Raw genomic sequence first — 57,671 nt, forward strand, 5'->3', positions numbered from 1 at the left:
GAATTACCGCATGAGGGTCTTGGCTCAATGCGGTTGGAACGGTGTGATCAACCGTGTCTGATGAATGACCCATCCCCCGTTAATGGGAAAGAGCCTCCCCCGTTAATGGGAAAGAGCCGACTGCTTTAGTTTGGTGGGTGGCGGAGAGAGAGGGATTCGAACCCTCGATAAGCTTTTTGAGCCTATACTCCCTTAGCAGGGGAGCGCCTTCGACCACTCGGCCATCTCTCCAACAAAGCCGCATTAGGATAGCGGTTTAGAACTCGCGGGTCAAACAAAGGTTATGAAAGGAACGCGATAAGTGGAATATCATGATATCTGGTCGAGTTCGAATATCTTGTGCAACACCCGCACGGCCAATTCCATGTATTTTTCATCCACGACCACTGAAATCTTTATTTCCGAAGTAGAGATCATCTGGATGTTGATGCCTTCTTCCGCCAGCGTACGAAACATTCTGCTGGCAATGCCCACGTGCGAACGCATGCCGACGCCCACCACCGAGACCTTGGCTATTCTGTCACCGCCCATGACACCGCGTGCACCGATGTGAGGCTGCACCTGGTTTTCCAGGATATCCATGGTTCTCGCAAATTCATTGCGATTCACGGTAAATGAAAAATCTGTCATGCCATCGTGGCCGACATTCTGGATGATCATGTCCACATCGATATTCGCATCCGCCACGGGGCCGAGAATCTGATAGGCGATACCGGGACGGTCCGGCACACCCAGCACCGTAATCTTGGCTTCGTCACGATTGAATGCGATGCCTGAAATAATCGCCCGCTCCATGTTTTTTTCTTCCTCGAAAGTGATGAGGGTACCCTCTCCTTCCTCCTCGAAACTGGAGAGCACCCGCAATTTAACCTTGTATTTGCCCGCGAACTCCACTGCGCGGATTTGCAGCACCTTGGAACCGAGGCTTGCCATTTCAAGCATTTCTTCAAAGGTGACAGTCTTTAGCCTGCGCGCTTCGGGCACGATTCGGGGATCGGTCGTGTAAACCCCGTCTACATCCGTATAGATCTGGCATTCATCCGCCTTGAGCGCTGCCGCGAGAGCAACAGCCGTGGTGTCGGAACCGCCTCGGCCCAATGTGGTGATACTGCCCGTCTCGTCCACTCCCTGAAAGCCCGCTACTGCCACTACATATCCCGCATTGAGGTCGGCGCGTATTTTGTCCTCATCGATTTTGAGTATGCGCGCCTTGGTATAAGCGCTATCAGTGTGAATGCGCACCTGGAGGCCGGTATAGCTCTTCGCCTTGATGCCCAGATCCATCAGCGCCATTGATAGCAGAGCGACAGAAACCTGCTCGCCGGTGGAAACCATGACATCCAGTTCCCGGGGATCCGGATGAGCCTGAAATTCCCGGGCCAGCGCAATAAGACGATTTGTCTCTCCGCTCATGGCGGACACCACGACCACTACCTGATCGCCCCGAGCTTGAAATCTCGCCACCCGGCGCGCGACATTCTTGATGCGCTCCGTGCTGCCCACCGATGTGCCACCGTATTTTTGAACAATAAATGTCACGATAACCTGCTTAACTGAGAATGGCAAAGCCGCGGGCAAAATGCCATATGTCGGATCAATTCAGGGGCTTAAAGTCCCGGCATGGATATTGTGTTGGAATTTTACCTTATTACCGGAAAGAAAACCCGAGAACCTTTGCAGAAGCTTTTTCCAGGTTCCGTGATATGCAAAATGATAAACGAGAAAACCTCCAGAATATTGATACAGGTCAAATTCAGGGCTTGAAACCGCTCCATTCAGGGAAAACCTGATTGATTCAGGGGTTTCTTAATACTTGCATAGAATAAAAAAACAAATTAAATTTATGTATGTGCAATACTCCTATAACATAAAAGCGCGCCTATTCTAACTACATAACCTGTCGGGATGCCCAATGAAACTCTTCGAAGAAATATCCAATCCTCGTGAAATTCGACGCAAGCTGGGTCTCAATCAGCATGATTTCTGGAGCAAGGTCGGTGTCACCCAAAGCGGTGGTTCCCGTTATGAGAGTGGACGAAATATGCCCAGACCGGTAAGGGAACTGGTACGACTGGTGCATATCGAGCACATCGATCTTTCCAAGATCAAGAAAGATGATCTGGCTGTTGCGGCCTTACTGAAAAGCAAGGATCCTGAACTGTACAAGAGCCTGAAGAAAGCCTCCAAGGCCAAGCAGTAGGACAATACCGGAAACCTGTCCGGATCACTTCTCAAGCTTTCATCGGAGAATCAGGAAGGAGAAAAATTCAAGCTATGGATTCAGCTTTACAGCGAGTCCCCGGCGTCTTATTTGTTCCGAAAATGCCTCCATCCACTCCTGCCTGATCTTCGTGAGCCGCGGTCCCTCTGGCTGCAAGGATGGACGTGCAAGACCATACAGAAGCACCCCTTCGAGTACCCCCCCCTCGCTCACGAATTCCTCGATAAATCTCAAATACGCTTCAGATTCATTTCTGGAAGGTGGCATCCCGTCGATCTGAAATACGCAGGTCTGCAACCATGTAGGGCACAGGGATGCAGACAGTTGCAGATTGCTGCGCATCTTTTTCAAGCCCATGCGCGTGTTATTGATCAGCTGCCTCCCCTCGCGGGTGACACTGTCCAGCTTGAACCATACTTCGCCATTGAATATTGCCATCCGGCTCAACCCGCGCTGGACACTGTCGCGATCTATCAGGCTGCCATTTGTGATCAATACCAGCTTAAGCGCTTCGGGCAGATCGTAATCAGCTTTTACCCGTCCGAGCAGTTCGATGACCTGCTCGAATTCCTTTGCACTGGTCGATTCGCCATTGCCGGATAAAGCGATATCATGGAGACGCCTTGCCCCGGCAGGCACCTGCCTTTGCATGAAATCGCCATATACGATTTCGTGCAGCAAAGCCCGCAACTCGGCTTCAAGTTTTGCCAGGTCAATCGCGGGAGCAGTACCTCGCGAGAGATTCGGCACCTGGCAGTAGATGCAACGCCAGTTACATGCATTGTTCGGATTAAGATTGATTCCGATCGACACACCGCCGGCACGGCGCGAAATAACGGGGTAAACATAGGTCATCCCGGTTATATCGCGGCTATGATCTGCCACATCCAATCGTTTGGAAATTTGCTGCAATGTTACAATCCCGATAATGTTAATTACACGCAGGCTGGAATTCGATGCCGGCCACCGTATACCTTCCCACAAGAGCCAGTGCCGGCATCTGCACGGCCATCGTTACGCCATAGAAATCACCCTGTCAGGCGAAATTATCACTGAGCCTGGCGTCTCCGAGCAAGGCATGGTCATGGATTATTCCGAGGTCAAACGCATCGCGAAAAAGGTGCTGGTGGATAAATGGGACCATGCATTCCTTGCATATGCGGAAGATCACAAGTTGCTGGAATTCCTTCAATCGCTGGAAGACCATAAGACCGTGCTGCTGGATACGCCACCCACGGCGGAAAATCTGGCTCTTACCGCTTTCCACATACTCGATGAGGCCTATCAGGATCGCTATGGCAATCATCTCAGGCTGCAGCAAGTGCGCCTATTCGAAACTCCCAACTGCTGGGCCGATGCAGTGCGAGGGCAACTTTGATTGTCCATCTCACCCCCATGTCCGCTGTTTGAATCGATCACAGCATAGCAATAACCGGACAGCATTCATGAAATCAAGAGGATTGAGACCGCTTGTTTTGAAGGTGGGGAATCTTCCCTTCGTTGCAACCGCACTTGCTTTTTTTGCTAACATGACATCGCGAGTAACCACTGAGGATTGAAATGCTGAATCAGCCTGTTCCCGATTTTGAACTTCCTTCGACCAGTAATAAGACATTTCGTTTATCGACAGCCCGTGAAAAAAACCTGGTCATCTATTTTTACCCCAAGGACGACACCCCGGGATGCACCACCGAGGGGCAGGAATTCCGGGATGCTTACACCGAATTTACCGACGCCGATTGTGACATAGTGGGTATTTCGCGTGACAACATCAAGTCTCACGAGAAATTCAAGGCAAAAATGAATTTTCCGTTCGAGTTGCTGAGCGACACGGATGAGACGGTTTGCAATCTGTTCGGTGTGATGAAGATGAAAAACATGTACGGCAAGCAGGTCCGTGGCATCGACCGGAGCACATTCGTAGTCGATACGAAAGGGATACTGCGGCGCGAATGGCGAAGCGTCAAAGTGCCCGGCCATGTCCAGGAAGTCCTGGAGTTTGTGAAAACCCTGCGCAGTGAGAATCATGAGTCCTAGAAAGCCTAGTTCTTCCACGGCTTCCAAGTCATCTGCTTCCATCCCTCCTGTCATCCGCCTGATGCCCAAGTTGTTCGTACTCGACAGCAATGTGCTGATGCATGACCCCACCAGCCTGTTCCGTTTCCAGGAGCATGACATCTACATCACGATGACCACGCTCGAGGAACTCGACAACAACAAGAAAGGGATGTCGGAGGTTGCCCGCAATGCCCGCCAGACTAGCCGTTTTCTGGATGAAATCGTCAGCAGCGCGATAACGGATATTGACGAAGGCATTCCCTTGCAACCACATGGCACCAAGAATGCAACCGGAAGGCTATTCCTCCAGACGCAGGCGATCACAAACGTTCTGCCGGTATATCTGGCAAGCGGCAGCGCGGATAACCAGATTATCGGGGCAGTCAAGTTTTTGCACGATACCCACCAGAACCGCGTTGTCACACTGGTTTCCAAAGACATCAACATGCGCATCAAGGCGCGAGCCCTGGGGCTGGCGGCGGAAGATTATTTCAATGACAAGGTTCTGGAAGACACTGATGTCCTCTTTTCAGGCATTCAGGAACTGCCCGCGAATTTCTGGGATGAACACGGCAAGGACATGGAGTCCTGGCAGCAGTCGGGGCAGACATTTTATCGGGTGACCGGTCCCCTTGCCAGCGGCTTTGTAATCAATCAGTTCGTTTATCTGGAGCATGACAAACCGTTTTACGCGCAGGTCAAGGAGACCAGCGGGAGAACAGCCGTTCTGCAGACACTGAAGGATTTTACTCATCAAAAGAACAATGTCTGGGGCATCACGGCGCGGAATCGCGAGCAGAATTTCGCGTTCAATCTGCTGATGAACCCGGAAGTAGATTTTGTCACCCTGCTGGGACAGGCAGGTACCGGCAAGACGTTGCTTACACTGGCAGCGGGCCTGATGCAGACGCTGGAGCACAAGGTGTACTCCGAAATCATCATGACGCGCGTGACGGTCCCGGTAGGTGAGGATATCGGGTTTCTGCCTGGAACCGAAGAAGAAAAGATGACCCCCTGGATGGGTGCACTGGAAGACAACCTGGACGTGCTCAACAAGACGGATAACAGTGCCGGAGAATGGGGACGAGCCGCAACGCTCGATTTGATTCGCTCCCGCATCAAGATAAAATCGCTCAATTTCATGCGGGGGCGCACTTTCATCAACAAGTTTCTGATTATCGACGAAGCGCAGAACCTGACACCCAAGCAGATGAAAACGCTTATTACCCGTGCCGGCCCTGCCACCAAGGTCGTGTGCCTGGGTAACATCGCGCAGATAGATACGCCCTATTTATCGGAGGGAAGCTCAGGGTTGACCTACGTGGTGGACCGGTTCAAGGGATGGAATCACAGCGGCCACGTCACACTGCAACGCGGCGAACGTTCCAGGCTGGCGGATTATGCTGCGGAGATACTGTAAGCGCTATCGCCCGCAAGACCTGCCCACCGTCTCCGGTCTTAGCGGTAGGTCGAGCTATGCCGGATAAGTCGTCAGGCAAAGCCTGCCCTACACCTGCACTTCCAGAAGCCTGTTCTGACAATAGCGAAAGATAGTCGAACCGGCAGTCTTAATAATGCCCTGATCTGGCGTAGCTTTCGAATCGGGTATATTCGCCCAGGAAAGTCAGGTCGACCTTGCCGATCGGTCCATTCCGCTGCTTTCCTATAATGATTTCGGCGATTCCCTTGTCCTGTGTCTCCGGGTTATAGACTTCGTCCCGGTAGATGAAAAGAATCAAATCGGCATCCTGTTCGATCGCGCCGGACTCGCGCAGATCGGACATGACTGGACGCTTGTTCGGACGCTGCTCAAGACTTCGATTCAACTGGGATAAGGCGACAACGGGCACATGCAGTTCTTTTGCCAGCGCCTTAAGGGAGCGGGATATTTCGGAAATCTCCGTGGCGCGGTTCTCGCCCTGGCTGGCGGCTGACATCAACTGAAGATAATCCACCACGATCAACCCCAGATCCCCATGCTGGCGATGCAACCGGCGGGCGCGCGCTCTTAATTCCAGGGCATTCAAAGCGGCACTTTCATCAATAAAAAGCGGAGCGTCGTTCAGCTTTCCAAGCGCATGCGTCAGGCGGGACCAATCCTCGTCCAGCAGGCGGCCGGTACGTACCTTGTGCTGATCCAGCCTTCCGACGGAGCCCAGCATGCGCATCGCCAGTTGCGCGCCTCCCATTTCCATGCTGAATACCGCTACCGGCTTTTGGAGCGTGAGTGCGACATGCTCGGCAATATTGAGCGAAAAGGCGGTCTTGCCCATCGATGGCCGGCCCGCGACGATGACAAGATCGCCAGGCTGAAAGCCCGAAGTCTTTTCATCCAGATCATGGAAGCCGGTTGCGATTCCGGTAACATCGCTTTGATTATCCTGGTTGTAGAGCGTCTCTATACGCTCCACGACCTCCTTCAGCAGCGGCTGGATATCGATAAAACCCTGCTTGCCCCGCGCACCCGCCTCGGCAATTTCAAAAACCCTGGCCTCGGCTTCATCCAGCAGCGTGGCGGCTGAACGCCCAGCCGGATTATATGCCGAATCGGTAATACCGGTGCCTACCTGGGCAAGCTTGCGCATGATCGACCGTTCGCGCACGATTTCCGCATAGCGTCGGATATTTGCAGCCGAGGGCGTGTTCTGTACGATGACCCCGACGTAAGCGAGTCCGCCGACCCCCTGCAGTTCCGCGGATATCTCAAGGGATTCCGCTACCGTGATGACATCGGCCGGTTTGCTATGCTCGACCAGTTTGCAGATATGCCGGTAGATGAGCTTGTGATCCTGCCGGTAGAAGTCATCTTCCGTGATCACGTCAGCCACCTTATCCCATGCGTGATTGTCCAGCATCAATCCACCCAGCACCGACTGCTCCGCTTCAACCGAATGCGGGGGCAATTTGTATGATTCGAGTAATTGGTCGCTTGAAGCTGCCGTGAGAAATTGGGCCATGGAGTTACGTGACGTTGCGGGCATGTCCGGATTTTAACACTGCTTGCAGTGTACCAAAAATGAAAAAGGGCTGTTGCCAGCCCCTTTCGAAGATGAAAAACAGAAACCTTTTCAGGATATCGATTCGCCCAGAACGGATACGACGATATGCGCGGCCACATCTGTGTGCAGCACGACGGTTACTGGATGATCGCCCACCTGCTTCAACGAGCCCTGCGGCATGCGTATCATGGACCTTTCAACTTCAAAACCCTGGGCTTTCAGCGCATCCTCGATATTCGCATTGGTAACTGAACCGAACAGCTTGCCATCCACGCCTGCCTTTTGAGTGATCTGCAGCATCAATCCTTCCAGCTTGGCAGCACGAGCCTGGGCGGCGGCCAGGATATCCGCCTGGGTTTCCTCCAGTTCTGCGCGCTTTGCCTCGAACTCGGCAATAGCCGCCTGGGTGGCACGCTTTGCCTTACCCTGCGGAATAAGGAAATTGCGTGCGTAACCATTTTTAACCTTTACAACGTCACCCAGTTGGCCCAGGTTGACAACTTTCTCCATCAGTATGATCTGCATATCAGCTCTCCTCAGTGCAAATCAGTATAAGGAAGCAATGCCAGAAAACGGGCGCGCTCCACGGCAGTACTCAGTTGACGCTGATACCTGGACTTCGTCCCCGTTATGCGCGCCGGAATGATCTTGCCGTTCTCGTTGATGAAATCCTTCAACAACTCGATGTCCTTGTAATCGACTGTCTTGATGCCTTCCGCGGTAAAGCGGCAGAACTTCCTGCGTTTGAATAGAGGGCGGTTAGCCTTCTTGTCCTTATCCTTGTCCTTGCCATCCTTACGTTTAGAAAAAAAACGTGCCATAATTTTTCCTGTCTATTCCTGTCTATAAATGAGATCCATTAGATAGGATCGATCCGGTTTACATGCAGCGCCAGCTGCAAACTCATGCGGCTTTTTCTTGCAAGAAACCCGGCGAGCTTTACTGTCGCCCCTGGAACCAGGCCTGCAACAGTTTCTGCCATCTGCGCCAAGGCTACGGCCGAAACTTCACACTCCACCTGCCTTGGCTTCCCCGCCTCGATTTGGCGGGAAACATGTCTGATCTTGAGTTCGACTACTGCCACTCCAGCCGGGCTATAACGCAAGCTGCCAATTTCCGTGATCGTTCCGCAAATTTCAGTCCGATTGCAATCCAACGACTTGGCAGCCTAGGTCGCCAGCGTCGTTTCCTTGGCTTCCTCTGCGGGCTGCGGAGCGGGTTTGGCTTTCTCTTCGCGCATCATGGGTGACGGTGCGGTAATCGGCTCATCCATTTTGATGGTGAGGTGGCGCAATATGGCGTCATTGAATTTGAATGCGTGCTCCAGCTCGTCCAGCGTTTCCTGATCACATTCAATGTTCATGAGCACATAATGCGCCTTGTGAACTTTCTGGATCAAGTACGCGAGCTGTCGCCGTCCCCAGTCTTCCAGGCGATGCACCTGCCCGTTTCTGGCGGTTACAATGCTGCGATACCGCTCGACCATTGCGGATACCTGCTCGCTTTGATCGGGATGAACAATGAATATAATTTCGTAATGTCGCATGCAGTCTCCTTATGGGTAAAGCCTCCCGTGATGCGGGCACGGTGAGGCAAGGTCGAATGTTTCAAAGAGGCCGGTACTATACTCAACCCGCTTGAAAATATCAATTTTAATCGGGGGTTATATCAGGGCCTCGGGGCATATCTCTGGCGGTACGTTTCAAACAGGCAGATGCCCGCGCTCACGGAAACGTTGAGACTTTCCACACTGCCTAGCATGGGAATCGAAACAAGCTGATCGCAGTTTTCCCGCGTCAGCCGACGCATTCCTTTCTCTTCCGAACCCAGTACCCATGCGACGGGTCCATCAAGCTTGAGGGCGCCAAGCTCCGTATCGGCATCGGCAGCCGTTCCCAGGATCGTTACCCCCCGCTCCTTCAATCCGCGCAGAGTACGGGCGAGATTCGTCACGGAAATATAGGGCACGTTATCCGCCGCCCCGCTTGCCACCTTGTGCACCGCAGCGGTTAGGCCCACAGCGCGGTCTTTCGGTGCAATCACAGCATGAACACCGAAAGCATCTGCGACACGCAGGCACGCACCGAGGTTATGAGGATCCTGGATTCCATCCAGCACCAGAAGCAGCGCAGGCTCAGTGAGGGTGTCGAGCACATCGTCGATATCCACATATGTACGGGCGGAGTCGATACGCGCAACTACGCCCTGGTGCCGGGCACCACCCGCCAAAGCCATAAGCCTTGCGGTGTCGCATGCAATCAACCGTATGCCTTGGGTTTCTGCCAGCGTCGCCAGATCGCGGGCACGCTGATCCTTTCGCTCCGCATCGAGGAAAATCTCCCGGACGCTGGCCGCATTCTGGCGCAGCCGGCTGGTAATCGCATGGAAACCGAATATAAAGCGCGAGCCGGACATCTATGGTAATGAGTAATTGCAAAAAAGGATAAATGGGGAGCGGACACTCGCCGGGGAAATCAACTCGCTGCCCCAGTTTTTATTTTTCCCGCACCCGGGGCGTTTTCGGCGAGCACAAAATCTATCCTGCTGGATTCCAGGTCGACTCGAACCAGCCTGACCCTGAGCCGGTCGCCCAGTCGATAGCGCTTCCCGGTGCGCTCCCCCAGCAACATGTGCCTGACTGCGTCAAAATGGAAATAATCGCTGGGCAGTTCTGAAACATGCACGAGTCCCTCGACATAAATTCCATCCAATGCCACAAAAAGACCAAAACTTGCGACACCGCTGACAACTCCCTCAAAGCATTCTCCGATTCTGTCCTGCATGTAATAGCATTTGAGCCATGTTTCGACGTCGCGCGTCGCATCATCCGCCCTGCGCTCCGTCTGCGAACAATGCTCGCCCAATTCATGCCAATTACCCGGAGAATACCCTGTCTTGTTCAGCACGGCCTTGATGGCTCGGTGTACCAGCAGATCGGGATAACGCCTGATAGGGGATGTAAAGTGCGTGTAGGATTCATATGCAAGACCGAAATGGCCGACATTGTCCGGACTGTACACTGCCTGGCGCAAGGAGCGAAGCATGACAGTCTGCAACAATTGAGCGTCGGGCCGATCCTTTATTGTAGATAACGTACGAGCATAATCTTTCGCCTTGGGGTCGTCGCCACCCCCTAGCTGAACACCAAATTCCTTCAGAAAATCACGCAAGGCGGCAAGTTTTTCCGGTGTCGGACCTTCATGGATGCGATAGAGAGTCGGTTGTTTGTGTTTCTGCAAAAAATCGGAGGCGCACACATTGGCCGCGAGCATGCATTCTTCGATGAGACGATGCGCATCATTGCGTTTTACTGGCAGGATACGCTCGATTTTGCCCTCATCGTTGAAAATCATTTGCGTTTCGATCGTTTCAAAATCAATCGCCCCGCGCAGATCTCGCGCTTTCAGCAATACCTTGAATAATTTGTTGAGCAGTTGGATGTGCGGCAAAAGATCCTTGTATTGTTTCGCTTCCTCTCCCTTGGGATTCTCCAGCATGGCCGCCACTTTTGTATAGGTAAGCCGGGCGTGCGAAAACATGACTGCGGGATAAAAACGATAGTCCTTGAAGTCACCTGCAAAATCCAGGCTTATTTCGCACACCATGCATAAACGATCCACCTCCGGGTTGAGCGAACAGAGCCCATTCGATAGCGCTTCCGGCAGCATGGGGATAACGCGCCGCGGAAAATAGACCGAATTGCCACGATTGAACGCCTCCTGATCGAGCGCATCGCTTGGCTTTACATAATGGCTGACGTCGGCAATGGCAACATAGAGTTTGTAATTCTTCCCGTCGCGCTCGCAATATACAGCGTCGTCAAAATCTCGCGCGGTTTCGCCATCTATGGTCACCAACGGCAAGTGACGGATATCTTCCCTCTTGACCAGGTCTTTTTTCAATACCTTGGATGGAAAACGGGCGGAAAGTTTTTCCACCTCCGGTGGAAACTGGTAAGGCAAGTCGTGCTTGCGAAGCGCAATTTCGATCTCCATCCCGGGGGCGGTATAGTCGCCCAAAATCTCGATGATGCGGCCGATTGGCTGCGCATGTTTGCTCGGCTGCTGAATGATCTCTACCATGACCACTTGGCCTGCCCTTGCATTCATCGATTCTTCTTTGGGGATCAGAATATCCTGGCTGATGCGCTTGTTCTCCGCCTCCACGTACAGAATTCCGTGATCCGCATGCAATCGCCCCACCAAATGGGTTACAGCACGTTCCAACACTTCTACGATGGCCCCTTCCCTGCGGCCTCGCCGGTCAACCCCGATTTCACGCACCATCACCCGGTCGCCGTGCAGCGCTTTGCGCATTTCTTTGGCGCTCAAGAATAAATCCGGACTGCCATCATCGGGTATCAGAAAAGCAAATTCGTCCGGGTGACCCTGGACCTTCCCTTTGATAAGATCGAGCTTCTCCACCATGCAGATATCGCCCTTCCGGTTACGCATGATCTGGCCTTCGCGCAACATGGCAGAAAGACGGCGGCTGAAGATCTCGTCTTCTTCTTCGGTGATTCCGAGCAGGTTCTGCAAGACTTCCTCGGGCAAGGGGACCCCCTGCTCTTCGAGTATCTGGAGTATGAATTCCCGGCTGGGCAGCGCGTGACCATAACGCTCTTTTTCCCGTTCAAGATAAGGGTCCAACTTGCGGAGCTTTTGTTTCTTCTTGATTGTCAAAGCTGATTTCCTATAGAATTGCGCCTCTGTCCCATCGTTGGACAGATTCGCTCATTGCCCAGATGGCGGAATTGGTAGACGCACTAGGTTCAGGTCCTAGCGGTGGCAACACTGTGGAGGTTCGAGTCCTCTTCTGGGCACCAATCAAAACATTCCCGCTGATCCCGCCTGTACCGGCCCAAATGGCACAGGAAGCGCTGCTTTTCTCAGTATAGCAGGACAGCGCATCGCACTCCGGAATTACCCCTACCCGCCCATTTTTTCCTTCTGTTACGCTTAGGCTCTGCGGCCATTTTAGCTACGACATTACCAGATAATATCTAGCTGTAAAATTTTACAGCTATTCATGCGCCGCGATCCGTTGTCTCATAAGGCCTGTGTGCCGACATAAACCGTTCAGACGCATTGGGCAATCAAGAATAACAGATGGCAAGCTTGCTTCCCTCACACGCATATTGCTACACATGGGTCGATCCGGCGAACCTAAAGATAACCTTTTCAATCCTTGGAAAAGGGTACCAAGAGGTTCCTTTCTTGATGACTCGATGGATAAAGGGGAAGGGATTCCTGTCGTTAAAGAACTGTGTTCAAGAAATAGGACGTGTTCCATTATGTTCCGTAACCGTATTCCCGGCATCCTGCTATCTGACGTCATCGCCTCCAGCAAGAGATCCAATAAGGGAAAAATATATCGAAAAGGATATTTCGGGGAGAATCTGTCACCCGTTTTCCGCGCGATTTTAAGTTCTTCCGACTTGAATTACAGTTACCTGAGCTCATCTAGATGAACGACATCGTGACCGCCTTTAACGAATATTTCGAAGTTATCGACGCCGACACTCCGGAGTTATTGCGAGATGTATTTCGCCTTCGTTACCAGGTACTCTGTATCGAACAGCGCTTGCCGGGGTTTGAAGCGTCACGCTATCCTGATGGGTACGAATATGACGATTACGATGTCCACTCCTCTCATATTCTTCTTCAACACCGTCCTTCCGGCGATTTTGTCGGCACTGCCCGCCTCATACTTCCCGATCCACTCTCCCCGGAAAAACTGTTCCCAGTTGAGCAACATACGCAGTTGGACCCGTTCTTCAATATTAATCGGTTACCCCGACAACACACGGCCGAAGTATCACGCTTGCTGATCGCGCGGCGGTTTCGCCGCCGTAAAAGTGACAATGGTAGACGGGAAAATGAAATAGTTGTTGGAGACAGCGCTACAGGAAAACCACGCCGTTTCCCTCATCCTATCCTTGCGCTTGTTGTTGGTCTCATACGCATGTCCGCCACTCATCACATTACCCATTGGCTGTCGATCATGGACCCTGCCTTGAACAGGTTGTTAAGCCTCTACGGACTCCAGCACAACCCAGTGGGCCCATTGACCGAGTATCATGGCAGTCGGCAGCCCTATCACTATGACTTGTCCATAATGCTGGACAAGATGCGGATAAATCATACCCAGGTCTGGGAACTTCTTACAGATTACGGCAGCATCGTTCCAATGCGTCCAGCCCAGGTTCCCAGTCAAGTACCCGTTTCCGCCATTCTTGCTGATATTGAAAAATAATAGCCGTACTTTTGCGGCATGCCTGACACAGCCCGGCTTCACGAGTCACTGCTTATCTCTATTTCTCATTCCGAAAGTCCCGACTCAACTCAAGGTAAGGTCGCCACACACCCCTTCAGTGCGCATATCCCTGCCGGGTGAGTAAAAATTGTGACAATTAAAATAAAAATTAAACGTTTTATTTCGTTTATGTGCCTGCTGCTCGGCCTGTTATACATGACAGGCAGTGCACGGGCAGTCGAGCCCTATGAGATCGTGGCTAACTCCGGCCTCAACGAAAAAACCCTCTCCAAAAATGCCTTGCGCGCCATCTTCGGCATGCGCTTGCATACATGGCCAGACGGCACCCCCATTCATGTGTTCGTGCTGCCGGATGAAGCCCCTCTCCACATCGCATTCTCCAAGGAAAAGTTGAATGTCTTTCCCTATCAACTCCGCGCAGCATGGGACCGGCTGGTGTTCTCGGGCACGGGACAGGCGCCGGAAACGGTCGCTTCTCCAGAGGAAATGCTTGCAAAAGTCGGTAGCACACCCGGAGCAATTGGCTATTTAACCCGATCCAGAATGGATAGCACTGTCAATGTTCTGCAAGTCAAGTAACCACATTCGCCGCTGTTTGACGCGAGATGTTGTCCGGCTCGTCGTGGTGTCTGCCGTCCTTTCGAATTGTGTGGCTTACGCGCAAAAACTGCCGATTCCTCAGAACCTGCCGAACAACCTGCAAATACATGGCTTTGCCAGCCAGAGTTGGCTCAAGAGTACGAACAACAATAACGTTTTCGGGAAAAGCAGTTCCGATAGCGGAAGTTTTGACTTCAGGGAACTGGGACTGAATGCTTCCATGAGGCCCAAGCCCAACCTCCAGTTTTCGGCTCAGATGATTTCCCGCACGGCGGGAAAAGGGAGCCCGGGCAACATTCGGCTCGATTACGGATTCATTGATTATGCGTTTCTATCGGGAGAAGACAGCAAGATGGGAATTCGCCTGGGCAGGATGAAGAATCCGCTCGGCTTTTACAATGCCACGCGCGATGTCCCCTTCACGCGGCCCACTATACTTTTACCTCAATCCATCTATTTTGATCGCACCCGCAAACTGGCCATCGCGGCGGACGGCGGGCACTTGTACGGTGAGCACCGCTCTGATATCGGGAATCTCTCTGTTCAGTTCGGAGCAGTACGTCCACTGGTCCGTGGCGCAGAAACTGAGGTGGCGCTATTGGGACGTGAAATGCCAGGCCACCTCAGCCCGGATATATTGTATATCGGCCAGGTAAATTATGAACTTGACGAAGGCAGGCTTCGTTTTGCATTCAGCGGGGCTCAGTTGAACATAAATTATGATCCTGCGAGTAGCGAGCGGCTCGGCGCGGGTTCAATTCGCTTTACACCTCTCATTTTCTCCGCGCAATATAACGCAGAACGCTGGAGTTTCACTTCGGAATACGCGCTCCGCCATTTCGAATATAAAAATTTCGGCAGCCCCCCCCTCGATCTCAATTTCTGGGGAGAGAGCTATTACATCCAAGGAGTCTATCGAATCACGCCGGAATGGGAAGCAATCGCTCGTTACGATGTCCTGTATACGAACAGCGATGACCGCAACGGAAAAAAATGGGCTGCAGCTACAGGCGGCGATCCGCATCGGCGGTATGCTAAAGACATTACTGTAGGGCTGCGCTGGAATGTCACGCCTGAGTTCATGTTGCGTGCCGAGTATCACCGCGTGAATGGAACAGCCTGGCTTTCGACTCTCGATAACCCTACCTCGGGAGACCTGTCGCCGCATTGGAATCTGTTTTCCATCCTCGGCTCCTACCGGTTCTAAACATGCTGCAGGATAAGTATTTTCATAATCAGGCTATGCAAAGAAATGGAGCGATAGCACCTGAAAAGCCCCAGAAATTTCTGGGGCTGAAGTGGAAAGTTCTGCTGCTGAGCAGCCTCATACTGATTGCCATCGTGGCTTCGTTCACGGGAATTACCTATCTGAGCCTGATGGATGACTTCGAGAGCCAGAGAAACGCGCAGCACCAGCGCTATGCCAAGGAAGTTGAAGGACTGATTGACCAGGTTTCGATAAATTTGCATCAACTCGCAGGATTGATTCCTTTCCTGGAAGGAATGGATAAAAGCCTGCTCTCAGGTAACAAAGAATACGTCACTCAGGCATTTGATCCGTATTGGACACCTTTGCAGCTCCACAAGGGTATCGAATTACTGCGTTTTTACGACAGCTCAAATCAGCAACTGGCAAGTTGGGGAACTTCCCAGCCTGTTACTCATGACGCATTGATGTCCGCTTGGGTACACGAGGTGAATGCGCAGGAAAAGCCGATAAGCCACCTCAGTTGCCCCAGCAGCTGCATGCAATTTGCCGTGACGCCCCTGCTCGTGGAAGGTAACAATGTGGGGGTGATCGTCATCGGAACCCCCCCGATCGATGTGATCCTGGGTTTCAAGGATATCTCGGGCGCTGATATCGCCTTGCTGGTGAGCGAAAAAGGCGATTTGCCCGAAAGCAGCAAGGTAAAAATTGCAAACTGGAATGTTACGATTGCTGCACACAGCAGGGAAATGAACATTACTGTTCTGGATGACGTTGCAGCGAATTATCCGGACCTGGAGAGCCTCGAGGAGGGCATCCTGGTTTCGTGGCAGGATAGACACCTGCAGATAAAGCCGCTGTTTCTGGAGAGAATGGCGGTCTCGGAAGACGATGCTCACTTCATGGTTGTAACTGACATCACCTCCACGATCCGTACCATTCACAGCTCCACACAGCAAAACATGATAATTGGCCTGGTCGGGCTCATACTCTCTGAAATACTGTTATTCATCATCCTCACCAAGCCGCTGTCGCGACTCAAGCACATCGTTTTTACTCTCCCTCTTCTGGCTCGCAGCAGTTTCAAGAATTTTCGCCTGGAGCTTCGCTCCGCCGGCCAGAAACGATGGGTGAAAGATGAGATTGACCTGCTGGATGAAACAGCGGTGGCCCTGTCGCACCAACTGGAGAAGCTCGAGGATCAGGTGGCGGACAGGACCCATATACTGGCGAGCAAGATGCACGAGCTAAGCAAGGAGAGGGATTTCATCAACAATCTGCTGGACATTGCGCAAGTGATCGTAATCACGCAAAAGGCGGACGGTGAGATTCTCACACTCAATGCCTATGGGGAAACGCTTATTCAGTATACTGAAAAAGAGCTGCAGGGAACGTCCTTTCTCCATCTTCTGGCGCTCGACGGGAATCTGCACGATCTTCCCGTTCATCTGGAAGAGGTGCGGTGCCAGCGAAGGGATCAGCTTCGGCACGAAGCGAATATCGTATGCAAGGATGCTTCCATTCGTAATATTCTGTGGCTGCATTCACGCCTGACCCGGCACACCGAGGATGACCCCGCAATGCTATCGGTGGGCCTCGACATGACGGAACACAAGCGTGCTGAAGGGCGTCTTGCCTGGCTGGCGGATCATGATCCGCTCACGGATCTTTTCAATCGCCGCCGCTTCCAGGAAGAGCTGGAACAGATGCTGAATCTTGCCGCGCGCTACGGGTATTCCGGAGCCTTACTCTTTTTCGACCTGGACCAGTTCAAGTACATCAACGATACCAGCGGGCATCAGGCGGGGGATGCCTTACTTAAAATGGTGGCGCGCCTGCTGCTTGGCAACATTCGCAGCGTCGACATACTCGGACGCCTGGGAGGCGATGAATTCGCAGTGATTTTGCCCCAAACCACGGCCGAAGGGGCGATAGAAGTGGCAAAAAATACGCTTGCGAGCCTGAATCAGGGAAAGATTACGATAAATGGCCGCACTCATAAAGCATCAGCCAGCGTTGGTATCGCGCTTTTTCCGGAGCATGGCAGCAATGTCCACGACCTCCTGGCCGCGGCCGATCTCGCCATGTATCAGGCAAAGGAAGCCGGACGAGGAGGATGGCATCTGTTTTCTGACGAAGAGAAAACACGTGAACGCATGTACACACTCGTCTATTGGAAGGAGAAGATTGAGTATGCCCTTTCACACGAACGTTTCCTATTCTATTTTCAGCCCATCATGCATATTCGGCGCAGGACCATCGATCATTACGAGGTGCTGCTGCGCATGCTCGACAATGATGGAACCATTCTCGCGCCCCAGTTTTTCATCCCCGCCGCAGAACAGACCGGACTTATCCATGCCATTGACCACATGGTTTTACGTAAATCGATTGCGCAATCGGCTGAAATACAGCGTGCCGGTCAGTGCATCCGTTTTTCCATAAACTTGTCGGCGCATGCATTTCACGATCCGGAACTGCTGCCGATACTGAAAGATGCATTTATCGAGTATGGCGCGGATCCCTCGAATTTCATGTTTGAAATAACCGAGACAGCGGCACTCGAGGATTTGCCCGCGGCACGGGAACTCATGGAGATGATCAAGAAGCTGGGCTGCAGTTTCACGCTGGATGATTTCGGAGTCGGTTTCTCCTCCTTCTATTACATCCGGCAACTGCCGATCGATGTTGTAAAGATCGATGGCTCATTCATACGAAATCTGGCGGACAGCCCCGATGACCAAATACTGGTGCAGGCTTTGTGCGATGTGGCAAGAGGATTCGGAAAGAAGACAACAGCGGAGTTCGTGGAGAATGCAGCGACTTTTTCAATCCTTGAGAAAATGCAGATCGACTATGCCCAGGGATTCTTGATTGGAACACCCTCTCCCGCTTATGACACATCGTTCAGCGATTTCGCGAAGATGTGACGAACTCATGCTGGCATGCCGGGAAACGTATTGAAGAAGCAGGTCATTGATCCCGAATCCACCGGCTCACTGGTCTATTGAGAGCACCACGCGTCTTTCACGCTTCGTCCGGCTCGGGATCCTCAGTTAGCTCCACTTTTAGATCGCTATCTGATGGGCTTTCTTCCCGGCCTTCCCTATGGTCAATCTCTCCGGAAATTTTTGGAGTTATGCACGCAACATCCGCATTTTGTGCCCTATGGCGCAACGCATGGTCCATCAGTACCAATGCGAGCATTGCTTCCGCGATGGGTGTGGCCCGGAGACCGACACAAGGATCATGCCTGCCGTGAGTCTCTACCATTACCGGATTGCCCGCCTTGTCTACTGAGCGTCGCGGCAGGCGTATGCTTGAAGTGGGCTTGACGGCGATGTTCACGACGATATCCTGTCCCGTCGAAATACCGCCCAATATGCCCCCTGCATTGTTGCTGAGGAACCCCCCTGGACTGATTTCGTCGGAGTGCTCGGTTCCTTTCTGACTCACAGCAGCAAATCCGGCTCCAATTTCAACACCTTTAACGGCGTTAATGCTCATCATGGCATGGGCGATTTCAGCATCCAGTCGGTCATATACAGGCTCGCCCCAACCGACGGGCACACCTTCGGCAACGACACGAATCCTGGCCCCCACCGAGTCGCCTGATTTTCGCAGCTTGTCCATGAATTCTTCCAGGCTTGGCACAATGTCCGGGTCAGCCGAAAAAAAAGGATTCTCACCCACCGCTTCCCATTGTTTGAATGGAATCCCGACAGGTCCCAGTTGCACCATGTGACCTCGTACTACCACTCCATATTTTGCACGCAGCCATTTTTTTGCTATGGTCGCGGCCGCCACTCGTACAGCAGTTTCGCGTGCGGATGAACGCCCCCCACCCCGATAATCGCGTATGCCGTATTTTTGCCAATAAACATAGTCCGCGTGCCCGGGGCGGAAAGTGTCCATGATTTTGCTGTAGTCCTTGCTGCGCTGGTCTTCATTGCGAATCAACAGCGCAATGGGAGTACCCGTAGTTTTCCCCTCGAACACACCTGAGAGAATTTCTACAGTGTCCGACTCGCGCCGCTGGGTCACGTAACGGGAGGTACCGGGCTTGCGCCGGTCCAGATCCTGCTGGATATCCTCAGCGGACAGCTCCATTCCCGGGGGACAACCATCCACTACGCACCCTATGGCAGGGCCATGGGATTCCCCGAAAGACGTCACGCAAAACAGTTTGCCAAAAGTATTGCCGGACATTTCACTTTTCTAGCCAAATCAAGGCTCGAAGTTTAACATATCCTCATAGCTTACCGTCCTCCGGTACGCCTTTCATTCCTGTTCCACCCGTAGCCGGAGGATTGACCGCGTATTATCGATCAGCAATCCAGAAAGAAGAATAAAGGGAAATCATGAAAGCCATCCTGATGAATGCTCCGGGCGCACCAGAGGTATTGACACCTGCCGATGTTCCCATGCCCGATCTTGCTGGTCCGCTCGATGTGCGAGTGAAGTTGCACGCGGCAGGCGTAAACCCGATCGATACCAAGGTGCGCAAGGCCAATATGTATTACCCGGACAGGCTTCCGTCTATCCTCGGATGTGATGGGGCAGGCGTGGTTGAAGCCGTTGGCAGTTCAGTGACTCGTGTGCGCACAGGCGATGAAGTCTTCTTTTTCAATAACGGCCTGGGCGGCGCACCTGGAAACTATGCGGAATACGCGGTCGTGCATGAAGATTATCTGGCATTGAAACCCGGGAATCTGTCAATGGTGGAAGCAGCCGCCGTTCCGTTGGCTCTGATTACCGCATGGGAAGCGCTGATAAAGCGCGGCAATCTCAAGGAGGGTCAGACCGCGCTGATTCATGCGGGTGCGGGCGGCGTAGGCCATATTGCCATCCAGCTTGCCCGATATCTGAAAGCCGGGGTTGCCACGACAATTTCGAACGAGGAAAAGGCCGCCTTCGTGCAATCCCTGGGGGCCGAGCTTACAATTGATTATCGCCGAAATGACTTTGTGGACACTGCGCTCGAATGGACGAAAGGGCTGGGTGTGAACCTCGCTCTGGATACTGTCGGTGGAGAAACGTTCTGTAAATCCTTCTCCGCCATCCGGCTGTATGGCAGGATAGTGTCGCTGCTTTCAACGGCCTGTGATGCAAAGCAACTCAATACTGCCCGGCTGCGCAACCTGAGCATCGGCTATGTACAAATGGCTGCTCCCCTCTATTTCGGTTTACATCCCGCGCGTGTAGTCCAAACTAGCATACTTGAACAAGGTGCGAGGCTGCTCGAACAAGGCATCCTCAAGATTCACGTCAGCCGCACGCTGCCTCTGACAGAAGCCGCCGAAGCGCATCGTTTGATCGAAGCGGGACATACTCTGGGCAAGATAGTGCTGAAGATTGCCTAGCGGTTTCATTCTTCCAGGCATTCCTGTTGAGCTTGGGTTTTCAAGAAGAATCCTGGATTCCAGGGTTCCTCCCGGTTTTCAGCTTTTTCCCTCGCCGATTGAAGCCCCCGCTTTCGATCCCAGATCCATCGCAAGTCGCTGGAGTGCTTCGCCTTCATCCAGGCCATCGAGGAAGCGCCGGGGTATCCCCGACAAGCCGACCTGGGCTCCAACGAGAGCACCGGTCAAAGCGGCCCGCGCCTGATTTTCGCCGCCGCCATTCACTGCGTGGAGCACGGCTAATTCGAAATCATTCGGAAAACGGGCAGTGAGATGATAGGCCGCGGGAAGCTGATGATAAATGGCGCAGGTCATGCCATAAACGATGGAGACTTTCCATGCCGGTTCTATCCGGATATCCGGGTCTAGCGCAGCTGCTGCTATATATGAGGGCGTGAGCAGGGCATCCGGAGAGACAGAATATCCACTTTCGCACGGAAGGTCCTCTTGAGGGGGCTGCAAGTCAGTATGTGCCATCGTATGGAAAGGCAATTTTCCCGCCCTTGCCAATCGCATGAGCTTGCCGGAAAGACTCCTGTTGAGCTGGTGTCCCTGCACCAGGAGACTCAGCACCGACCCGTACGCGACAGTCAAGGTAACCACAGTACCGTCGATCTGGGTAAGACGGGTATTGCTGGAGATAACGGCTGCCATCTCTTGCGGCTGAAAGGCGTAACGGACCGCCAGGGCCAACGTGCGCCCTATCGCTTCAGTAGTATCGGCCTGACCTCCCGTTTGCCCCCATGGCAGGTTTTGCTGGACCCGCTTGCGCCAGGCATCGCGAATCGACTGCTGGGTATATCCGCCAGGACCGTTCACGGGCATGCCGTTAAGAAATAGGAATATTTCCTCATCCATCCGCTGGCAGAAATCCGCTTCGTCATAGCCGCCGCGCTCGACGAGCGAGCGCAGCATGAGCCGGAGAATGATACCGGTCTGGGACAGCTGGCCTGCCTTGAGATCACTGTGGTAGCGGCCGGGCTTGGGATCGGTATAAGTCGTGATCCAGTCGCCGTAGTCGCGGCGGAGCACTGCCAGGTCGTAGTACCAGTGAGGACCGAGGCCCAGGGCATCCCCGATAAAAGCGCCCATGATGGCGCCGGCAGCGCGGTTCTGTATGGCAGGGTCGAACATGTTCTGATCCTCCTTTTCGCAGGAAATGCCTGCGATACAAAAGTTTCAGCTTCGAATCGTGAAGCGTAACAGCAGGCGAAAGAACTGTTTTGTTACACTGATTGCATGAGGACTTGCAAACCCGCTCAATCAGAAAGGAGCATGTATCCGAACAGTTTCGATAAGCGGGAACAAGATATGAGCTGTATCCACCTGTTAAAGGTTAAAGGGAGCCTGAAAACAGGACCCTGAGCATCTCCACACCCCACGCCACACCAAACCCGGTCACCGGGCTTCCCACCGCGCCCAGCCCTTCCTTGTGATTGCTCGCGGAAAGGTCCATGTGCAGCCAGGGAACGTCATCCACAAAGCGATTGAGAAATCTGGCGGCGAGAATGTGATCGGCCTCGCTCTCCAGGGTGCACTGCCTGACATCGGCAATCTTGCTTTCCAGTTCGACATCATAATCGGCATCGAGGGGAAATCCCCAGACCCGTTCGCCTGTTACCCTCCCTGCTGCCAGTGCCTTCTGCATCAACTCTTCGCGATTGCTGAAAATGCCGCTGTAGCGCGATCCCAGCGCCACGTGCATGCTTCCTGTCAGTGTTGCGAAATCCATCATCATATCGGGTTTCTCTCTCGCTGCCATCGTCAGGGTGTCTGCGAGCACCATTCGTCCTTCGGCATCCGTATGGACGATCTCTACAGTAGTCCCATTGAGCGTCCTGATGACATCATTCTGCTTGTAGGCATGCGGACTGATATGGTTCTGTGCGATGGCAAGCCAGCAATCGATATTCACGGGGAGGTCGGCGCGGGTTGCAGCCAACAGTATGCCCAGGGCAACAGCGGAGCCGTTCATGTCCTCGTGCATGCCATGCATGTAACGTGCCGGTTTCAGGTTATGCCCTCCGGTATCGAAGCAGATACCCTTGCCTACCAGGGCGGCTGTCTTGTCCACTTTTTTCATCCGCCGCCGCACGTGCACTATGGCTGCGTCTTCGGGATCGCTCCCCTGGGCAACCGCAACAAAAGCGCCGGCGCCCATCTCGCGCAGCGCTTTGACATCGAAATCCTGATAATCCCAGCCTTCCCTTGTCGCCAGTTCCTGGATGCGCTTGCGGTAGAGTCCCGGCGTCAACTCATTGGGCGGCAACACCGTAAGCTCGCGTGTAAGCAGATTTCCTTCCGCCGTAGCTTTCAGCAGGGCAAAATTATCCGCTTCCTCGTGCCCGTGCAGCACGATTCGTTCGAGCCCGCGGCAGTTCTCCTCCTTTTTGCCGGTTTTGCGCGATGGCAGTAATGAACCGTTGATCCATGCTGCGTAGAGTGCCAGTTGCGCCGCCATTCGCCTTTCGCCGGAGTCGCCATAAACGATAACGCTTATTTCGGAAGGGTTTTCTTCCAGCAACAACTGCAAGGCTTTGCGCATGGATACTTGCTGCTCGAACACGGATTTGACCGGATCGATCCTCACCCATGCGCATAACGCGCCGCTCGCGAGATCGGCTGAAACCGGCGTCTCTTTGATTTCTTCCGCCTTCATTTTGCGCCGCGACAACAAGATGCTCAGCAAATCTTTTCCAAAAAAATCGAGCTCATCCGATGGTTCGGTCCGGGCCGGCAATACCACCAGGATATGAGTAGCCTTGCCTGCATCACTGACGGATACCAGGGGAGTATTCTTCTGTTCAAGCGCTGCAAGCATGGAAGCTCCTTTATTCTGTTAGAATGAAACCTCGTCCATTACTCATTATACGCGGGACGCTTCCTTTTACTATATTCCACTCGCTGACGTTACCGACTTCGATGCGCCAGTACCTCGATCTCATGCAGCACGTTCTGGAACAGGGGCAAAAAAAATCCGACCGCACGGGTACCGGCACGCTTTCTGTTTTCGGCTACCAGATGCGCTTCGACCTGTCGGAAGGTTTTCCCCTGCTGACGACAAAGAAACTACATCTGAAATCAATCATTTACGAACTGCTCTGGTTTCTGAAAGGGGATACCAATATAAAGTATCTCAAAAAAAACGATGTCTCCATCTGGGATGAATGGGCGGATGAGAATGGTGATCTCGGGCCGATATACGGCCGCCAGTGGCGCTCGTGGCCGGATGGGAAGGGAGGCCATATCGATCAGATCAAGCAGGTGGTCGAGCAGATCAGGAAAACGCCCGATTCCCGTCGCATGCTCGTATCGTCCTGGAATGTGGGGCAACTGCAGGAAATGAAGCTGGCGCCGTGCCACGCGCTGTTTCAGTTCTATGTGGCGGATGGCAAGCTTTCCTGCCAGCTTTACCAGCGCAGCGCTGACATCTTCCTAGGTGTTCCGTTCAACATTGCCTCCTATGCTCTGCTTACGCTCATGCTGGCGCAGAGCTGTGATTTACGGGCGGGTGAATTCATCCATACCTTCGGCGATGCGCATCTTTATCTCAACCATCTGGAACAGGCACGCGAGCAATTAGGGCGGCCGCCGAAAAAACTGCCCATGATGAGATTGAACCCGGCAATCAGGAATGTTTTCGACTTCCGGTATGAAGATTTCACCCTGGAAGGGTATGATCCGCATCCATCAATCAAGGCACCCATTGCAGTATGACATCGCGACTCTCGGGTTTGGCAGCTATGGCGCAAAATCGCGTAATCGGTCATAAGAACGCGATCCCCTGGCACTTGCCGCACGACCTCAAGCATTTCAAGGAGCTTACGATGGGACATCCCATCATCATGGGACGCAAGACGCATGAATCCATCGGCCGGCTTCTTCCCGGTCGCACCAGCATCATTATCACGAGACAACCGGATTATGAAGTTCCGGGCGCACTGGTTGCCAGATCCATAGGAGAAGCGCTGAGCATCTGCAGCCAGACCAAAAGCGGAGAAGGAGAGCACCTCGATCAAGTGAATGAATGTTTCGTCATCGGGGGTGCTGACATATTCCAGCAGATGCTGCCGCTATGTGATCGCATATACATGACCGAAATCCATAGAGATTTCGAAGGTGACGCGTATTTTCCGGAATTTGACAGGAATGATTGGCGGGAGGTCTTGCGCGAAGAGCACGTGGATGACAATGGGTTGGAGTACCATTTTGCCACACTCGATCGCAAGGCAGGTCAACAGGAACAAGGCGCTCAGCGACTCTGAACCCCGGAACTCTGATTCCTGCTCAGCGTTTCTGCAAAAAAAAGGCGGGCCACAGATACCTGTGACCCGCCTTTTTTATTATTCTTTATTATTATTGTCCGATCGCGCTGCCTGATCGTCCCGGAACCAGCCTGTCCAGAATCGGCTGGCAGGCTGGGATCCTGATTTCATTGAATTACAGGACGACCACCTCTGGCAAAGGAAAGCCGTTGAAGTTGCTGGCGTAGGCTGTCGTATAAGCGCCGGCATTGGGGATATAAATGAAATCGCCTTCCTCAATATCCTCCGGCAGCATTTCATCCCGCATCAGGATATCGACCGAATCGCAGGTTGGCCCCGCTACAGACCAGGGGATGTTCGATCCCGTGCGATCGGAAAGAATTTCATACCGCAAGCCCTCCGTGACCTCGATTACGCCGCCAAAGACGCCTGCATCCCAATACATCCAGCGTTTACCGTTGCGGGTTGCCGTCCCTACTACGCGGCAGACAAAATAGGCTGCATCCGAGACGAGGTAGCGCCCGGGCTCAGCCATGATGCGAATGTTCTCCGGCAGGTTAGCAATCGCTTCGTTCACGACTTCACCGATAATTTCTATCGATGGAATGGGCTTCACATGCCGCACCGGGTAGCCGCCGCCGATATTGAGCAAACGCGGTGACAATCCCGCCTGGCGCATGTCGGCGAATACCTTGATTGCGCGTTCGATGCCGACTCGCCAGTTCTGCGGATTGCGGCATTGCGAACCGACGTGAAAGGTGACTCCGGCCAGATCAGCCTTAAGGTGGGCCGCTTCGTCAATGATTTCCTTGATCTCGGCTATATGCGTGCCGAACTTGCCGGCGAGCGGCCAGTCACTCCCGATGTTGGGCGTATCTATCCGCAAATACAGTTTCGCGTCCGGCTTCACGCTGACGATCTTGCGCAACTCCTCGACACTATCCAGCACATACCACTCCACGCCTTTGGCTGCGGCGTATTCCAGGTACGCGCGCGACTTCATCGGATTACTGTAATAAATATCCGCAGGAGGCACATCCAGGCTGAGCAGGAGGTCAAGCTCTGAAATGGAGGCAATTTCAAATCCAACGCCTTCCTCGATCAGCGTTTTCAACACGCGCGGATCAGGATTGGCCTTGACCGCATAGTGCGGCTGCACACGCGGCATGGCGGCTTTGAATCTTCGGGCTTTGTTGCGGATGATATTACTGTCAACCAGCAGAAACGGCTTGCTGTAGCCCTTTTTGAGGGCTGCCTGAACATGTTCAAAATCCAGGCTGACTTCGGGGTGGGTGTCGAATATTTCTTCTGCTTCTACGGTTTGCCGTAGAGCGGTATTGCGCATTTGCATGATCGTCCTTCCTTTTGGAGGCGCTACGTTACGGGAGTATGGATGTTTACCAGATCAGCCGTGATGAAGTGGTTTGCTTTGCTTGTCATGATGACCTCCTGTCCTTCAGTTTGATATCGTAAAAAAATGCGGATTATAGACTTGATTGCGCTGGAATCAAGTGTTTTTTTGAATGAGGAAAAGACCCCTTGCTCAGCCCAAAGTTCCGCCCCCGGAACATGACAATGCTCATCAATATTCAGGTGTTCAGTCCCGCTGCCCGAAACTTGCGCAGGTAAGCAAGGTGAGCAATTTTCGCAAAGAGAAGAACGTATGACGTTCAGATTTTTGGCAGTGTAACTCCATACTGGCCCTGGTATTTCCCTCCCCTGTCCTTGTAAGAGGTTTCGCAGACCTCGTCGGATTCGAAAAAGATTACCTGGGCCACACCCTCGTTTGCGTAAATCTTTGCGGGAAGAGGCGTGGTATTGGAAAACTCCAGCGTAACGAAGCCTTCCCATTCCGGCTCAAAGGGAGTGACGTTGACGATAATGCCGCAACGGGCATAAGTAGATTTTCCGAGGCAAATGGTCAGCACATTTCTCGGGATGCGAAAGTATTCAACCGTGCGCGCAAGCGCAAAGGAATTAGGCGGAATAAGACAGACGTTGCTTTTCACGTCAATAAAGGAGTTGGAATCGAAATTTTTGGGATCCACGATGGCGGAGTTGATATTGGTGAACAACTTGAATTCATCCGAGCAGCGAATGTCGTACCCATAACTCGAAGTGCCGTATGAAACGATCTTATGCCCGTCAGGAGCATGCTTGACCTGGTTCGGCTCGAACGGTTCAATCATGCCGTGCTCCATGGCCATGCGGCGAATCCACTTATCCGACTTGATTGTCATGTTGAAAGAAGGAATGCGAGGTGAATAGAATGTACAAGCGGAAAACCGGAGAGCAGGCAGGCAAGACAGTCCCGCTCCCCTTCCAGATGCCAATCCTTCCGTTTCGGGGGATCAGGTATCCTCAACCACGATCCTGGCGAACAGCGCGGAATGGTCCAGTGACAATTCGTCGATCTTCACGGCGAGGCGCCGTGCGATACTGCGATAAATTTCCGCTATTCGCCCGTCAGGCTCTGCAACGACTGTCGGACTGCCGGAATCGGTATGTTCGCGAATTTTTATATCGAGGGGCAGCGCTCCCAACAATTCCACATCGTAATCCCTGCACATTTTTTCCGCGCCGCCTGCGCCAAAAATATGCTCCTCATGCCCGCAGTTTGAACAAATGTGCGTGCTCATATTTTCGATGATGCCAATTATGGGAATCCCTACCTTCTGGAACATCCTCAAGCCCTTGCGCGCATCGAGCAACGCAATGTCCTGAGGCGTCGTAACAATGACGGCTCCCGTCACCGGCACCTTCTGCGCAAGTGTCAACTGGATATCGCCCGTTCCCGGCGGCATGTCCACAATGAGATAATCCACCTCTTCCCACCGGGTATCGGTCAGCAATTGCTGCAGTGCCTGGGTAACCATGGGGCCGCGCCATACCATCGGCGTTTCCGCATCGATCAGAAGCCCGATGGACATGGCCTGAATGCCATGTGCCCTCATCGGTTCGATGGTCTTGCCATCGGGAGAATCGGGCCTGCCCGTAATGCCCAGCATTTGCGGTTGCGAGGGACCATAGATATCCGCATCCAGTATCCCGACAGAAGCGCCTTCGGCAGCCAGCGCCAGCGCAAGATTGACTGCCGTGGCAGACTTGCCTACCCCACCCTTGCCCGAGGCCACAGCAATGATATTCTTGACCCCGGGAATGAGTTTTACACCGCCCTGCACCGCGTGGGAAACGATCCTGCTTGAGACATTCGCATTTACGTTGCCAACTCCGGGAATGGCTTTGAGCTTCTCGATCACCTGGGCGCGAATATTCGCCCTCACGCTTTTTGCCGGATAACCGAGCACGATATCAAGCGATACATTATTGCCCTCGATGACGACATTGCGCGCCTCGTTGGTGCTTACATAATCCTTGCCCGTGGTGAGATCGGTAATTTCCCCGAGTGCGGCCAATATCTGCTGTTCTGTGATAGCCATTTTTTAAACTCCTTTGATCTGGGCCCACTGATGACTCGAATATTAACAAATATCCAGGGTTCGCGAACTCCTGCCGATGAGGATGAAGTACTCGCCCCTCTCCAGAGAGGAAATTGCCGCTCCACTCTCGAACGCCATTTACCCGGTTCACTCAATTCATCTTATCAGCCGGGCGGTTCTCGGAACAATCTGCCAAGGGCCGCTGGTGAAAGGTAGACAGAAATGAATCAGGACACTGAGAAATCCTTTTCGTCAGCCCCAGAGACCGCAAGCCTCACAGTTTGTTACAATTGTCATTTTGTATCTTTTCGAATCCCTTTCTTAATCGCTTGATGAACAAACGGAAAATCCTCGTCACCTCGGCCCTGCCCTATGCCAACGGCAGCATCCATCTCGGCCATCTGGTGGAGTATATACAGACTGACATCTGGGTTCGTTTCCAGAAAATGCAAGAGCACGAGGTGCATTATGTTTGCGCGGACGACGCGCATGGCACGCCGATCATGCTTCGCGCAGAACAGGAAGGCATCACTCCACGGCAACTGATAGACCGCGTATGGCACGAGCATAAGGCGGATTTCGATGGTTTCCATGTTGGTTTCGACCACTATTACACTACCGATTCGCCCGAGAATCAGGTGTTTTGTGAAGATATCTACCGCCAGCTCAGGGCAAGAGATCTGATTGCCAAACGTTCGGTGGAACAGTTTTATGATCCGGTCAAGCAGATGTTTCTGCCGGATCGGTATATCAAGGGCGAATGCCCCAGGTGTCATGCCGGCGACCAGTATGGAGATTCCTGTGAGGTTTGCGGAGCCACCTATTCGCCCATTGACCTCATCGATCCCTACTCTGCCGTCTCCGGCGCCAAGCCGGAGCGCCGCGCTTCGAATCACTACTTTTTCAAGCTTTCGGATATACGTTGCCAAACTTTTCTCAAAAACTGGATATTTGAATCGATTCCGGCTCAGTCTGGCATTGCTTTAGAAACGAGGCCCCGACTTCAATCTGAAGCTGCCAATAAAATGAACGAGTGGCTTTCAGCCGGCCTCGTGGATTGGGATATTTCGCGTGATGCGCCTTATTTTGGCTTCCCTATTCCACATACCGGCGGAAAGAAATTTTTCTATGTGTGGCTGGATGCGCCAGTCGGCTATTTCGGCAGTTTCAAGAATTACTTCAAGCAGAACCAGCGAACCCAGGCCGAGATCGACGAATTCCTGCGTCCTGGCGGCAATACAGAAATGGTGCATTTCATAGGGAAGGATATTCTCTACTTTCACGCCCTGTTCTGGCCGGCGATGCTGGAATTCTCGGGATATCGCACCCCCACTCAGATCTATGCTCACGGGTTTCTCACCGTCAACGGCCAGAAAATGTCCAAATCCCGGGGGACTTTCATCACAGCCGAGAGCTATCTGAAGCAAGGTCTGAATCCGGAATGGTTGCGCTATTACTACGCTGCCAAGCTCAACGACAGCATGGAGGATATCGATCTCAATTTCGAGGATTTTGTCGCGCGCGTGAACAGCGATCTGGTGGGGAAGTATGTCAACATCGCCAGCAGATGCGCAGGGTTCATCATCAAAAAATTCGGTGGCAAGCTTACACACAACATTTCTGAAACAAGCCGGAAATGGTTCAACCAGTTTCTTTTTTGCGAACTGGGGGAGGGAGATACTTTCCTCGGCCGTCATATGTCCATTGCAAATTTCTATGAGCGCAGGGAGTTCAGCAAAGCGATCAAGGAAATCATGTCGGCGGCGGATGTGGCCAACCAGTATGTGGATCGGATGAAACCCTGGGTATTGGCGAAAGACAGCAGGAATGACAGGGAACTGCATGAAGTATGCAGCGTCGCGCTGAATATGTTCCGGATGCTGACGGTGTACCTGAAACCCGTGCTGCCGAAGCTTGCGATGGAAGCGGAGCAGTTCCTGGAATTAGACCCTCTTACATGGAAGGATGCGAATTCGCAGCACAGATTATTGCCGGAGGGACATCGGATCAACGATTACGAGCACCTGATGACCCGGGTCGATCCGAAACAGATCGAAGTGCTTACCAATGCAAACAAGGAAAGCCTGGTGCCTGCAAAATCACAGCAGGCTGCACAAGCCGTAAAAACCATGGAAAAAAATTCTTCCGCCCCGCCTGCGCCTGCAAAAGCAGGAGAAGCAGGCCAAGCAGGTGCGTCACCCATCTCCATCGAGGATTTCGGCAAAGTCGATCTCAGGGTCGCAAAAATCCTCGATGCGGAGCATGTGGCGGGTGCCGACAAGCTGCTCAAGCTCACCCTGGATATCGCTTCGGAACACCGAACAGTATTTGCAGGCATAAAATCAGCCTATGATCCCGCGCAACTCAAGGGACGCCTGACGGTCATGGTTGCCAATCTCGCGCCGCGCAAGATGAAGTTCGGTATATCCGAGGGAATGGTGCTGGCCGCAGGAGACGGTGACGGCCCTTATCTGCTTTCTCCCGATGAAGGCGCACGTCCTGGGATGAAGGTGAAATAACATTACGTGCGGTTTACGCCAAACTGAAAAAACACAAAATCAACTTGGCGGATTTCGGGTTTCTTGATTGAAAACCCCAACACCAATGGTCGTACACCGCTAAAGCTTGGCGACAAAGAAGTCACGCCAAAGGCAACAATCGAACATACGTCGAAGTCATAAGGCCCGTTCGTCTGCGAATGATTTGCCTTGGCAAGCTTCCTTGCCGTGAAAAGGCTTATTTGGCGAGATACTCGTCCGTCGTCACGATCGTGGCGTAGGCGAACGCCAGTGCAGACATGAGAGTGGCATGGACCTGTGCTGCCGGCACCGTCTGCCCACGGAACTCAAGATCCCGCGTGCCGCATGCATCGTGAACGACAGTTGTCTTGTAACCCAAGTCCGAAGCGGCGCGGGTCGTTGCGTCGATGCACATATGACATCGCACCGACGATGGTCAATTCCTCGATCCTTTTTCGTCGAGCACCTGCTTCAATTCGGATTTTGAGGAATGAATTGGGATAGTTCTTCACGATGACCGGTTCGCCCTCCTGCGGGGTGGCGGGATCTTCCGCCGGATTACGGAGGGTGGGGCAACACGCACCGCCGTTTCATACGTTGGCGGGACAAGGGTGTTTGGGAGAAGTTACTGGAGATTCTGATTGACGAGCCGGATTACGAGTGGCTGATGATTGACGCCAGCCATTGCAAGGTTCACCCGCACGCTGCTGGAGCCAGAGGAGGGAATCAGGACATGGGTCGCACAAAAGGGGGCTCAACACCAGGATACATCTGGCCGTGGATGCGCATGGTATGCCGGTCAGAGTCCTTGTTACACAAGGTCCCACAGCGGATTGCATGCAACTGGCTGCCTGATGGAAGGGATAGTTGCCGAATGCCTGATTGCAGATCGTGGCTACGACAGCGATGCGATCATCGAGCAGGCCATGAAGCAGGGCATGAAACCTGTCATTCCACCCAGGAAAAACCGGACAAGGCAAAGGCCGTATGATGAGAATCTCTACAAACTCCGCCATCTGGTGGAAAACGCCTTTCTCCACCTGAAACGCTGGCGAGGCATTGCAACCCGATACGCCAAAAACAGTACATCATTCCTTGCTGCCATCCAGATCAGATGCATCGCCCTCTGGCTCAACATCTCGTGACTACACTATCTAGATCAATCTGTTGTTTTTGTCGTCTACTTTACGTTAACCCTCTGTGAACACCTTCAATGAACCGTAAGAACCGACTAAGCAAGACGCCGGCTCGCAAATTGCGTGACCTTGACGATCATCTTCACCTCTTGCGCGAATCGCTAGCGAAACTGGTCGCAGGCGACGACGCATACCTCAAACCACTGGCGGCCGAATTGCGCGTGCTTGCATGCAAATCCAGCGGGACGGAAGGGCTCCTCTGGCGAATTCTTGACGAAATCAAGATGGAGGACGACGTACACGTCCATCTCTCCTGCAACTTGAATCGCGACCACCCGCTTACGGTGGGTCTACGGTTCTCCTTTGTACCTGTAGTCCGGGCTGGGGAGGGGGACCCACGGGTACCTCCGCGGCGGTATTCTCTTAAGGGAATCATCAAAGAGTGTGAGGCTCTCGTAGTTGCCGGAGAGGGGTATACGCATGAGAGCCTGATTCGGTCAGTCGCAGAGCAAATGGGGTCAGCCCACGAAGATGATGGGGTCGCACCACATCTAGTTGAACTTACTAGAACGATTCTAGCCAATCAACCGATGCTGATCCGGGTATTATCCTCTGATGCGGAACTGGTATTGGAGGTAGGAGAAAGAACGCTCGCGCAACTTGAGCGCGATGAAGGTTTTGTTCGAAAAAGACGTGTGCCCGTCGTGACCTCAACGGAACCGAAAAACTTTCGTTTACCTGCTTATATCGATGGCTTCGACTTCGATTGCGCCCCGCCAACGTTACCGCCAGAGGGGACAGTGATCTTAGCGTTGATCACCCCCACCCCGACTGGAGGCAAAACGCCAACACTTATGATTTCGGCCTCTGTGCTCAGGGCAACCTGAAGGTGAGAACGACTAAGTACCCAGACAGAACGATACAATTAGTAGTTGAAGGACTCGGACCATCCATCATGACAACTCGACAAGTAATTCCCAACACGAACCAACCCGGTGTAATGGTTGGAATTTCCTGGAAGAATAGGAAAGTAATTTTCTACTTATGTGGAGAGCGTGTTGATTCCCAAGAGTATCGTGGGGTGGCTTAGAAAAACAAAAACGCTCTTTAATCGTTTGATTTTTACAAGTGCCTAGTCGGTCTGTTCCGATACAACGAGGTTCATTCCCATCTCTTCGGCAGAACAGGCCAAATGCCGCAGCGGCGTTCCTCGTAGTGGGAATCAATGGGGTCAGACTCGATTGATTCCCGTAACTGTCAAAACGGTTGTTTTGGCATCATTTAATAGTTTTCGTACTTTCGGTCCTTTGCAAGGCAGAATCAATCGAGTCTGACCCCATTGATTCTTGCATTGATTACTTGATCTAGCCGCATGGATCAGGAGAGATGGGTACGATCTACGCCTGCTGTCCCACCACATCCCCCGTCTCGAGCTTCAATGGTCCTTTGCCGGAATATTTGTCCAGATAGAGATAGATCACCGGTGTGATGAACAAGGTGATCACCTGAGAAAACAGTAGTCCCCCTACCACGGCGAGACCCAGCGGTTGGCGCAATTCCGCCCCGGCTCCCAACCCCAGGGCGATGGGAAGCGCGCCCATCAGGGCTGCAAGGGTGGTCATCATGATTGGCCGGAAACGCAGCAGGCACGCAGTCCTGATCGCCTCCTGCGGCATCATCCCTTCATTGCGCTGGGCGTCGAGCGCGAAATCGATCATCATGATCGCATTCTTTTTGACTATGCCGATCAGCATAAGGATGCCGATCATGGCGATGATCGAGAGTTCCATATTGAACAGCCATAGCATTCCCAAGGCTCCCACCGCAGCCGATGGCAACCCTGAAAGTATCGTAAGGGGATGGATATAGCTTTCATACAACACGCCCAGCAAAACATAGATGACCAGCAACGCCCCGATGATGAGTATCACCTGGCTTGCCTGTGAAGACTGGAATGCCGCCGCATCGCCCGCATAGCTCGTGAGAATGCTGGCGGGCACATTCAGTTCGCGCTTGAACTTCTCTATTCGGGCAGAGGCTTCCCCCAGCGCGGCCCCGGGCGCGAGATTGAATGAGATGGTCAACGACTCGAGCTGGCCGGAGTGGTTGATCGCAAGGGGTCCCACCTGGCGTTCAACCGATGCGACACTGGAGAGCGGTACCAGCATACCGTTCTTGCCGCGCAGGTAGATTTTATCGAACGCACTCTCGTCAGCGCGGTCCTCCGGGGCTACCTGCAGGATAACCGCATAACTGTCGCTGGAAGTATAGATCGTCGACACCTGGCGTTCACCAAACGCGCTGTACAGCAGAGAACGGATATCGGACATCTGCACGCCCAGGAGATTGACCTTGTCGCGATTGATATTGAGTTGCGCCTGCAGGCCCTTCAATTGGGAATCGCTGGTGACATCGCGGAATATCGGATCTACACGCATGCGCGCCATCAGACCCTCCGCCGCAGCGCGCAGCTCCTCCGCACGCACACTGCGCATGACATACTGATAACGGCTCTTGCTGGTGCGCCCTCCCAGCCTGAGATTCTGCATGGGATTGATGAAAACGTTGACACCGGGAATGGTACTCACCTCGCGCCGCAAATCTTCCATTACCTTGTTGAGAGAGGGACGTTCGCTCCGCGGCTTCAAGGTCATGAACAACCGGGCGCTATTGCTTTCTGTCGCATTGACGATGAGTGTGTCAACAGCCGGATTGGCGCGCATGATTTCCCCCGTTCGCTGCAACAATTCCGTCATGGCTGGAAAGGAAATATCTTCAACCGCATCCACCGTGATCAGCGCCTGCCCGATATCCTCCGTGGGGAAAAAACCTTTGGGCAAGACCACGAACAAGCCTGCCGTGGCAATGAAGGTGCCCATGGCAATGCCGAGCACGGTACGGCGATGAAGCAACGCGAGATCAAGGACGCGTTCATAGACCCCCAGGGTACGAATGAACCCACGCTCGAACCAGGCGGTCCATTTCAGGCTTCTGCTCTCGGACTCGTGCTGGACGATATACCGGCTTGTCATCACCGGCACCAGCGTGAGAGAGACAAGCGCCGACATCATGACGGCAATTCCCACTACCCCTGCAAACTCGTGAAAAAGCAGGCCGATTACCCCCGGCATGAAGAAAATCGGAATGAAAACGGCCACCAGCGAGAGAGAAATCGACATGATGGTAAAACTAACCTCCTTCGACCCCACCAGAGCTGCCTGCAAGGGCGGCATACCCCTCTCGATATGGCGAACGATATTCTCCAGCATTACGATGGCATCATCCACCACCAGGCCGACCGCGAGCGTGATTGCCAGCAGCGAAATATTGTCCAGGCTGTAATCGAGCAGATACATCATTGCTACGGTTCCAAGCAGCGAGATCGGCAGCGACAGCGCCGGAATCAGCGTAGCGGAAGCCTTGCGCAGGAACAGGAAAATCACAAGCAGAACGAGTACGATCGTTACCGCCAGCGTCACCTGCACATCATGAATCGAGTCGCGGATCGAAACCGAGCGGTCGCTGATTAGCTTGAGCTGCACCGATGAAGGCATTTGCGCGACCAACGCCGGCAGGATGGCTTTTATGGCATCCACGGTCGCCACCGTATTCGCACCCGGCTGGCGCTGCACCGACAAGGTTATTGCCCGCTCGCCATTGACCCAGCTCGCGGTCTTGACCGACTGCACGCTGTCTTCAACCTGCGCCACTTCCGAAAGACGTACGGGATTGCCTGCATCAGAGGTCGCCACGATCAGATCCGCGAAGGCAGCCGCATTTCCGAGCTGGCGGTTGGCCTGAATGGTAAGCGTCTGGCGCGGACCCTCGAGAGTGCCTATCGGCGTGTTGGCGTTGGCGGTGCCCAGCGCAGTGGCGATATCGTCCAGAGTCAGATTGCGGACAGCAAGTGCTTCCGCATTGACATGGATACGTACGGCATATTTTTTCTGGCCGTTGATCTGGACCTGCGCAACGCCCGACAGCGTTGACAAGGTGGGAGCAATCAGGTCTTCGGCAAGACTGTTCAGCTCCGACAGCGACATTGAAGGCGATGTCAGTGCAAGAAAGATAATGGGCGAATCCGCAGGATTGATCTTGCGATACGAGGGTGGCGACGTCATCTCGATCGGGAGAGCGCGCTCGGCTCGCAGCAAGGCCGCCTGTACGTCAATTGCCGCGCTGTCGATATCCCGTCTCTGGTCGAATTCCAGCGTAATCGCGGTATTGCCAAGCGTGCTTGTGGAACTGATTACCGAAAGACCGGAGATCGTCGAGAATTGCCGCTCCAGTTGCGTGGCTACAGAGGAAGCCATTGTCTCGGGACTGGCGCCCGGCAATACCGCTGTCACCGAAATGGTGGGCGAGTCATAACTGGGAAGTGCAGCAATAGGCAGATTACCGTAAGCCACAATGCCGGCGAGAATAGCCGAGGCTGATAGCAGCACCGTCATGATCGGGCGGCGAATGCACAGTTCCGAGAGATTCATCGCGCTGACTTAATGCGGGTTGCAGACCTGCCCTGCCAAAAGAATTTGCTCATCCGGGGTTTCTACCCGCTGGCCCGGCACCGGTCTTGATGGAACTCGCCTCCGTTACGGCGCTGCCCGGACGGAGATTCTGCGCCCCCTCCGCGACCACATGCATCCCGGAAATAATGGCCTTTCCCTCTACTACCGCAAACCCTTCCTGTACCAAGCGCACATCGACCGGGAAAGGCTTTACCTTTCCGGTTTCGTCCAGTACATACAGGAATTTCCCTTCCGGTCCGTTCTGCACGGCCTGCACCGGCACCGTCAGAACATGGGCCAGAGTCTGCGGCGCGAGCGACACCATGACAAACATGCCTGGCCACAGGTGCCTGTCCGCATTGGGAAACTCTGCCTTGAGACGAATTGTGCCGCTTGCCGTATCGACGGCATTATCGATAAATATCAGACGGCCGGTTCTCGTCTGTTTTTGTGGCCCATTCAACTCCACCATTACCGGCACCTCGCCTTTCGCAAAAGCCTGCTGCAAAGGTATGAACTCGCGTTCCGGCAAAGTGAAGCTGACGTTGATCGGATCGATCTGGGTAATGCTCACCAAAGCATCATTGGGCTGCACCAGGCTGCCCTGGTATACCGAAATGGCGCCGGAACGGCCAGAAATCGGGGCAGTGATTTCACTGAAACCGCGCGCGATCCGATTCGCCTGAGCCGTAGCTTCATCGACTGTAAGCTGGGCGCGCAGCGCATCCACCTGATTCTCCGCCACATCCAGGGCCGCCTGCGAAATAAAATCCTGCCGGAACAGTTCCCGCTGGCGTTCAAGATTACGTTCCGCATTTCTCAGGTCGGCGCGTGACTTTGCCAGTTGCCCCTCGGTTCTGCGTACATTGGCATCCTCGGTGCGCGCGTCAAGCGTGAAAAGCGGCTCGCCCCTTCGAACGAATTGGCCTTCCCTGATATGCACTGCGCTGATCATTGCGCTCAGCTGGGGCCGCACGGCCACCGTCTGCTGCGCAGACACGGTACCGTTGGCAGCGAGTTGCACCGGTACATTCCGTTGGCTGATGACCGCCGTTATTACCGGCGTGGGTTCAGAAGTCTTCTTCTTTGCATCGGTCGCTCCACTCGGGCTACGCCACACCCAGGCACCTGCTATCAGGAGTGCGAGTATAAGACCAAGGATTATGACTCTCAGGCGCCGGACAGGAGCAGCCGTTTTTATTTCAGAAATAGCTTCCATCAGTGAGACTTAACCGAATGCGATCGAATTATGATCAAGAAAGGGAGAGGAGCATACCAAGAAGTACAGCGGGAAGCACCGTCTTATCAATTCCGCGCACGGTGAGATACTTCTCGCTTCTTCAATCCACGATTTTTCCTCCGGCAAGCCGTATTCTCCCTGCACAGCGGCTGGAAATGGCTTCATCGTGTGTTACCAGAATGAGCGTTGTCCCCCGCTCGCGGTTCAATTCAAACATGAGCTCTATGATTTGGGCGCCTGTCGCGGAATCAAGGTTGCCTGTCGGTTCATCCGCCAATACCAGTTGAGGCTGGGTAACAAAGGCGCGCGCAATGGCGACGCGCTGCTGCTCTCCTCCTGAGAGTTGACGCGGATAATGCTTTAGACGCTGTCCAAGCCCCACTCGTTCAAGCAATTCGCACGATGCGCTGCCTGCATCCGGCATTTTTGCAAGCTCCAGGGGCAACATCACGTTTTCGATCGCAGTGAGCGCCGGCAACAGTTGAAATGACTGGAAGACAAATCCCAGCATGCGTCCGCGAAGTGCCGCACGCGCATCCTCGTCCAACAGAAAAATATCCTCGCCATCAAGGTGAACCTTACCGCTCGAAGGCGTATCTAATCCTGCTAACAGCCCCAGCAATGTCGACTTTCCTGAACCCGACGCTCCTACTACGGCGACGGAATCGCCAGCATTAACGCTTAAATTGATGTTCTCCAGAATGGTGAGTTGTTCGTCGCCGGTATTCACTTGCTTGGTCAATCCAATCGCCTGCACGATGGGCCGTACTACAACATTATCTGTCATGAAAAATTTCCTGGTTATTCTCTATCTGGTATCAGCATTCTTTACCCCCACTTCGGGCGCAACCGTGGGGCCAGCGCCTGCACCCACTTCCGGTACCACGACCGTTATGGTATTCGGCGACAGTTTATCTGCCGGGTATGGCTTGCCTCCGGATGCAGGCTGGGTCAATCTGCTCAAGAACCGGCTGCAAACACAATCACAGACATATCTGATCAATAACAGCATCAGTGGCGAAACCGCATGGGGAGGACGCAACCGGATCGAGAAAGCGCTCAAGACCCATCGTCCTGACATCGTCATTGTCGAGTTGGGAGGTAATGACGGGCTGAGAGGGGCGTCCATCGGATCCATCCGGGACAATCTCGAAGCCATCATTGAAGCCTGCAAGCGGAACAATGCCACTGTACTGTTGGCCGGAATGCAATTGCCGCCAAATTATGGCATAACATATACTCAAAAGTTTCAGGATATTTACCCTCAGCTCGCCAAACGCCACGACATCAAACTCGTGCCGTTCCTCCTGGATGGCTTTGGTAATAAACGCGAATTTTTTCAGGCAGATGGGATACATCCCACCGCTCGGGCTCAGGAAAAAATCGTGGAAAATGTCTGGAAAGTGTTGAAAACGATGCTCGACGCTCCCCAGAAATCTTCACCACCGCTTGCTTACGACTCTCCGGGTGCGCGGTGAAGCCATAGGCTGGAATCAGCTTGCCTGCGGAGTTTGTCACTGTTCAGAAATTGAGGTAATGTAATCTTGGGCCTTATCAGGAATAGCATCATCGGAGATGACTCGGAGATCAATATTTGGTAAGTTCGGCCTGCGAATATGAATAAAGAAAATGATCGGTAGCTACAGACATATTCTGCTGGCAGTGGACTTTTCGGAGCACGGAAATCACGTTATCCGAAAAGCAAGGTATCTGGCGGAAACATTTCAGGCAAAGCTCAGCATCATTCATGTGCTGGATAACATTCCCATGCCTGACATGGCTTATGGAACCATTGTCCCCCTCGAGGAATATTCAGCTTACGAGTTGCTGGAAGCGGAAAAAAAGAAGCTGGAACAGGTGGCTGACCGTTTGGGAGTGGACGTCCGGCAGCGCTGGCTGGTATGGGGCGTGCCCGCACAGGAAATAGTTCGCGTAGCAGAGCAGGAACAGGTCGACCTCATTGTTGTCGGCTCGCACGGACGCCACGGCCTTGCACTACTGCTGGGATCGACAGCAAACAGCGTTCTCCATCATGCGAAATGCGATGTCATTGCCATTCGCCTGCAGGATGAGGTAACGAGCGAGGAATCGATACTGGAGGGATCAGCGCTCGGTCCCCTGGCGTCCTAGCCTAAATAATTTCGAATTGTTCTCTTGCGCTCCGGGTATGAGGTGCTATACCTAAAAAAGCCCTGGAATTCGCATCCCTGGCTATGATTTTTGAATAGCTAAGAAATCTTTATATATAAGAGAGGGAAAAGGAGATTTATCATGAAGACTGTAAAAACGGTATTAGCAGGAATCGGCGCAGCTGTACTGTTCAGTATGGGGCCAAGTACAATTGCTCAAGCGCAATCTGGCTTGATCAGTGTGGACATCAGAAACGTCGCGAACAATATTGCGAAAAACATCAATGTTGATGTCAGTCAGATCCCAGTCACTGTACAGGCACCTGTTTCCGTAGCTGCCACCGTATGTAACATTGCCGCAGATGTTCTAGGCACCCAAGCCGCCAGCGGAACTGGAAGCTGTACGGCAAAGAGCACTTCTAGTGCGCTGGATCAGATCGTGCTCGAACAAATAAAAGGAACGACACAAAGGTAAGTTGTTGCACTACATCAAGGAAACGCTGAACAAGCACTCGCAGAGTGCGCAGCCATCAAAATCAGGATGATGACTGCGATTCCATCTCCAGCTTGGTTGCCGGCAATCTCCACCTTGATTGCCGGCATCACCAGAATTTCCACCAGGGCTCGCCGCTGGCCCCCGTCGAGTCGGACAGGAAACGGCTGTTTGGAAAGTTTTTTCTCATGACCCGGTCCGCATCATCGCGCAAATCAGTCATGCCCAAGGCATCGTAGGCCTTCACCATGATGAACAAGGCCTCTTCCGTGGCCGGTGTCTGCGGATATTCCTTCACTGCATATTGGGCGCGGTTGGCTGCGGCAACATACCCTCCCCGTTTCATATAGTAGCGGGCCACCTGTATTTCATTCAGCGCTACGACGTTGACCAGATGCTTCATGCGTTGCACTGCATCCGGCGCGTACTTGCTCTTGGGAAAACGGTTCACCAGCTCCTTGAAATTTTCAAATGATTCGTGCGATGCCTTGGGATCGCGCTCGCTCATGTCCTGGTTGAGAATTTTTTCCGTGACGATGCCCATCAACCCCAGGTCATCGTTGAAATTTGCCAGGCCCTTCAGGTAATACGCATAATCCACATTGGGATGGTTTGGATGAAGCTTGATGAAACGATCGGCAGCTGCAATCGCCAGCGCCTGCTCGCCATCCTTGTAATGCGCATAGCCGATTTCCAACTGCGCCTGCTGCGCATAGCGCCCGTAAGGGTAGCGCGCTTCCAGCGCTTCGAACAGTTTGATGGCGGAAGCGTAATTGCCGTCGTTCAATTCCGACTTTGCCTCGGTATAGTATTTACTCGCCGACCAGGCCTTGGTGTCCTGCGCTTCCTTGGGGAGCAGACTGCATGCCGATAGCAGCAATACGAAAAATAAAGCTACACTACGTAACATGATGAGTTCGGCGCCAGGAAAAAGGAATAACCATTATAGCGCAAAGCCTATAGTGCCCGAACCAGCGCATCCGACGCCCGAGCCGCTCGGGGGGGTTGTGGAACTGATCATTCCCGACCATTGCGCCGGCCTCCGGCTGGATCAGGCCCTGGCGCAACTATTGTCCGAGTGGTCTCGCAGTCGGCTGCAATCATGGATTTTGGAAAAGAGGGTAAGCGTGGATGGCGCATGCAGCATCCCCCGTCAGAAAGTGTGGGGTGGGGAAAAGATCGAGCTCTATCCCGCACGTGATTCTGCTGAAACGGCGCACGCGCCGGAAGCCATTGCACTGGATATTGTCCATGAAGATAACGCTATCATTATTAACAATAAGCCCGCAGGGCTCGTGGTCCATCCCGGCAGCGGAAACTGGCAGGGCACCCTGCTCAATGCATTGCTGCACCATTCCCCGCCATTAAGCGGCATACCGCGCTCCGGTATCGTTCATCGGCTGGATAAGGAAACCAGCGGTCTCCTGGTAGTGGCAAAAACCCTGGAAGCTCAAACCAGCCTGGTGCGCCAGTTGCAAGAGCGCACGGTCAAGCGGGATTATCTGGCGCTGGTCTGGGGCAGTATTTCCTCCCACGGATGGGTTGATGCACCGGTTGGCCGCCATCCGGTACAGCGGACCAGAATGGCAGTAGTCGCGAGTGGCAAGGAAGCACGCACACGTTACGAGGTATTGGAGCAATTCACCGATTGCACGTTGCTCCGGTGCAGCCTGGAGACAGGGCGCACCCATCAGATACGGGTGCACATGCAATCTCTTGGTTATCCCCTGGTGGGAGATCCGTTGTATGGCGGGAAAGCAAAAAAGGGCAGCAGTGCGACGATGCAGTTGGCTGCTTTTCCCCGACAGGCGTTGCATGCCCACAGGCTGGAATTGACGCATCCGCAGAACGGCCAGAGAATGGGATGGGAAGCGCCATTGCCGGAAGACATGAGCAACCTGCTGCTGATGCTTCAGAAAGCGCGTGATAAAGAATCTCATGCAATTCCAGCCATGACCAAATGAACGACTGGATCACTCCCGACTGGCCTGCCCCGTCCAATGTAAAGGCGTTGTTCACTACACGTAACGGTGGAGTGAGTCATACCCCTTATGCCAGCCTTAACCTGGGTGGCCATGTGGGCGACGACACGGGAACGGTCGAACAAAACCGCGCCCTGCTACGGCGATTTTTACCCGCCGAACCTCGGTGGCTGAACCAGGTGCACGGCACGAGCACAATCGGTATCGACCGCAATGATTGTACGTCCCCCTCCTGCGGCGACGCTGCGTTCAGCCAGCGCTCCGGTCACGTCTGCGCGATTCTTGTAGCCGACTGTCTGCCCATACTGTTATGCGACCAGGAAGGAACCACAGTGGGCGCGCTTCATGGCGGGTGGCGCGGATTGGCCGGAGGAATCGTGGAACAGGCTATCTCTGCAATGGGAACAGACCCAGCTTCTCTTATGGCCTGGCTCGGTCCGGCAATCGGTCCAGAACATTTCGAGGTCGGGGAGGAAGTGCGCCTGGCTTTTACCCGGCGCGATGAAGAAGCCGCCCTCGCCTTCCGCCCGGGTCCCCATAAGGGAAAATGGTATGCCGACCTTTTCCTGCTGGCGCGGCAGCAGTTGAAGAATGCCGGTATTACCGAGGTATACGGCGGAGGGGAATGTACTTTCAGCGATCCCGCAAGATATTTCTCTTATCGGCGCGATGGCAGCACAGGGCGCATGGCCGCCCTGATCTGGCTGGTATGAATCGGCCGGTACAGCAACAGCAGCAATAACGGCGACAATATGCCGAATGGAATGGTCTTGCGGGCGGCTCCACTTGCGCCGTCACCGTAATTTGAGCGCAACAGCGTATAATCGCGCCTTTTCCCGCGAGTGTCTCAATAGTATCGATGTCGACCTTTGCCTGGATCATCGTCACCAGCCTGTTCGGGGGCATCCTCAGCGTATTGTTCGCTGCCGTGCTGACGCTCAACACGCGCGCCTCCTGGGTTCAGATGTTGATCTCGTATGCCATCGGGGCGCTATTGGGAGCCGCTTTTCTCAACGCACTACCAGAGGCGCTTGAACTTTCGAAAAACCCGGGACAAATGACAGCCACGGTGCTGTTCGGCATCCTGCTATTCTTCATTCTGGAAAAACTGGTATTGTGGCGTCACTGCCATTCGGAAGAATGTGAAGTTCATGATCCTGCCCGCAGCGTAATCGCTGCCGGAACACCTCAGCACGATCACGGCCGCAGCGGCATGATGATCATGCTGGGCGACACATTTCACAATTTCGTCGATGGCATACTGATTGCTGCCGCCTTCATGGCCGACATACAGTTGGGCATTGTCACCGCCATTGCCATCATCGCCCATGAAATTCCCCAGGAAGCCAGCGATTTTCTGATACTGCTCAATTCAGGCTATACCCGGAAACAGGCACTGCTTTTCAATCTGTTGTCCAGCGGGGCCACCCTGGTTGGGAGCATGGCGGCCTACTTCATGCTGCAGGATATGAGGCACCTGATTCCGTCGCTGCTGGGTCTTGCAGCCGCCGCCATGATTTACGTGGCGATGTCGGATCTCATACCCGGCCTGCACAAGCGCCCGGAAATCGACGCGACCATCAAGCAGGTCGCCCTCATCACGCTCGGCATCAGTTCGATCTGGTTAGCCGGAAATCTGTTTGCCCATCATGCGTGAGCTTCATTTGCTCAAGCCCTTCTCCTCCTCAAAAATCCTGAAGAGCATTCCCAACCTTCCGGGGAATCCTGAGCCAGATATTTTGTCTCTGCAAAAATACATCATTCTTCTCACTCTGACTTTCCCTTGAGGAAAGCAATATTACAAATCAAATGGCATCTCTGAAACAGCAGGCTCCCCGTATCGGCTTTGTCTCCCTCGGTTGCCCGAAAGCCTTGGTGGACTCCGAGCAGATCCTTACCCAACTGCGTGCCGAAGGCTATGAAACTTCTTCTACCTATGAGGATGCGGACCTTGTAGTCGTCAATACCTGCGGTTTTATCGATAGCGCGGTAGAAGAGTCACTCGACGCTATCGGCGAGGCGCTGGCGGAAAACGGCAAGGTGATCGTCACTGGCTGTCTGGGAGCAAAAGAAGGCGGGGATGTAGTCAAACAAGCTCATCCGCAAGTGCTGGCGGTGACAGGACCTCACGCCCTGCCCGAAGTCATGGCAGCGGTTCACATGCATCTGCCACAGCCGCACGATCCCTATACCAGTCTCATTCCTCCACAGGGCATAAAGCTGACACCCAGGCATTACGCCTATCTGAAGATTTCCGAAGGCTGCAATCACCGTTGTACCTTCTGCATTATCCCTTCGATGCGCGGCGACCTCGTCAGCCGCCCCATCCATCAGGTCATGGAGGAGGCAGAAAACCTGGTAAATGCAGGGGTCAGGGAATTGCTCGTCATTTCGCAGGATACCAGCGCCTATGGAGTAGACGTCAAATATCGCATCGGTTTCTGGCAAGGCAGGCCGCTGAAAACGCGGATGACCGAACTGGCGCGCGCTCTGGGTGAGTTAGGGGTATGGGTTCGCCTCCATTATGTTTACCCTTACCCGCATGTCGATGAAGTGATTCCGCTCATGGCCGAGGGAAAAATTCTCCCGTATCTCGATGTGCCGTTTCAGCATGCCAGCCCGCGTATTTTGAAGGCGATGAAACGTCCCGCCAACTCCGAAGACAATCTTTCCCGCATTCGGCGATGGCGCGAAGTCTGCCCGTATATCACGCTGCGCAGTACCTTCATTGTCGGTTTTCCCGGAGAGACGGAGGCAGAGTTCGAACAACTCCTGGAGTTCCTTGAGGAAGCGCAACTTGACCGAGTTGGATGCTTTGCCTATTCGCCTGTCGAGGGCGCAGCGGCAAATACGCTCCCCGACCCTGTGCCGGAAGAGGTGAAAGAAGAGCGACGGGCGCGCTTCATGGCAACACAGGAAAAAATCAGTGCTGAGCGCCTCACTCGCAAAATCGGCAAGCGGGTGATCGTACTGATAGACGATGTAAACAAAAACAAGGCTATCGCCCGCAGTACTGCCGACGCACCGGAAATCGATGGCCTGGTTTATATCAACAAAGCAAAAAACGTAAAGCCGGGTGACTTTATTGAGGTTGAAGTTACCCGCTCCGATGCACACGATCTGTACGCGCGACAGGTCAGCGACAACTTGACGTAAGGAATCTCGGGTGGCTATCGGTTGACAAGCTCAGCATTAGAGCGATAATCCCGGTAAAAGCTGATTGCAGGAATCATGGCCAATAACAGGTGAGTGAGTAGAAACCGAACCGGACGGGAGATCAAGTTGAAAAAGATTTTTGCTGTTTTTACTGTTCTACTGGCTTTTATAGCCGCTACTGCAACCGCCAGTGAAATCGATAAGCGTCAGGTTCTCGCTCTGAATGAGCTTCAGCGCGATCACATATTGACGGAAATGCGCGTCCTGCTATCAGGAACTCAACGTATTCTCGAGGCCCTCTCCAAGGAAGACATGGTGGCGGTAGCAGAGCATGCCCGCGCGCTGGGTATGGGCATGGCGCATAAGGGAGAAAATCATCTCCAGTCAGTACTGCCAAAGGAATTCATGCAGCTCGGCATGTCCGTGCACAAGGCGTTCGACGAAATCGCCGCTGATGCCGAGTCCCGGAAAGACCCGCGACATACGTTGCGGCAATTAAGCGAATCGATGATGAAGTGTTCCACTTGCCATGTCACTTACCAGATTCGCGTCACAGAGCAGCCAGATGTCCCATCAGGGGGTCCAGCGGCAGAACATTTCCACGGCCACCATTAGATCAAGTTATTTGGCGATATCGCTGCGGCACATGGAAGTGAAGAGATATCGAATGATGATCCGCGCTTTGCTCCACCCCATCCTTCATGAACAGGGTAAACCCACCGTTCGGCGGCAAGAAAATGGCTGCGTACGAATCTATCTAACCGGGGAGATAAGGAAAAAATAATCAGAATCAGAGCCGTATTTCATTGTCAGAAGATACTGCTCCGATCCTGATTTGCTATTTATTATTATTGTCGTAGTTATTGTTATTACTGCTCCCCTCCTCTGTATTTATCCATCGCTCAGCTTCGGGAAATCTGCCGAGGAGGAGGCGCTACTGCCCATTTTGCTTCTTGCGCTTCTTGCGCTTCTTGTCGCCCATCCCCCGAAGTTGATCAGGGACTTGGGAAGCCATGGGATACGTTAATACACCTGTTATTAAAAGGGAGTCAACAATATAATAAGCAAATGCCGTGCCAGTTATGATGTCATTTCTAAAACAAAGGGTTATCTGTCCATCCCTGTTTTTCAGATGTAAGAGTGTAAGAAATTTCGGCAAATAGTGGGTCGATCTGGCCATGCCGTCTGGCAAAAACGGAAAAAACCGCAGCTTCCCTTCAAGCTTTCGCTGGGCGCGCATTCATTCATTTTTTCTTCCATGAGCTTAACCATTTCTCTTTCTGTTTCTGCTCGCTCCTCGCTTGCCTCAAAAGCCTTAATGCGTTTTACTAGGAGAATGGATGGCATTGCAGTGGAACTGTTCAGCTATACTTTATAGGGACAATGACTGCGCCACGAGAGGAATAAAGTAACCGACACCGGGAAAGGCTGATATCAGGAAGAGCGGAAAAGCTTATCCTGACAAGTGTTTCCTGAGGATAATCATGATGCCGGAGATTCAGGGCAGCAATTCACCGTTGGTATTGCGCCGCGTTGCCGGCGCCGAGGGAATTCCGTGCGTGATGGTTGAAGGGAATTGCACCCTCACTGCTATCGGCGAACGAATTCAACAGATTGCTACGGAGCTTTCCCAGTTCGCAACCGAACCGGAACTGCGGTGGGATCTTACACAGGTAGCCCGGATGGATGACGCAGGGGCTGTTCTCCTGTGGCGCGGCTGGGGTAATCAGCGGCCCCGATTTCTGTTTGTAAGACCTGAGCATGAAAGGCTTTTCGATCGCCTGGAAGAAACGTGGACCCCTCCTTCTGAAGCAACACTGGATCGGCTGTGGCCAATTATGGTGTTGGGAAAGGCAGTTTTCCTGTTGTGGGAGCATCTGGTCGGCCTCGTGATTCTGATGGGCCAGCTGGTACTGGAAATAAAGTATCTGGCAGGCCGCCCCTCGCGAATACCGTGGCGCGAAATTTCCGCAAATCTGTACCGGACCGGAGCGCAGGCGCTCGGTATCACGGCGCTAGTGGGATTTCTCATCGGTGTGGTGTTGAGCTATCTCTCTTCCCGGCAGCTGCAAATATTTGGAGCGGATATCTTCATCGTCAACATTCTTGGCGTCAGCGTTATCCGGGAGCTTGGACCCATGCTTGCCGCCATCCTGGTTGCCGGCCGTTCCGGTTCATCGATGACTGCGCAATTGGGTGTGATGCGGGTAACCGAGGAGCTGGATGCGCTGACGGTCATGGGTATTCCCCACAGTCTTCGGCTGATCCTGCCGAAAGTGATCGCCCTTGGTCTTGCGATGCCACTCGTTGTGCTATGGACAAGTGCTGTTGCATTGATAGGAGGAATGGTCGTTGCCGAGTTCCAGCTCGGGTTGGGCTACAAGTTTTTTTTGAGCAAGCTTCCGGATGTGGTCGCCGTCTCCAACTTGTGGCTGGGCCTGGGCAAAGGGATTGTATGCGGGATGGCAATCGCCTTGATTTCGTGCCACTTCGGTTTGAGAATCAAATCCAATACGGAAAGTCTGGGCGAAGGCACAACGAACTCGGTGGTCACATCCATTACCGTGGTAATTATTATCGACGCCATTTTTGCCGTGATTTTTTCGGATGTGGGGTTAAGGTAAAGCGAGAGTCGATGCCGAAAGATAACTGCATTATCGAGGTGGAGGGGCTATACACCCGGTTCGGCAACCACGTCGTGCATGAAAATATTGGGCTTTGTGTGCAGTATGGAGAAGTATTGACATTGGTGGGGGGCTCCGGTAGCGGCAAGACAGCGCTCATGAGACAGATCCTGGGTCTCGAGACACCCGCACAAGGCACAGTGCGGGTTTTCGGAGAACCGTTGCGCGGCCGGAATCGCCAGCAGACACAGAACATGCGAAACCGCTGCGGTGTGCTGTTCCAGAAAGGCGCGCTGTTCAGCGCGTTGTCGGTCTATGACAATATCGCCCTGCCCATGCGCGAGCTGCGCACGCTGGACGAAGACATGATTCGCGATCTCGTGATGCTCAAGCTCGAAATGGTGGAAATAGCGCCTGTCCATGCAAACAAGATGCCTGCCGAGCTTTCCGGCGGCATGATCAAACGTATTGCGTTGGCGCGTGCGATGGCGCTTGATCCGGAGCTCCTGTTTCTGGACGAGCCAACGGCCGGACTCGATCCGGAGCTGAGCGAGGGATTCGTCAAGCTCATCAAGACGATGCAATCCGAACTGACATTTACGATTGTCATGGCGACTCACGACCTCGACACGCTGGTTGCGCTTTCCGATCGTGTCGCGGTGCTGGCCGACAAGCGCCTGGTGGCATTGGGAACCCTGCGAGAGGTAATAAACACTGACCACGCTTTCATTTCAAATTTTTTCTGTGGCGTGCGCGGCAGGAAAACATTGAGAAACAACAGCAGCATCTTATAAGGGGGCGATTATGGAAAACCGTGCCCATGCCTTGGCAGCGGGTTTATTCGTAATTATTCTGAGTACGGCACTGGCGGCTGCCGTCATGTGGTTCGGGGGCGACACCATGATGCGCGCCAAATACATGCTCGTGTCGGAGGTTCCGGTCTCAGGCCTGAATTCTCAGGCAACAGTGCGTTACCGGGGAGTAACAGTCGGTAAAGTCGAGAACATCAAGCTGGATAAAAAGAACCCGCATAAGATTCTGGTTCAGATCGCAGTGGACAAGAACGTGCCTTTGACCCGAAATGCATTTGCCCAACTGGGTTACCAGGGTTTGACGGGTCTGGCATACGTGCAGCTGAATGATGAGGACGGCGAGGCCGAACAACTGGAAACTGATTCGGATGAACCCGCACAAATTCCCCTGCGCCCCTCGTTATTCGACAGCATCACCAGTTCGGGCCAGCACCTGCTCGGCACTGCCAACGTATTGATCGAAAGAATGAATCTCCTCCTCGAAGACGAGAATCGGACGCGATTCATGCATATACTGGAAAATACGGAAAAGGCGACAGGCCGTTTGTCCAGGGTTCTCAACCAGTTGGAGCCGGGGCTCAAGGCAATCCCGGGGCTCGCTGCCGATGCAAGTTCCGTAATGAAAAATGCTGACCGGCTTGTAGTCGACCTCAACCAGATCACATCGAGGCTGAACCGGCAGGGAGGAGCCATCGATGGCCTTTCCGTAGCCACGGTAGAGCTGGGCGAAACCATGCGGTCATTGCGGGAAGCAACGGAAGGTATCAAAAATACCACCCGCAGTGTCGACCGGGTGCTACTCCAACTGGAAGATCAACCGACAAGCCTGCTGTTTGGCCGTCCTCCCCCGCCGCCGGGTCCCGGTGAGACAGGTTTTGTACCGCCAGGAAGTAGATGAGATGAAAAAATACTTGGTTCTTGCAGTGGCAATTGCAACGCTGACAGCGTGCGCCGCTATTCGTAATCCAGCACCGGTAGCGGTATACGATTTTGGATTACAGCCCTTCCCTGTCCAGCCCAGCGCGGCCGATGCGGAGGGAAACAAGCAACTGCGGACAAGTCTGCTGGTCGCTGAGACCATTGCACCTGCCTGGCTCGATAGCACCGCGATCCATTACCGGCTAGCCTACGATGACCCCACGCGATTTCTCGCTTATCGCAGCAGCCGCTGGGCCTCCACACCTGCAAAACTGCTCACGCAACGCGTCAGAACACGCATTACCGCCATTAATGAACGGGGAGTGATGAACACTGGCGAAGGTACGCGCGCAGATTATACATTGCGGCTCGACCTCGAAGAATTTGCCCAGGTGTTCGATACGCCTTCCCGGAGCAGCGCCATTGTGCGACTTCGCGCCAGCCTTATCGATCGCACCACCCGTTACGCAATTTCCCAGCGCAGCTTTGGGGTAGAGCTGCCCGCGCCAACGGCAAATGCCGCGGGTGCCGTAAAAGCCCTTACGGAGGCGAGTGATCAGTTGATTGAAAGCCTGATCGGATGGCTTGAGCAGGAACTTCGAGATAAAGGAAAGGAAGGTTTTTCGGAAGGATGATATTTTTCACGAGCCTGGAACTAATGGCTAAATGGCCATAGAGCATCCGCTTCCGGCATCTGCTGCTTCCCCGCTCGATTCGCCTAAGCACGGAGCTCCAGCCACACCGCTCCCCTCGCTGCAAAATCCCCCATGCCTTTACATAACGAACAGCTGGTATGACAGCGCGAATACGGGAATCAGACACAAACCCGGTTTAAACTGCTAACCTGTCGGGCTGTCAGCCTGAACGCCTTTAAGCCTCAAACGTCATCTTTCAGGTACCACATTTGCATTTGTATGAGGAAATATTTATGAAACGTTCGCTTACCTTGGCCGCGAGCTTGGTTGCGCTGTCACTGCTCAGCGCTTGCGCAGGCAAGGTTCCCCTGCTGAAAAGCGGCTCATCCGCAAAATCCGCTGAATCGGACTATCCAACCGTGGAGCGCCCGGTCGCAGGATGCGCAGAGGGTGAAAAGCCGTTCGATTGCGACCGGCGCGCCATACTCGCCATGCAGGGTGGATACGAAGTCCAGTTTAAATTCGACGAAACCGTCGTGCTGCAGCCAGGCTACAAGCGCCGGGAGCCGAAGCGCAGCATGGGATTCGAGTTCGTGCTCGTAGCGGAAGATACCGGCCGCAAGATTTCACTGCAACACATCCTGGTGATGGGCGGGGGTGCGATCACCAAGCACTGGCGCCAGGACTGGGTCTATGAAGCGCCAACGCGCTGGGTCTACACCGGGAGCCAGCGGTTCGAGCAACGAAAGCGCGATCCCGCTGAAGTACCGGGAACATGGACACAACTGGTTTACGAAGTAAATGACGCGCCGCGCTATTCGGGCAATGGTAAATGGAATCACCGGTACGGTGTATCGACCTGGACTTCGGAGCGCAACTGGCGGCCGTTACCGCGTCGTGAGTACACCAAGCGCAGTGACTATCAGATCATCAATACGGAGAATCGCCATACTATTGCACCCCAGGGGTGGACTCATGAGCAGGACAATACCAAAGTCATCCAGACGCCAGATGAGAAGGATGCGGTATTGGTGCGCGAGTTCGGTTTCAATGAATACCGGCGCATCAAAGGCTACGACTTTCAACCTGCGGTAAACTACTGGAATGGTACTTCCGCCTTCTGGGCAGATGTGCGCAGACGATGGGAAAACGAGTTCGCCACCCATGGCTCGATTACGCTATCGGTTGTCCCTGGTGATGAGTCCTTTAACATGGCGGTCCTCGATCTCGCCGATGCTAACAGGAAAAACCCGCAGGCCGATATCTACCAGAAAAAGCTCGAAGATATCTTCAGCAAATACGTCAACGTCAGGAAGACACAAACCAGCTTCAGGTAGCAACTCCAGATCCATCTACTTGAGCGTGCCAAACACCCTGCGGACCAGTTCGCTATCCTGATCCGCAGGGTTGTCGCGTATGGCCTGTTCCTTCTCTGCCATTAACAGATAAATTCCGTCCAGGGTTTTTTCCGTGACATGGTTTTCTATATTTGCGTGCTTTTCCGAAATCAACCCGAGCTTCGCGCCCTTCCCGGCAAAGTCATTGTATTTTTTCAGCACACCCGCCTGCTCGGTGGCTTTTTTTACAATCGGCAAAAATCGGTCGGAAAGCGAGTCGGATGAGGTGTTACGGAAGTACTGCGTCGCTCCGTCGTCTCCGACTGCAAGGATCGCTTTCGCATCTTCCACAGGCATATTCTGCACCGCATCTATCAGCAGGGGCCGTCCCTCCGCCGCCGCCGTTTCAGCCGCGTGATTCATGGCGGCGATCAACCCATCGGCATGTTTGTTCATACCCACGGAGCGCATCAAACCCTCTACTTTCTGCAGAGAGACGGGTAACTGGATTTTTGCCTTGGGGTTATGGAGAAAACCGTTTGGAACCCCAAGTGTGTCTATCGCTGCATTTACACCCAGTGTAAGTGCTTGCTTCAGACCATCGGTTGCCTCTTCATCTGCAAGAGTATCACTTGCTGCAGCGGAAACAGGGATGGAAACGAAAAAGCAGGTAACAATAGCAGGAATGATGCGCACTGGAGTAACTCCTGTCGGGTTTGCGTAACCGGCCTTGAAATTCCTCTCTTGGCTGATTCTCTTCGCTAAAACCGCTACCTCTGTATGATGCCTGCCTCATGAGCCTGCTGATCGGCATGATAGCTGGAGCGGACCATGGGCCCGCAAGCGGCATTGCTGAAACCCATTTCGATTGCGGCACGTTCAAATTCCTTGAATGCCCCCGGGGTGACATAACGCATGACAGGAAGATGCCCGATGCCTGGCTGCAGATACTGGCCAATGGTAAGCATCTCGACATCATGCTCGCGCAAGTCGCGCATCACGTCAAGGATCTCCTCGTCAGTTTCTCCCAGTCCCAGCATCAACCCGGATTTGGTGGGGATATCCGGGAAACGTGCCTTGAAGTCCTTCAATAACCGGAGCGAATGGGTGTAGTCCGCGCCCGGACGGCACTGCCGGTAGAGGCGGGGTACCGTTTCGAGATTATGGTTCATAACATCGGGGGGGCAAGCAAATAATTTTTCCAGCGCAATATCCAGTCTCCCGCGAAAATCCGGCACCAGAATCTCTATCTTTGTCTGCGGCGAATGGGCTCGAACCTCGCGGATGCAATCCACGAAATGCTGGGCTCCCCCGTCCCTGAGGTCATCACGGTCAACACTCGTGATAACCACATATTTCAACTTCATGGCGGCTATGGACTGTGCAAGGTGCAGAGGTTCTTCAGGGTCCGGAGGACGCGGCCGGCCATGCGCTACATCACAGAAAGGGCAGCGGCGGGTACAAAGATCGCCCAGTATCATGAAGGTGGCAGTGCCTTTGCCGAAGCATTCCCCGATATTGGGGCAGGAAGCTTCCTCACATACCGTGTGCAGCTTCTGCTCCCGCAAAATCCGCTTGACCTCATAAAACTCCTGGCTGTTGGAGGATCGCACTCTGATCCAGGAAGGTTTACGCAGCAACTGATCGGGAGATTGCGGCGCGATTTTTACCGGATTGCGCGCGGTTTTTGCAACGCCTTTCTGGCGACTTTCAATTGTCATGATAAGGAAGAAACGTCTTCTTGATATTGATCCATATCAATCCTGAATATCCGGATCGGTTGATATCCATCTTTAAAACACTCTCGAAATCATTGTTCCAGCCTGCTCCTCAGTTTTTCGGCAAGCTTTCCTTGCAGCGCTTCCAGCTCGTCGGTTATACCGAGATCGCTGGTTTGCGTAACCCTTAACCCTGCATAGCCACAAGGGTTGATAGCCATAAACGGAGTGAGGTCCATGCTGACATTCAGAGCCAGGCCATGGTAGCAGCATCCATTTTTTATCTTCAGCCCCAGTGCCGCGATTTTTGCTCCGCCAACGTATACCCCCGGCGCATCCTCGTTGCCGCAGGCATCGACACGATACTCACCCAGCAAGTCTACCACGGCACCCTCCATTTTTCTGACCAGGTCGCGCACGCCTAACTTGAGGCGTCGCATATCCAGCAACAGATACGCAATAATCTGACCTGGGCCGTGATAGGTGATTTGACCACCACGATCCGTGCATACTACGGGAATGCCTGGATTGTAGAGCAAATGCTCGGGTTTGCCGGCAACACCCTGGGTATAGACCGGCCAATGTTGCAACAGCCAGATTTCGTCAGAGGTATTTTCCGTGCGACTTGCCGTGAACGCCTTCATCGCCTGCCAGATGGAAAGATAATCCATCACAGCAGCATATCTGACTTCAAGTCCTGAAGTAATGCTGTGCACGGGAGAGGGCGCGGACTCCAGGCTAACGGACTGTATCACGGATAGAAGCTTCCGGAATCCGGAACAGGAATCAGAAACTCGCTAAAGTACCATTACCACTGTAGGATGATCGCACAGTTCCTGATATAGCGCATCCAGTTGTTCGCGAGAAACAGCGCGAATCGTACACGTGAGGCTGAGATAATTGCTTTTTCTGCTGATTCTTACCTCCATGGTCGCCTCGTCAAAATCCGGGGCGTGCCGCTTCACAATCGCCAGTACGTTCTGTGCAAAATCCTGCCGCCGGTATTCCAGTGTTGCGGCACTGGGCGGAATGCCGGACGGCGATCCTACACGTCCCATGATTTTAATCGGGAAATCGCAGGGATATTCGATCAGGGTGCTCTCGTCAGATGAAGTCACAGGTTTCACGACCTTCAGGATATCGAAGAGTTGCCTCGCATGGTGGTTTGTTTATAACTCTGGTAGAGCTGGTAAAACAATGCAAATATTTTTCCGGGTTTTCCCTCACCCACCGGTTGGTTATCGAGACGGGTAATCGGCATGATTTCTTTGGTCGAGGATGTCAGCAAAAGTTCCTCGGCGGTGCGCACCTCATGTTCCGTAATCGCCCGAACTTCATGGGGAATGCCATTCGCCTGCGCCAGTTCCAGCACTATGTCATAGGTGATGCCCGGCAGCATCAGGTGATTTTTGGGCGGAGCCAGCAGAATTCCACTTCTTACGACAAAGATATTGCTTGCCGCCCCCTCGGTCATGAAACCGTCGCGAAACAACACCGTTTCCATGGCGCCTTCATCGATCGCCATCTGCCGCAGCAGTACGTTGGGCAAGAGCGAAATTGCCTTGATATCGCAGCGCAACCATCGGTTATCATTGGCTGAAATCGCCACCACGCCGGTATGCAGCAGCCGGGGGGGGGGCGTCAGCAACGGATTGCTCATAATGAAGACAGTGGGCGCGACCCCTTGTGGAAAGGCATGGTCGCGCCGGGCGACCCCTCGGGTAATATGCAGATAGATATACTGATCCTCGCCTTCATTCAGAGCGACGAGTTGTTCCAGCAAATGTGTCCATTCGCTGTCCGAATGCGGATTTCGCAGGCGAATGCCATCAAGACTGTGCTGGAGCCGGCGCAGATGCTCAGCCAGGCGAAAAGGTTTGCGGGAATAGACAGGAATAACCTCATATACCCCGTCACCAAAAATAAAACCCCTATCCAGCACAGGGATGCGTGCTTCTTCGATTCTGAGGAAATCACCATTGAGATAGATCATGATCAGCCTGGAGATCTCGGGATTTTTGCTTCTAGTTAAACAGAAGCCGCATGCTATCCCATGCCCGGCCAAAAATATTCGCGGCGCTGACGGTTTCGAGCGCTACCAGCGGATGTTCAACTACCTGCTTCCCTTCGAGCGTAAACTTCACTATGCCAACTTTTTGACCCGCAGTGACGGGAGCGAGAAGTGGCTGCTTATATTCCATCCTCGCTTTGAGCTTGTCAGTCTGATGGCGGGGAAGCGAAAAATAAACATCATTTCCGAATCCCGTCCTGAGCTTGTCCTGGGCACCTTTCCATAATGGGATAGCAATCACCTCCTGCTCTCCCGGATAGAGACGAACAGTGTCGTAGAACTGAAAACCATAATTCAGCAGGCGCTGGCTTTCCATCGCACGGGCGCTCTCCGAGGCGGTACCCATCACCACCGCAACCAACCGGCGCTGTTCCCGCCTGGCTGAAGTAATGAGGCAGTAACCGGCTGCTTCAGTGTGTCCTGTCTTCATTCCGTCGACGTTCGGGTCAAGCCAGAGCAGGCGATTCCGATTCGCCTGAGTGATTTTGTTATAGGTATATTCCTTGAGGGAATAGAGCGGATAATATTCCGGAAAATCGCGGATGATGGCGGTTGCGAGCAAGGCGAGATCGTACGCTGTGCTGTAATGATCCGGGTTCGGGAGCCCGGTTGAATTGGCAAAACGCGTGTTCTTCATGCCCAGGCGCACCGCCTCCTTGTTCATCGCTTGAGCGAATGCCTCCTCTGATCCTGAAACGGCCTCCGCCAGTGCAATGGACGCATCGTTTCCTGACTGCACGATCATGCCGCGTATCAATTCATCGACCGTTACCGGCTTCTTCGGCTCAATGAACATGCGGGAACCTTGCGCTCGCCATGCACGTGCCGAGACTGGCACAGCTTGCGTCAAGGTAACACGTTTCTGATACAGGGCTGCAAAAACCACGTAAGCCGTCATCAACTTCGTCAGGGACGCCGGTTCGACGCGTTCATGGGCATTTTTGCTCACAAGCACCTGTCCGCTCTGAAGATCGGCAAGCATGTAAGACTTGGCGGCGACGGAGAGAGTTTGCGGCGGCGTGTGAAACTGGGGTTGCTGAGCGGCCAGTGGCAGGGCAAGCAGACACAGTGATAAAGGAAGCAAGCGTCTCATGGCAATCTGCAAAAAAACATTATTATATCCCAGCCATACCGAAGACGTTATCCGCCGGGGTTCTGAATCATTGACGTCCTCCCCTCTAAAATCAGGGGGATTCCTGCGGGGCTCAGACATGGTTGCAAATATCCCTTACTGTCGCAGGCCACCCGCGGTGTCTTCAGCAAGAGGAGCGAATTTAAAAGTACCACGCTCCGAATGACTTTCCCGGCTCTACTTTTCGGCGCGGTTACGCCCGCACAAACTGAACCCGTCGTTCCATCCCAGCCGGTACTGCTTGTCTCCTGCAAACCTCTGCTCATCCTTCGCTCCATTTGCAGTCTTCTTCGCAGTTTCACAACCGTCGATATAGCCGTCCTTGAAGCTGGGCGAATAACCAGTAAGATTGTATACCGGCCGGGTAGGCTGTGGCGCGGGTGAAGGTGAAGGCGCCGTCGAAGTCGGAGGTGGCGTCGAAGTCGAAGGTGGCGTCGAAGTCGAAGGTGGAGATGCGGGTTGCGATTCCTTCTGACTTGTAGTGGTAGGGGTGCAACCCAGAATCGTGGTGACCAAAAGAATTGCCGCGATTGCTCGCATTGTGCTTCCCTCGTTCAGAATGAGATATTTTGCAGGCATTTGAGTTCGTTGCGCATTCTGTTTTTTCAACGCCTGCGGTTACCGCCGAACATGCCTCCCAGAATGCCGCGGAAGATTTCACGGCCGGCACGCGAACCGATGGAGCGAGCCGCGCTGCGTGCGGCAGTATCAAGAATGCCGGGCTTATATCCACCGCGCGGGCCGGTTTTGCCGAGCAGCATATCACCCAGCACATCCATCATACCCTCTTCGG

The 57,671-nt window shown here is 53.5% G+C and carries 55 protein-coding genes, 2 tRNA genes and 1 pseudogene (1 of these 58 running past the window's edge); 28 read left to right on the forward strand and 30 right to left on the reverse strand.

Annotation, left to right across the window (positions count from 1 at the left end; genetic code table 11):
• Window positions 1–138 precede the first annotated feature (138 nt).
• Window positions 139–231 (reverse strand) — tRNA-Ser (locus C8R21_RS09780).
• A 78-nt stretch (window positions 232–309) separates the two neighbouring features.
• The gene (locus tag C8R21_RS09785) at window positions 310–1,539 is read right to left on the reverse strand and encodes an aspartate kinase (RefSeq protein WP_107762527.1); all 1,230 of its coding nucleotides are present in this window, start codon (window positions 1,537–1,539) and stop codon (window positions 310–312) included.
• A 373-nt stretch (window positions 1,540–1,912) separates the two neighbouring features.
• Between C8R21_RS09785 and C8R21_RS09790 the strand changes: the two genes are divergently transcribed.
• A complete protein-coding gene (locus C8R21_RS09790) occupies window positions 1,913–2,200 on the forward strand; it encodes a helix-turn-helix domain-containing protein (RefSeq protein ID WP_011381257.1) in 288 nt (95 codons plus the stop codon).
• A gap of 72 nt (window positions 2,201–2,272) precedes the next feature.
• Here C8R21_RS09790 and C8R21_RS09795 read toward each other — a convergent pair whose 3' ends face one another.
• Complete coding sequence (locus tag C8R21_RS09795; RefSeq protein ID WP_107762575.1) at window positions 2,273–3,076, reverse strand: radical SAM protein; 804 nt, start codon at window positions 3,074–3,076, stop codon at window positions 2,273–2,275.
• A gap of 73 nt (window positions 3,077–3,149) precedes the next feature.
• Between C8R21_RS09795 and queD the strand changes: the two genes are divergently transcribed.
• The 3 genes from queD (at window position 3,150) to C8R21_RS09810 (ending at window position 5,699) form a co-directional block, all read left to right on the forward strand.
• Window positions 3,150–3,599, forward strand: coding sequence for a 6-carboxytetrahydropterin synthase QueD (queD, locus tag C8R21_RS09800; protein ID WP_107762528.1), 450 nt, complete (start codon window positions 3,150–3,152; stop codon window positions 3,597–3,599).
• A 182-nt stretch (window positions 3,600–3,781) separates the two neighbouring features.
• The gene (locus tag C8R21_RS09805; protein ID WP_074973088.1) at window positions 3,782–4,258 is read left to right on the forward strand and encodes a peroxiredoxin; all 477 of its coding nucleotides are present in this window, start codon (window positions 3,782–3,784) and stop codon (window positions 4,256–4,258) included.
• A complete protein-coding gene (locus tag C8R21_RS09810) occupies window positions 4,248–5,699 on the forward strand; it encodes a PhoH family protein (protein ID WP_107762529.1) in 1,452 nt (483 codons plus the stop codon). The genes C8R21_RS09805 and C8R21_RS09810 overlap by 11 nt, the downstream gene beginning before the upstream one ends.
• A 148-nt stretch (window positions 5,700–5,847) precedes the next feature.
• Here the strand turns inward: C8R21_RS09810 and dnaB are convergent, their stop codons facing one another.
• The 7 genes from dnaB to rnr all read right to left on the reverse strand — a co-directional run bounded on the left by dnaB (window position 5,848) and on the right by rnr (window position 11,960).
• Window positions 5,848–7,236 carry a replicative DNA helicase gene (dnaB, locus tag C8R21_RS09815; protein WP_107762530.1) on the reverse strand — a complete coding sequence of 463 codons (1,389 nt, stop codon included), beginning with the start codon at window positions 7,234–7,236 and terminating at the stop codon, window positions 5,848–5,850.
• Window positions 7,237–7,347: 111 nt separating this feature from the next.
• Window positions 7,348–7,803 (reverse strand): 50S ribosomal protein L9, encoded by a 456-nt coding sequence (gene rplI, locus C8R21_RS09820; RefSeq protein ID WP_107762531.1) that lies wholly within the window; start codon window positions 7,801–7,803, stop codon window positions 7,348–7,350.
• An 11-nt stretch (window positions 7,804–7,814) separates the two neighbouring features.
• Window positions 7,815–8,099 (reverse strand): 30S ribosomal protein S18, encoded by a 285-nt coding sequence (gene rpsR / locus C8R21_RS09825; protein WP_107762532.1) that lies wholly within the window; start codon window positions 8,097–8,099, stop codon window positions 7,815–7,817.
• Window positions 8,100–8,137: 38 nt separating this feature from the next.
• Window positions 8,138–8,434: a primosomal replication protein N gene (priB, locus tag C8R21_RS09830; RefSeq protein WP_074973094.1), complete on the reverse strand. Its 297-nt coding sequence runs from the start codon at window positions 8,432–8,434 to the stop codon at window positions 8,138–8,140.
• Window positions 8,435–8,446: 12 nt separating this feature from the next.
• Complete coding sequence (gene rpsF / locus C8R21_RS09835) at window positions 8,447–8,824, reverse strand: 30S ribosomal protein S6 (protein WP_107762533.1); 378 nt, start codon at window positions 8,822–8,824, stop codon at window positions 8,447–8,449.
• 122 nt (window positions 8,825–8,946) lie between these two features.
• On the reverse strand, window positions 8,947–9,693 hold the full coding sequence (rlmB, locus tag C8R21_RS09840) for a 23S rRNA (guanosine(2251)-2'-O)-methyltransferase RlmB (protein WP_107762534.1): 747 nt from the start codon (window positions 9,691–9,693) through the stop codon (window positions 8,947–8,949).
• Window positions 9,694–9,752: 59 nt separating this feature from the next.
• A complete protein-coding gene (gene rnr, locus C8R21_RS09845; protein ID WP_107762535.1) occupies window positions 9,753–11,960 on the reverse strand; it encodes a ribonuclease R in 2,208 nt (735 codons plus the stop codon).
• Between the two features lie 56 nt (window positions 11,961–12,016).
• On the opposite strand from rnr, the gene C8R21_RS09850 reads away from it, so the two are divergent.
• From C8R21_RS09850 to C8R21_RS09870, 5 genes are all read left to right on the forward strand, one after another.
• Window positions 12,017–12,103 (forward strand) — tRNA-Leu (locus C8R21_RS09850).
• A gap of 641 nt (window positions 12,104–12,744) precedes the next feature.
• Complete coding sequence (locus tag C8R21_RS09855; RefSeq protein WP_107762536.1) at window positions 12,745–13,533, forward strand: PEP-CTERM/exosortase system-associated acyltransferase; 789 nt, start codon at window positions 12,745–12,747, stop codon at window positions 13,531–13,533.
• Window positions 13,534–13,683: 150 nt separating this feature from the next.
• Complete coding sequence (locus C8R21_RS09860) at window positions 13,684–14,133, forward strand: substrate-binding domain-containing protein (RefSeq protein WP_107762537.1); 450 nt, start codon at window positions 13,684–13,686, stop codon at window positions 14,131–14,133.
• A 16-nt stretch (window positions 14,134–14,149) separates the two neighbouring features.
• A complete protein-coding gene (locus tag C8R21_RS09865; RefSeq protein WP_258192340.1) occupies window positions 14,150–15,361 on the forward strand; it encodes an OprO/OprP family phosphate-selective porin in 1,212 nt (403 codons plus the stop codon).
• A 35-nt stretch (window positions 15,362–15,396) separates the two neighbouring features.
• On the forward strand, window positions 15,397–18,291 hold the full coding sequence (locus tag C8R21_RS09870; RefSeq protein WP_258192341.1) for a bifunctional diguanylate cyclase/phosphodiesterase: 2,895 nt from the start codon (window positions 15,397–15,399) through the stop codon (window positions 18,289–18,291).
• A 97-nt stretch (window positions 18,292–18,388) separates the two neighbouring features.
• Here C8R21_RS09870 and aroC read toward each other — a convergent pair whose 3' ends face one another.
• On the reverse strand, window positions 18,389–19,570 hold the full coding sequence (gene aroC / locus C8R21_RS09875; protein ID WP_107762540.1) for a chorismate synthase: 1,182 nt from the start codon (window positions 19,568–19,570) through the stop codon (window positions 18,389–18,391).
• Between the two features lie 152 nt (window positions 19,571–19,722).
• Here aroC and C8R21_RS09880 point away from each other — a divergent pair, with 152 nt between their 5' ends.
• Window positions 19,723–20,724 (forward strand): zinc-dependent alcohol dehydrogenase family protein, encoded by a 1,002-nt coding sequence (locus tag C8R21_RS09880; RefSeq protein ID WP_107762541.1) that lies wholly within the window; start codon window positions 19,723–19,725, stop codon window positions 20,722–20,724.
• A gap of 78 nt (window positions 20,725–20,802) precedes the next feature.
• Here C8R21_RS09880 and C8R21_RS09885 read toward each other — a convergent pair whose 3' ends face one another.
• Together C8R21_RS09885 and C8R21_RS09890 are read right to left on the reverse strand one after the other, a co-directional pair.
• Window positions 20,803–21,897 (reverse strand): ADP-ribosylglycohydrolase family protein, encoded by a 1,095-nt coding sequence (locus C8R21_RS09885; protein WP_107762542.1) that lies wholly within the window; start codon window positions 21,895–21,897, stop codon window positions 20,803–20,805.
• A 202-nt stretch (window positions 21,898–22,099) separates the two neighbouring features.
• Window positions 22,100–23,584, reverse strand: coding sequence for a M17 family metallopeptidase (locus C8R21_RS09890; protein WP_107762543.1), 1,485 nt, complete (start codon window positions 23,582–23,584; stop codon window positions 22,100–22,102).
• Between the two features lie 101 nt (window positions 23,585–23,685).
• Here C8R21_RS09890 and C8R21_RS09895 point away from each other — a divergent pair, with 101 nt between their 5' ends.
• Window positions 23,686–24,480: a thymidylate synthase gene (locus tag C8R21_RS09895; RefSeq protein WP_107762576.1), complete on the forward strand. Its 795-nt coding sequence runs from the start codon at window positions 23,686–23,688 to the stop codon at window positions 24,478–24,480.
• The gene (locus tag C8R21_RS09900) at window positions 24,477–25,028 is read left to right on the forward strand and encodes a dihydrofolate reductase (RefSeq protein WP_107762544.1); all 552 of its coding nucleotides are present in this window, start codon (window positions 24,477–24,479) and stop codon (window positions 25,026–25,028) included. The genes C8R21_RS09895 and C8R21_RS09900 overlap by 4 nt, the downstream gene beginning before the upstream one ends.
• 175 nt (window positions 25,029–25,203) lie before the next feature.
• Here the strand turns inward: C8R21_RS09900 and C8R21_RS09905 are convergent, their stop codons facing one another.
• The 3 genes from C8R21_RS09905 to apbC all read right to left on the reverse strand — a co-directional run bounded on the left by C8R21_RS09905 (window position 25,204) and on the right by apbC (window position 28,468).
• Window positions 25,204–26,379 carry a type III PLP-dependent enzyme gene (locus tag C8R21_RS09905; protein WP_107762545.1) on the reverse strand — a complete coding sequence of 392 codons (1,176 nt, stop codon included), beginning with the start codon at window positions 26,377–26,379 and terminating at the stop codon, window positions 25,204–25,206.
• Between the two features lie 319 nt (window positions 26,380–26,698).
• The gene (gene dcd, locus C8R21_RS09910; RefSeq protein WP_074973256.1) at window positions 26,699–27,268 is read right to left on the reverse strand and encodes a dCTP deaminase; all 570 of its coding nucleotides are present in this window, start codon (window positions 27,266–27,268) and stop codon (window positions 26,699–26,701) included.
• Window positions 27,269–27,379: 111 nt separating this feature from the next.
• Window positions 27,380–28,468 (reverse strand): iron-sulfur cluster carrier protein ApbC, encoded by a 1,089-nt coding sequence (gene apbC / locus C8R21_RS09915; RefSeq protein WP_107762546.1) that lies wholly within the window; start codon window positions 28,466–28,468, stop codon window positions 27,380–27,382.
• 332 nt (window positions 28,469–28,800) lie between these two features.
• Here apbC and metG point away from each other — a divergent pair, with 332 nt between their 5' ends.
• A complete protein-coding gene (metG, locus tag C8R21_RS09920) occupies window positions 28,801–30,987 on the forward strand; it encodes a methionine--tRNA ligase (RefSeq protein ID WP_107762547.1) in 2,187 nt (728 codons plus the stop codon).
• A gap of 217 nt (window positions 30,988–31,204) precedes the next feature.
• Here metG and C8R21_RS09925 read toward each other — a convergent pair whose 3' ends face one another.
• Window positions 31,205–31,414 (reverse strand): isochorismatase family protein, encoded by a 210-nt coding sequence (locus tag C8R21_RS09925; RefSeq protein WP_258192342.1) that lies wholly within the window; start codon window positions 31,412–31,414, stop codon window positions 31,205–31,207.
• A gap of 93 nt (window positions 31,415–31,507) precedes the next feature.
• Between C8R21_RS09925 and C8R21_RS09930 the strand changes: the two are divergent.
• Window positions 31,508–32,132 (forward strand): annotated as a pseudogene (locus C8R21_RS09930) (IS5 family transposase); the annotation flags it as partial.
• A 68-nt stretch (window positions 32,133–32,200) separates the two neighbouring features.
• On the forward strand, window positions 32,201–33,010 hold the full coding sequence (locus C8R21_RS09935; RefSeq protein WP_107762548.1) for a hypothetical protein: 810 nt from the start codon (window positions 32,201–32,203) through the stop codon (window positions 33,008–33,010).
• A 510-nt stretch (window positions 33,011–33,520) separates the two neighbouring features.
• Here C8R21_RS09935 and C8R21_RS09940 read toward each other — a convergent pair.
• The 3 genes from C8R21_RS09940 to C8R21_RS09950 all read right to left on the reverse strand — a co-directional run bounded on the left by C8R21_RS09940 (window position 33,521) and on the right by C8R21_RS09950 (window position 38,658).
• Window positions 33,521–36,610, reverse strand: coding sequence for an efflux RND transporter permease subunit (locus tag C8R21_RS09940; RefSeq protein ID WP_107762549.1), 3,090 nt, complete (start codon window positions 36,608–36,610; stop codon window positions 33,521–33,523).
• Between the two features lie 49 nt (window positions 36,611–36,659).
• Complete coding sequence (locus tag C8R21_RS09945; protein ID WP_258192343.1) at window positions 36,660–37,850, reverse strand: efflux RND transporter periplasmic adaptor subunit; 1,191 nt, start codon at window positions 37,848–37,850, stop codon at window positions 36,660–36,662.
• Between the two features lie 121 nt (window positions 37,851–37,971).
• Complete coding sequence (locus C8R21_RS09950; RefSeq protein WP_107762550.1) at window positions 37,972–38,658, reverse strand: ABC transporter ATP-binding protein; 687 nt, start codon at window positions 38,656–38,658, stop codon at window positions 37,972–37,974.
• Between C8R21_RS09950 and C8R21_RS09955 the strand changes: the two genes are divergently transcribed.
• The 3 genes from C8R21_RS09955 (at window position 38,657) to C8R21_RS09965 (ending at window position 40,475) form a co-directional block, all read left to right on the forward strand.
• Window positions 38,657–39,349, forward strand: coding sequence for an arylesterase (locus tag C8R21_RS09955; protein WP_258192344.1), 693 nt, complete (start codon window positions 38,657–38,659; stop codon window positions 39,347–39,349). The two genes, C8R21_RS09950 and C8R21_RS09955, sit on opposite strands and share 2 nt — an antisense overlap.
• 151 nt (window positions 39,350–39,500) lie before the next feature.
• Window positions 39,501–40,001 (forward strand): universal stress protein, encoded by a 501-nt coding sequence (locus C8R21_RS09960; protein ID WP_107762551.1) that lies wholly within the window; start codon window positions 39,501–39,503, stop codon window positions 39,999–40,001.
• 141 nt (window positions 40,002–40,142) lie between these two features.
• Entirely contained in the window at window positions 40,143–40,475 is a 333-nt protein-coding gene (locus C8R21_RS09965; RefSeq protein ID WP_107762552.1) for a hypothetical protein, read from the forward strand.
• A 127-nt stretch (window positions 40,476–40,602) separates the two neighbouring features.
• Here the strand turns inward: C8R21_RS09965 and C8R21_RS09970 are convergent, their stop codons facing one another.
• Entirely contained in the window at window positions 40,603–41,403 is an 801-nt protein-coding gene (locus tag C8R21_RS09970) for an outer membrane protein assembly factor BamD (protein WP_107762553.1), read from the reverse strand.
• Between the two features lie 97 nt (window positions 41,404–41,500).
• On the opposite strand from C8R21_RS09970, the gene rluD reads away from it, so the two are divergent.
• The 5 genes from rluD (at window position 41,501) to C8R21_RS09995 (ending at window position 46,246) form a co-directional block, all read left to right on the forward strand.
• The gene (gene rluD / locus C8R21_RS09975; RefSeq protein WP_107762579.1) at window positions 41,501–42,457 is read left to right on the forward strand and encodes a 23S rRNA pseudouridine(1911/1915/1917) synthase RluD; all 957 of its coding nucleotides are present in this window, start codon (window positions 41,501–41,503) and stop codon (window positions 42,455–42,457) included.
• Window positions 42,454–43,188: a peptidoglycan editing factor PgeF gene (gene pgeF, locus C8R21_RS09980; RefSeq protein WP_107762554.1), complete on the forward strand. Its 735-nt coding sequence runs from the start codon at window positions 42,454–42,456 to the stop codon at window positions 43,186–43,188. Before rluD ends, pgeF begins: the two co-directional genes overlap by 4 nt.
• Before the next feature lie 146 nt (window positions 43,189–43,334).
• Window positions 43,335–44,132, forward strand: coding sequence for a ZIP family metal transporter (locus C8R21_RS09985; protein ID WP_074973152.1), 798 nt, complete (start codon window positions 43,335–43,337; stop codon window positions 44,130–44,132).
• A 152-nt stretch (window positions 44,133–44,284) separates the two neighbouring features.
• On the forward strand, window positions 44,285–45,631 hold the full coding sequence (gene rimO, locus C8R21_RS09990; protein WP_107762555.1) for a 30S ribosomal protein S12 methylthiotransferase RimO: 1,347 nt from the start codon (window positions 44,285–44,287) through the stop codon (window positions 45,629–45,631).
• A 126-nt stretch (window positions 45,632–45,757) separates the two neighbouring features.
• Window positions 45,758–46,246, forward strand: a complete 489-nt coding sequence (locus tag C8R21_RS09995) for a hypothetical protein (RefSeq protein WP_074973156.1) — start codon at window positions 45,758–45,760, stop codon at window positions 46,244–46,246.
• A gap of 319 nt (window positions 46,247–46,565) precedes the next feature.
• Here C8R21_RS09995 and C8R21_RS10000 read toward each other — a convergent pair whose 3' ends face one another.
• Window positions 46,566–46,871, reverse strand: coding sequence for a hypothetical protein (locus C8R21_RS10000; protein WP_107762556.1), 306 nt, complete (start codon window positions 46,869–46,871; stop codon window positions 46,566–46,568).
• A 247-nt stretch (window positions 46,872–47,118) separates the two neighbouring features.
• Between C8R21_RS10000 and C8R21_RS10005 the strand changes: the two genes are divergently transcribed.
• The 5 genes from C8R21_RS10005 to C8R21_RS10025 all read left to right on the forward strand — a co-directional run bounded on the left by C8R21_RS10005 (window position 47,119) and on the right by C8R21_RS10025 (window position 51,957).
• Entirely contained in the window at window positions 47,119–48,255 is a 1,137-nt protein-coding gene (locus C8R21_RS10005) for an MlaE family ABC transporter permease (protein ID WP_107762580.1), read from the forward strand.
• An 11-nt stretch (window positions 48,256–48,266) separates the two neighbouring features.
• Window positions 48,267–49,049, forward strand: coding sequence for an ABC transporter ATP-binding protein (locus C8R21_RS10010; RefSeq protein ID WP_107762557.1), 783 nt, complete (start codon window positions 48,267–48,269; stop codon window positions 49,047–49,049).
• Window positions 49,050–49,059: 10 nt separating this feature from the next.
• Window positions 49,060–49,965 carry an MlaD family protein gene (locus C8R21_RS10015; RefSeq protein ID WP_107762558.1) on the forward strand — a complete coding sequence of 302 codons (906 nt, stop codon included), beginning with the start codon at window positions 49,060–49,062 and terminating at the stop codon, window positions 49,963–49,965.
• 1 nt (window position 49,966) lies between these two features.
• Entirely contained in the window at window positions 49,967–50,620 is a 654-nt protein-coding gene (locus C8R21_RS10020) for an ABC-type transport auxiliary lipoprotein family protein (RefSeq protein WP_107762559.1), read from the forward strand.
• A gap of 293 nt (window positions 50,621–50,913) precedes the next feature.
• Window positions 50,914–51,957 (forward strand): DUF6607 family protein, encoded by a 1,044-nt coding sequence (locus C8R21_RS10025; protein ID WP_107762560.1) that lies wholly within the window; start codon window positions 50,914–50,916, stop codon window positions 51,955–51,957.
• 15 nt (window positions 51,958–51,972) lie between these two features.
• Here C8R21_RS10025 and C8R21_RS10030 read toward each other — a convergent pair whose 3' ends face one another.
• The 8 genes from C8R21_RS10030 to C8R21_RS10065 all read right to left on the reverse strand — a co-directional run.
• The gene (locus C8R21_RS10030; RefSeq protein WP_107762561.1) at window positions 51,973–52,653 is read right to left on the reverse strand and encodes a DUF4197 domain-containing protein; all 681 of its coding nucleotides are present in this window, start codon (window positions 52,651–52,653) and stop codon (window positions 51,973–51,975) included.
• A gap of 74 nt (window positions 52,654–52,727) precedes the next feature.
• A complete protein-coding gene (gene lipA, locus C8R21_RS10035; protein ID WP_107762562.1) occupies window positions 52,728–53,678 on the reverse strand; it encodes a lipoyl synthase in 951 nt (316 codons plus the stop codon).
• A gap of 89 nt (window positions 53,679–53,767) precedes the next feature.
• The gene (gene lipB / locus C8R21_RS10040; RefSeq protein WP_107762563.1) at window positions 53,768–54,430 is read right to left on the reverse strand and encodes a lipoyl(octanoyl) transferase LipB; all 663 of its coding nucleotides are present in this window, start codon (window positions 54,428–54,430) and stop codon (window positions 53,768–53,770) included.
• 42 nt (window positions 54,431–54,472) lie between these two features.
• A complete protein-coding gene (locus C8R21_RS10045) occupies window positions 54,473–54,793 on the reverse strand; it encodes a YbeD family protein (RefSeq protein WP_258192346.1) in 321 nt (106 codons plus the stop codon).
• Window positions 54,794–54,807: 14 nt separating this feature from the next.
• On the reverse strand, window positions 54,808–55,668 hold the full coding sequence (locus C8R21_RS10050; protein ID WP_181258896.1) for a D-amino acid aminotransferase: 861 nt from the start codon (window positions 55,666–55,668) through the stop codon (window positions 54,808–54,810).
• Between the two features lie 31 nt (window positions 55,669–55,699).
• The gene (locus tag C8R21_RS10055) at window positions 55,700–56,839 is read right to left on the reverse strand and encodes a D-alanyl-D-alanine carboxypeptidase family protein (protein ID WP_107762582.1); all 1,140 of its coding nucleotides are present in this window, start codon (window positions 56,837–56,839) and stop codon (window positions 55,700–55,702) included.
• Window positions 56,840–57,055: 216 nt separating this feature from the next.
• On the reverse strand, window positions 57,056–57,457 hold the full coding sequence (locus C8R21_RS10060; protein WP_258192347.1) for a hypothetical protein: 402 nt from the start codon (window positions 57,455–57,457) through the stop codon (window positions 57,056–57,058).
• A 26-nt stretch (window positions 57,458–57,483) separates the two neighbouring features.
• Window positions 57,484–57,671, reverse strand: partial view of a helicase HerA-like C-terminal domain-containing protein gene (locus C8R21_RS10065; RefSeq protein WP_107762565.1) — the 3' portion only. The gene runs 1,336 nt beyond the window's last position; the window shows 188 of its 1,524 coding nt (coding positions 1,337–1,524); the start codon falls outside the window, past its right edge; the stop codon is at window positions 57,484–57,486.

The sequence above is a fragment of the Nitrosospira multiformis genome (assembly GCF_003050865.1).
GTDB classification, from domain to species: domain Bacteria; phylum Pseudomonadota; class Gammaproteobacteria; order Burkholderiales; family Nitrosomonadaceae; genus Nitrosospira; species Nitrosospira multiformis_E.

Coding starts and splice junctions, on each gene's coding strand:
- C8R21_RS09790 (WP_011381257.1), top strand. CDS start 1,913: ATGAAACTCTTCGAAGAAATATCCAATCCTCGTGAAATTCGACGCAAG.
- C8R21_RS09795 (WP_107762575.1), bottom strand. CDS start 3,076: ATGACCTATGTTTACCCCGTTATTTCGCGCCGTGCCGGCGGTGTGTCG.
- queD (WP_107762528.1), top strand. CDS start 3,150: ATGTTAATTACACGCAGGCTGGAATTCGATGCCGGCCACCGTATACCT.
- C8R21_RS09805 (WP_074973088.1), top strand. CDS start 3,782: ATGCTGAATCAGCCTGTTCCCGATTTTGAACTTCCTTCGACCAGTAAT.
- C8R21_RS09810 (WP_107762529.1), top strand. CDS start 4,248: ATGAGTCCTAGAAAGCCTAGTTCTTCCACGGCTTCCAAGTCATCTGCT.
- dnaB (WP_107762530.1), bottom strand. CDS start 7,236: ATGGCCCAATTTCTCACGGCAGCTTCAAGCGACCAATTACTCGAATCA.
- rplI (WP_107762531.1), bottom strand. CDS start 7,803: ATGCAGATCATACTGATGGAGAAAGTTGTCAACCTGGGCCAACTGGGT.
- rpsR (WP_107762532.1), bottom strand. CDS start 8,099: ATGGCACGTTTTTTTTCTAAACGTAAGGATGGCAAGGACAAGGATAAG.
- rpsF (WP_107762533.1), bottom strand. CDS start 8,824: ATGCGACATTACGAAATTATATTCATTGTTCATCCCGATCAAAGCGAG.
- rlmB (WP_107762534.1), bottom strand. CDS start 9,693: ATGTCCGGCTCGCGCTTTATATTCGGTTTCCATGCGATTACCAGCCGG.
- C8R21_RS09855 (WP_107762536.1), top strand. CDS start 12,745: ATGAACGACATCGTGACCGCCTTTAACGAATATTTCGAAGTTATCGAC.
- C8R21_RS09870 (WP_258192341.1), top strand. CDS start 15,397: ATGCAAAGAAATGGAGCGATAGCACCTGAAAAGCCCCAGAAATTTCTG.
- aroC (WP_107762540.1), bottom strand. CDS start 19,570: ATGTCCGGCAATACTTTTGGCAAACTGTTTTGCGTGACGTCTTTCGGG.
- C8R21_RS09880 (WP_107762541.1), top strand. CDS start 19,723: ATGAAAGCCATCCTGATGAATGCTCCGGGCGCACCAGAGGTATTGACA.
- C8R21_RS09885 (WP_107762542.1), bottom strand. CDS start 21,897: ATGTTCGACCCTGCCATACAGAACCGCGCTGCCGGCGCCATCATGGGC.
- C8R21_RS09890 (WP_107762543.1), bottom strand. CDS start 23,584: ATGCTTGCAGCGCTTGAACAGAAGAATACTCCCCTGGTATCCGTCAGT.
- C8R21_RS09895 (WP_107762576.1), top strand. CDS start 23,686: ATGCGCCAGTACCTCGATCTCATGCAGCACGTTCTGGAACAGGGGCAA.
- C8R21_RS09900 (WP_107762544.1), top strand. CDS start 24,477: ATGACATCGCGACTCTCGGGTTTGGCAGCTATGGCGCAAAATCGCGTA.
- C8R21_RS09905 (WP_107762545.1), bottom strand. CDS start 26,379: ATGCAAATGCGCAATACCGCTCTACGGCAAACCGTAGAAGCAGAAGAA.
- dcd (WP_074973256.1), bottom strand. CDS start 27,268: ATGACAATCAAGTCGGATAAGTGGATTCGCCGCATGGCCATGGAGCAC.
- apbC (WP_107762546.1), bottom strand. CDS start 28,468: ATGGCTATCACAGAACAGCAGATATTGGCCGCACTCGGGGAAATTACC.
- metG (WP_107762547.1), top strand. CDS start 28,801: ATGAACAAACGGAAAATCCTCGTCACCTCGGCCCTGCCCTATGCCAAC.
- C8R21_RS09935 (WP_107762548.1), top strand. CDS start 32,201: ATGAACCGTAAGAACCGACTAAGCAAGACGCCGGCTCGCAAATTGCGT.
- C8R21_RS09940 (WP_107762549.1), bottom strand. CDS start 36,610: ATGAATCTCTCGGAACTGTGCATTCGCCGCCCGATCATGACGGTGCTG.
- C8R21_RS09945 (WP_258192343.1), bottom strand. CDS start 37,850: ATGGAAGCTATTTCTGAAATAAAAACGGCTGCTCCTGTCCGGCGCCTG.
- C8R21_RS09955 (WP_258192344.1), top strand. CDS start 38,657: ATGAAAAATTTCCTGGTTATTCTCTATCTGGTATCAGCATTCTTTACC.
- C8R21_RS09950 (WP_107762550.1), bottom strand. CDS start 38,658: ATGACAGATAATGTTGTAGTACGGCCCATCGTGCAGGCGATTGGATTG.
- C8R21_RS09960 (WP_107762551.1), top strand. CDS start 39,501: ATGATCGGTAGCTACAGACATATTCTGCTGGCAGTGGACTTTTCGGAG.
- C8R21_RS09965 (WP_107762552.1), top strand. CDS start 40,143: ATGAAGACTGTAAAAACGGTATTAGCAGGAATCGGCGCAGCTGTACTG.
- C8R21_RS09970 (WP_107762553.1), bottom strand. CDS start 41,403: ATGTTACGTAGTGTAGCTTTATTTTTCGTATTGCTGCTATCGGCATGC.
- pgeF (WP_107762554.1), top strand. CDS start 42,454: ATGAACGACTGGATCACTCCCGACTGGCCTGCCCCGTCCAATGTAAAG.
- C8R21_RS09985 (WP_074973152.1), top strand. CDS start 43,335: ATGTCGACCTTTGCCTGGATCATCGTCACCAGCCTGTTCGGGGGCATC.
- rimO (WP_107762555.1), top strand. CDS start 44,285: ATGGCATCTCTGAAACAGCAGGCTCCCCGTATCGGCTTTGTCTCCCTC.
- C8R21_RS10000 (WP_107762556.1), bottom strand. CDS start 46,871: ATGCGCGCCCAGCGAAAGCTTGAAGGGAAGCTGCGGTTTTTTCCGTTT.
- C8R21_RS10005 (WP_107762580.1), top strand. CDS start 47,119: ATGCCGGAGATTCAGGGCAGCAATTCACCGTTGGTATTGCGCCGCGTT.
- C8R21_RS10010 (WP_107762557.1), top strand. CDS start 48,267: ATGCCGAAAGATAACTGCATTATCGAGGTGGAGGGGCTATACACCCGG.
- C8R21_RS10015 (WP_107762558.1), top strand. CDS start 49,060: ATGGAAAACCGTGCCCATGCCTTGGCAGCGGGTTTATTCGTAATTATT.
- C8R21_RS10020 (WP_107762559.1), top strand. CDS start 49,967: ATGAAAAAATACTTGGTTCTTGCAGTGGCAATTGCAACGCTGACAGCG.
- C8R21_RS10025 (WP_107762560.1), top strand. CDS start 50,914: ATGAAACGTTCGCTTACCTTGGCCGCGAGCTTGGTTGCGCTGTCACTG.
- lipA (WP_107762562.1), bottom strand. CDS start 53,678: ATGACAATTGAAAGTCGCCAGAAAGGCGTTGCAAAAACCGCGCGCAAT.
- C8R21_RS10050 (WP_181258896.1), bottom strand. CDS start 55,668: ATGATCTATCTCAATGGTGATTTCCTCAGAATCGAAGAAGCACGCATC.
- C8R21_RS10055 (WP_107762582.1), bottom strand. CDS start 56,839: ATGAGACGCTTGCTTCCTTTATCACTGTGTCTGCTTGCCCTGCCACTG.
- C8R21_RS10060 (WP_258192347.1), bottom strand. CDS start 57,457: ATGCCTGCAAAATATCTCATTCTGAACGAGGGAAGCACAATGCGAGCA.